A 57528-nucleotide genomic window follows, 5' to 3' on the forward strand; every position below is an offset into this window, starting at 1 on the left:
GTGCAGAATTTCTTCAAAAGTAAGATTTTTCATGCTGTTTTTTATATATATGCCTTTACCACCTGAACCATCAGAAGCATCAAAAAGAATATTAGGTATTAACTTAATTTTAGGTATGATTTGCTTTTCATCAAAAGACACCTTAGCATTGAAATATTTATCCTGCTTATCCCAGTTATTTAAATACCCACCTACGTAAGGAAAAGCAATTGAATATGTTTCCGATTTTTCAGCCCCATTTCTCAATGTATATTTAGCTGTAACATTAGCTTTGTATGGGTCTTCATCGGCAGTTAAATCAAAAGTCAAATCTTCTTTTAAAACTTCCACAGAATTGCTCTTTAAAGGAAGTACATTGAAACCTGGAGGCGGCTCACTTCTCCATGGTCCACTGTTAGCGTATGTATAATTACACACACATAATACCAGCAATATTACTAAAAATAATTTTTTCACACTTATCACCTTATTTAACAGTTTTAAGTTCTTTATTCCCTAATGCTCCAAGATTAATATTAATCTTTTCAACCAATTATTTATTTACTTTCGACTGTGGGGTGGATTGTCCCCACCACTCTCCAATTCACTAGAACTATTGGGCACCACCTTAAATCTCCAGTAATGCTTTCCAATGGGCTGTATACAACCATCATAACTGTAATCCTTTGTATTCCATGTCTCTGTTAGAGTAATTATATAGTTAAGTTTCTGAGGTTCCTCAACCTTAGTCTCAAGCTGAACAGGAATCCTCTTATCCTCCCTATTAACATAAGTTTCTATTTTTTCTACTGAGTGCGGAAAGTTAAGATTATCAAGCTTCTCCTTCACAAAATTGGGGTTAGTAAACAACATCGAAATTGCATCATCAGCATCATAGTCAATTCTTGTTGCCCTATGCCCGTCATAATTTCCATATCCCAGTATAATACCAATAGAACTATCTATTCCTGGAATTTCATACACAGTCCCACCTTCGTTGGTATTACCGATTTCATTTCCTACCATAGGTCCACACCTATCATCCACTCTATATACCTGATTATTCCATACAATCTGGCATGGGATACATTGATGCGAATGGGCAGGAATACTATCAGTTTTTGCGTCATACCAGCCACCAGTAACTGTTTTCTTCCATTCAATAAGCTTATCAGATTCTATTGGTTTCGGAGGATATTTATAATATTTAAGTTCATCATCTGATGCAGTAAGAGGATTCCACGACTCAGTCGGCAAATGTGCCTCTTTTGTGTAGTCATGTTTCTCCTTAGTTTGTGGCGTAGGAGTTTCATAATTATGTTGTGTTGCTATATCTGTTGATTCTATTCCACTATACTTTTGACAACCAGAAAGTAACAGAATAAATACTATAAAAATAAAAACTATTTTTTTCATAATCCTAATACCTCATTCTTTTTCTCAATTCTTCGCTTCCTTTGTATCTCGTAAGTAAATTACACAACTGGCTCCAGTTTGGTTTCCATCCGCATCTGCAATTATATCATATAGGTCATTTGCCAGAGTAACAGTTTTACCATCAATGGTTTTGCATTGCCTTGATATAATCCCTTTCCATTCCCATTGACCATATTGTGGTGTAACTTTGCCAACGTCATAAACCTCCTTGGGCTTCCCATTTCTCATGACACGAATAATAACTTCTTTTGCGGTACAGCCGTCTCCTGTCACAACAGCCTTATCACCACCTCTGAGAACCACATTATCTCCACCTGCACTAAATTCAGATTTTACATCAACCTCTTTAACAATCGGCATATCATCTTTCCAACTTTCCTTAAGATACTTTGCGACATCCCTGGAAAAAATGGTGTAGTATTCATCGAGACCGTCTTTCTGAATATTCAATACAAACCTGTCATCAAGAGTAGAAGCAGACCAACCATCCTTAAATGATTTGGTTGTGTAGTCAGTCCAAGCATATATCTTACTTCCATCTTTAAGCCCAAAATGGATTCCAATAGGTCTTGCTTCGGAATTGATTACACTTATTTCTGTTTTAGTTGATATAATCTTTCCAGTTCCAGCATTGATTAAGGCAACTATTTTACTGATTTTCTGGTCGTCATGTCTTGGAAACAAAGCCTTTGTGTGAATATGTAAACCGCCTTGCATTGTTACGTATTCAATATCACTGAGATTTATAAATGTATCAGCATTCTTATTATCTTGTTTTAGCTGGTTAGTCGGGAAAACTTTCTGGTTTCCATTAACAGACGAGGCATCTTTAGTCGTAGTAACAGTATTAGCCACAGAATGATTCTGTGCTGTTTTTGAATTTTTCTCAGAACATCCTGATAGTAATGTTAAAAATATAAATACAAGCAGAACAATATGTATTTTCATTTATTCCTCCGTCAAGGCTTATAATCCACTTTTCATCCCACTTTATGTGTCTTACATTGATTTCTAATATAAAGACGAATTATTAATACAAATTGTTCCATTAAATAAAAATTTATTGCCAACTTTACAGTTTTGTAATAACCAGTTATGTCATTTGTATTACATTACTGTTTTGCAATAAACCTAAAATTTAAAACCCATATACCCTACGTTACATTGACATTTCTTTTAACGTGCTAATATAAATCGATTAAAATTTACTGATTATTTATCCCAGGTAATGTCCCAGCCGTCAAGCAATCGCCAACAAAACATTTCACAAAAATCTGCAAAGAATTTCTCACAAATACAGCAGGAAACATCCTCTTCATCTGGGACAAACCAATAGATTCTATTGTTGTTTACTTCTTCATAACAAAATATGCAATGTTTAAGATGTGGTAAGTACTTTGTTATTTCCGCACCGTTAGTAGGGTTTATACCTTGCCCTTTCAGATACTCGACATTATTCAGTAGTCTCCAATCATCTTTTTCAAACATAAAACACACTCTTCCTAAAGTAAAGTTTAATGTTCGTTAATAAATCTCTCTGAATTACATATATTCTGCTATTACATCGGCAACAGTATTTTAATATTTTTCACCTGCCAATAATTGAAATTATACTACTCGCAACCTATTGCTCATTACAGATTATACACCCATGCCGATATTATAGTAACTCCTTTTGCTTATAATGAGTATAAAGAGTTAAGTGCCTCCGAAAAATCATCAAATATACCTGTTAGTTTTATTCTTTCTCCACTCATTGCATTAAGAATGTTCAATGCTTTTTTATCCTTCTCATTAGCAACAACAGAAAAATTATATTTTTTATTCTTTTTTATAAACATATTGTAAAACCCAAAGATTGAGTCACTCCACTCATAATCTAAATTACTTAAGTCCAATATAAAACATCGAACACTATTATCTATAAGTTCATTTGCCATAGTTTCAGATAGTACTTTCCCACAATGATTTCCAACAGTACCTATACCCCATAAACCAGATACTTTAAATATTGATATGGTTTTATTATCTATATGTTTTTGGCTAACATTGATTGTAATCAGTTTACTGCTTACCCTTTTATCCTCAAATAACCATCCTAATACTCCAGAACCATTGCATAAATCACATAGACTTGAATTTCCATCAGCGTCTTGAACATAAAGTTCACCATTACATTGTGGGCATTCTTTTTCAATATACTTCATAAACCCTCCATTGCCATTAAAACTCATGTTTTATTGCTTAAGAAACTTTCTTCCTCCCAAACTGCATTCTTGTTTTTTCTTAAGACACATTCTATAGCTTCTTCAAATGTATCGTACAAATTATCTTGTTGAACTTCATAATTTTCATCACAGAGAAAAACATAAAAATTATTATGTTTTTCATACTGGCATATGGCAAGGTATTTTACTGGAATTGGTGGCAAAGAGTCATCTGAATATCTAATAACTCCAAAATCATCTTTTTTTGTAATTGCAATTACTTTTGCACCATCTAAAATCATAAGCCCTCCTTTAAAGTATTTGTTTTAATTCTCCTGTAACTGCATTTCATATTCAGAAAACCACTTACTCTTTAGCTTCCCATCTACTAATACTTTGGAGCATCTTCTTTAAAATGCCATACTATATCGTTAACTACACATATAGCTTCTGGTCTATCCTTTAGCTTTAAATAGTCACCATAATCAAAAGTCGGCATTTTTACTCTATTATATAAGTCAGGCTTAACCCTGAAAAGCTCATCCTTGTATTTTAATACCAAATATTTCTCCACAATATCCTTACAGAAGAACACCTTGCCTCCAGAGTAAAGAAATCGTTCCTTAAATCTACATAAATCCAATGGATGGATTAAATCCTCGCCATCTTCGTAAAACCAAGGGTAAACACCCCAAGTGCCTGTTAAGTCATTCATATAAAGCCTTCAAATCTCCTTAAAGTAATCATCAACTATCTTTGTAATTTCAGGTCTTTTCTTATCATCATTAATTAGGAAATCAATAAAGAACTCCTCAACTTCTTGTGTTCTTATCGTAGCTAAAAACATATACGCAATATCCCATAGCGAACTCCATCTCTCTGATGATGCAATGCTTTTAGCAACCCTAAAAACTCGATTATCATTTAACGTTACCAATGCTAGAAGCACATAAGTCATATCTTCCTCTTCAATTTGGTTTGCCTGTTTTAAAAGATGCTCTATACGTTCATCAGACAATTCTCCTGCTCTTTCAACTGCTTCTAATCCCTTATAAGTAGGAAATTTCTTAGTGTTTTCAAGATATTCTTTATTAATAACGTTGTTTTCCCAGCCCATTGTTATCATATCAATGTACTTATCTGTATCAGAACAGTTAAGCTCATTTTTTATTTTCTCATGGAACTTTATGCTCATACTTTCAATAATATTTGAAGGAACTGTCGATACATCAATAGTCTGCCCTCCCATAAATAGCCCACTTACAACTTCATTTCCTCCGTTTCGATTACAATATATACTATCAACTTTACATATTGTTAAACAATCTAACGGTATTCCTTCTAGAAAAGATGCAGTAGCCCTATGATGCCCATCAAGCAGGGCACTTAAATACCCACCGAAATAGTATGCAATTCCACCTAATTGTGTCCCTTTTCTTATCTGCTCTCTATAATACTCCACTCTGTTCCTATCATATTTATTTAGAGGTTGTGTTGGCAACATGAAAGCAGGTATCCCATTAGAAAGCCAACTATCATGAAGGCTTTTGTAAACCTTCATCTCATTTGACATATGCCAGAAGTAGTTTCCCTCTCCATCTGTAGGATAGTGTGGGATGAAAGAAATCAAGTATAATCCTTCCTCAAGCAGTTCTAGTAATGGTCTTACAGGGGTTATATCTTTATCAGTCAGAATATTTACTTTAGTGCAACATTCTCTTATTTGCTCGACAGTAGTAATATCAATTTTATCCATGCCATACCCAGCAGTCAAAAACTGTTCACAGGTTGGGCAGTTGTTTTCATTATCATGCCATTTTACTAATGGAATATCATTTAGAAGTAAAAACGATTTGAAACGCCCTTTACTAGTTGTTCCATAAATTACTTTTAATGCACTTTTTGAATTTTGAACCCATACTAATATTGCTTCTCTTTTCCATGATAGTTTACTAGCAGGTATTGAAGCAACTATTTCAATATCATCATGCTTACCTTTTTCAAACCTCATACAACCTCCTATAATCCCTAGCTTAAGACTTCAAACAAACTTTCTCTACTCATAACGACTTCCCGTAAAAAGCACTGTTGCTACTAAGTTCCAGTTAATATCCTGCAAGGGGTTTTCTTCACTTTCACTAAATAACCCATCAGAATCTTCAACCCAAGATGCCATACCATTTAGATAATCTTCAAGAGAAGTATTAACCCAATCTTTTGTGTTTGTTTTAAAATCGCTTATCAAATGGTGTACAAAATTAACGAAATCATCCTTATTATTTACTTTTTCCAATATATCTACAATTTCCATAACTAATCTCCCTCGCCTTTTCTTATTTCAATAAGCTCCTCAATTAATATTTTAGAATAATTTTTCCCAAATCTCCCTTAAGAGGTTTTAATTTATAATGTGGTATCCTGCCTTTGATATATTCCTTTGCAAGTGCATTAAGCCACTCATCACTATAATTTAATATTAATGCATCAGAAATAAGACCAAAATCATCTGAAATATATCCTGCTAACTCTGGCGATTTTGTTGCATTATATGTAATTTTATATGATACCTCACGAATTGATTTAATGATTTCATTTTCAACTGAAGAAATAACTCCCTTCTTCTTTCTTATTTCATTATAAATTCGAATCCATTCATCACTGAAAGCATCATTGTCCCGTTTGTCTAATAGGTCATCAACATCAACACGAGAAAAACTATCGCTAGAAAGTAATATACCTGTAGTTAATAATTCTTTTATCTTCTCAAGTTTAATCATTATGGTTCTCCCTTTTGTAAAGAATTTCGAGTTCTTTTTCACAGTTATCCAGAGCACCAATACCGAAGTGTTTATGTTGTCCATCTTCCCTTGATAAAGCTAACTCAAGCAGGGAAGATGCAAGATTTATTAACCCTTCCGAATTGCCAATGACAATGACTGAATCTTCAGTTTCAACCATTTGAAGATAATAATTACTATTAAAATTTGAAGGCATATCCTCAGTAATATTATTCAATTCTTTACTTAATTTTTGCAATTGGTCTATGTGCTCACTTGTCATTGTATTACTCCCTCTGTAAAATTTTATATGATTCATTTTTTCATATTCCATATATATATAAATATTGACCTTTGTTAGCTGCATTTGAGACCAATTTGATAAGCTTTTTTGTAATTTCTATTAGCCGATTGAGTATAGACTTCCAACAAGCTTCAATATCATCAAATTCACGAATGAGCGTATGCAGAAACTTTGAATATTCAACATGTTTAAAGAAGTCTGCATAACTTGTAATATTGCTCAGTAATTTCAAATGCTCTTGAAAGTTTTCTACCAAAATGCTCAATTCACTTGGAGAATATTCATTATATCCATAAAAGGCAATCTCCTTGACTGTTGAAAATACCTGAAGGAACTCAATCATAATGCTATCCTCCAAATAATATGAATCAGGATGCCAATGACTATGTTTAAATAAATCTACTTCAAAATAAAATTCAAAGAATGGTCCTCTGTCGATATTTCTCAATAATTCAAATTTAAGCCTATTATTATAATGATACAGGTTTCTAAACTGCTTATAATCATCTATTGCCTTATCCCATTCTTTCAACTGAATAAATAATTCCGCTCGTCGGTTATAAAAAACCCAATCCTCAGGAGCCAATTCAATACCTTTAGAAAAATCAGCCATAGCATTTTCGCTCTGTTTTAAAAGGTCATAACACTCGCCTCTGGCAAGGTAATATTTTGTTTCATTGGGAGCTAAATCTATAGCTTTATTATAATAGTAAAGAGCCTCATCTCGTCTTGTATAAGGAAAATCGCAATATATTTCTCCTATATTGTAGAAAATATCATGGTTTTTATATCCTAGTTCAAGAGCTTTATTGAAATGATTTAAAGATTTTTCTTTATTCCTGTTATCCTGAAAATTTTCCATATGTATTAGAGCAAGTTTATAGTGTAATTCTGGGTTATCGCTATCATGCTCTATTAAATCAGAGTATACATTTATAGCTATATTCAAATCTTGATATTGATTGTCAAATTCTTCATAGATACCGTATATCAAAGCTCTTTTATAATAGGCGTATGCAAAACCTGGTTGCAACTTAATGGCTTCACTATAGTTTTTAATTGCTTTCTCTAAAAGTTCATCATTTTGAGTCTCTTCATATTCATGATAGTACTTTTCAGCTATCTCAAAGTGCTCTTTACTTGTCATTTTTCACCCTTTAACATAACAATGTTTATTTTTTAAAGTTCTCTTGACCATTAATCAGGTATGTCTATATATTCAGAAACTCTAGATTTTAAAACTTCAATCAATTCTTCGTCCATATACATATAATCATCAGGAATATCGAGGTTAATCACTTTCTTACCGTCTATACTCTCATTAAACTTTTCTCTCAGTCTCCTGAAATGTTTCTTTTCCATCACGAAAATTATATCCGCCCATCCAATATGACCAATCGTAACTTTTACCCGAGCTCCTTCTTCAGTTCCAGCCGACCTCACATCATAGTCATTATATCCATGAAATATTTTCTCGGCTGTAAGGCTTCTCCATTTATTCTTACTACATATAAATAGTATCTTAATATTACTCACCAATGTCCTTCCTTCTATATATTATTATTATTATCTGAGTTTATATACTTCTCCCATATACGTTCACATAATTTCATTTCATTAGACAGCATCAAAGCTTGATTTCAGAGAAGTGTAAGCAAAAATATTTTTTCAAAGATATTCCTCAAAAAGTTTTTTTAAGCAATTTTTTAGGAATTATGTGTATCTCTAATGTATTTTGGCACCAAAAGGTATAAGCCCCAGTTTCGCAAGTTTAAAATGCTGAAGCCCAAAGGGTATGCCTATAATTGTTATACAAAAAATCAATCCTGTTATAAAATGTGCTATGGCAAACTCCCATCCGAAAAGGATAAGCCAGATTATATTAAATAGTAATCCGCCTACTCCAAAATTACCAACATCAATTTCCTTTCCAAAAGGCCAAAGAACAAATGCAGATATTTTCATGCACTGAACACCAAATGGTATACCTATAATTGTTATACATAGGAGCAAGCCTGCTACAAACCATCCAACAGCTGCAATTATACCCCCAAACAACAGCCAAATTATGTTACCTAAAAATCTCATAGTTTTATCCCCACTCTTTCATTTTTTTCTATAAATAATCTACCCTTCAGCAATTTATCTGATAATATTACAATTTAATGATATATTATAATTCTCTACTTTTTCAACAATTTCTTTCATAATAAGAATCATTCCTATTCCACATTCCCTCACTAGAGCTTAAGACAACCTCATAGAAACATTAAAACGCTCATTAAAGTTATACAAAATCCTTTTTAATCCCGAATCAAGAATAAGCCAAACTCTATCTACAATAAATCCAGGTATTTCTTTATAGTAAGCTTGGGCAATACCTCCTGCAATACACGCTATTGTATCACTGTCTCCACCTATTGAAATAGCTTTTCTTATAGCATCTTCAAAACTTTCCGACTCAAGAAAAGCTATAATTGCTTGTGGCACAGACCCCTGGCATGATGAATCAAACTTATAATTTGGTCTTATATCATATCATCCAATCGCTGGCTAAGGTTATATCTAAACTTCTTCTCAATAAAGTCTTTTATTTGCTTTTTATTACTGCCTGTCCTGGCTAAGAAAACTGCACTGGCAACAGCTTCAGCACCCTTTATTCCTTCTCTGTGATTATGCGTTACAACTGCACTTCTCTTAGCCTCTTTTAGCACATCTTCTAATGAATCAAAGGCAAAGCCAATAGGACTAACCCGCATTGCAGAGCCATTCCCAAAACTTTTGTACGGCGTCAATTCCTGGCTCGATAGCCACTCATTAAACATTTGTCCATACCCAGCATCAGGATACTTTTTACCGTACTCTCTGAGCTTATAAGCATATGTTTTCTTTGACTCAATTGAATCAATTATAAAATTCTTATGCCGTTCTTTATTTAAGATGGCATCAGCTATAGCTATAGTCATAACTGTGTCATCAGTAAACCTGGACTGATTGCTGAATAATTGAAAATCAACTGATTTAACATTATGCCATTCAAATGTTGAACCGATAACATCACTTATAATTGCACCTAACATGAATTACTCCTTATTTATATTTTTTAACACTTCTTCATTTTCCCTCATCAACGCTTCCATAATTGTTACTGCTTTTATGGGATAACCAACATGCTCATAAGGAATAGAAAAAACCTTCTTGTCATTGAGAAAAAACGATAGCATATAAACGTCTGTACTTTCTCCAATGCGTTTCCATACTCTTCTGCTTTTACGAATGAACCTATCCACCATCTTATTTCTTTTTATTATCCATTGTGAGTTGTAATCGTCAATAATTAATGTATCAAACTCTTTAGGGAAATCTGGTGCAAAAGTTTCTGTTGCAGGTACTGTAAAAAAATAAAGGTAATGCTTTTCCAGCATTTCGCCAGATATAACTGCTTGGTCAAATTGTTTTTTAATCACAGACCCATCATGAAAATCAATCAAATTTTTATGATTCCACTTAATTTAGTTGGCAAGCTTCCAAGGGTCAATACCACACCATCTACTTCCAAATAGAAACCTAAAATCCCAATCAATAACATTTCCGTCTTTATTTAAAACCCTACAACCACTTCCGTGGAATATATACTTAATGCCATTAATGTTATATTCCATATCATAATGCGATTGACGATAATTAAACCAATCCTTCTTTGTTCTCAAATTAAGACCTTCAAGCATGAGAATGCATAGGCTCTCAACTTTATCAGTATATTCTTTTGCTAATGATTTCAATTTGTCATTCATGATTTTTAACTCTTTTAAACTCATGTTTAATAGATAATATGTTACTTAATGCTATTTTCTTTGTGATACATAATAATACCACCCATCACCTAAGCTTTTAGAATACATATATATATTAGATGGCTTACTTCCTCCTTTAGAAAATGCTATACCGTATTCATAACTCATACTTTTTTGTATAGGCATACCGAAAAATATCCATTCATAACTCTCATTTATATACTTAAAACCCAATCTATTAAATAAATATGACACATTTTCTTCCACCTCTGAATTTTCAATATTATGTATCTTATCCACAATGTTTACCAAATCATAGCCTTCAATTGTTTTACCAGTTATGTGTTCTTCAGATACCTTGCATATAATTCTGCTACTATTAGTTTTACGAATGCAAATTGTTCCATTTAATTTGATTGCATAATTAATAACACTTTGAAACTTATCCATATTATCAATAAGTATCTTTATTAATTCTTCCTTTTGGATAGATTTCTGTATAGTCATTCTTCTATAAGACTTAGCGATTATACCTAAGGTATTTTTTACATAATTCCCTTCATGCATATCAACAATATTTATAAATTCATGTTTGGGTTTGTATTCTTCATAACTTTCAGTTGAGTATATTAAACATACAGCATCTTCAAAATCGCTATCACTTTTTAGTACAACACAATCTATAAGCCAGTTATTAACTTTAATAATCCTTTCCATTTCATGTTTATTGTTAGCTTTGAGCCATATCATGTTGGGTTCTTCTTTGAAGGGGCACTTCCATGGGAAAACCCATTTGTTGTTTTCAATAATTACTCTTTGTTTCAAGAATAATATATCTCCTTTAAACGCCTCTGGTAAATTCTCTTCTAAAATATTATCCTTAAATATTCCAAATAAAATAGTTTGGCCATTTCTAGCAAACATTTCGAGTATATTCAACTTATCGTTTAAATCAATAGATGGGATACTTTCAATTGAATAAAAACCTGAAAACAAACTGACTTTCATTATTTTATATCCTCTCAAGCATATAGATTATACTTATAATCCTAATACATTGTTTCAACTTTAATCTCAATACCTAAATCTTTTGCTCTATGATATATTGATTTTGCCTCGCCATAGCTGATGTTATTTGCGAAAGTCCATTCGCTTTTTTCTTTTGCGATTTTCAAAATTTCTTGATTACTTATCCCCATTAAAGGGAAAAGCTTTTTTAAACACCCTATCTGCTTGACTATTGATAATTTATCGGTCCAGATTATAGTTAAATAAAAGAGCGGCTCGACATGTACATCCATTCTCTCTTGTTGTGTTGGAATCCTCATTTCTGGGGTAAAAGTAGTGTTTGTTTCAGAATCTCTATATAGTGCATTATGATTTGAATACCCTATAAAGCGATATTTTTGTTTTGTATCTGGATTTTCTATTTGCTCCTTTAATTGTCGCTTTTCTTTCAATGCTTTGTTTAATGTACCAATATTGAAACTATCAGTCTTATTACCTGCCAGAAAATAAAGCTTCAACCAATAAGCATCGTCTTCGATATATGATTCCAGAGCCTTTCTGATATTCTCCTCTGTCAAACTTCTCACAATAATGGCAGGTGGAGACGGCGGAATATAGTCCAATCCCCCTTTATCCATGTACCAAAGTATATTTTTAGGGGTTGATATTACAACTATATACCTATATCCATCATCCAGCTCAACAAATACATCAATATTATCATCTTCAATATCCTTTAATTGTGATAGAGGGATTGCATACTCAACTTTGTTAATATTCCGTTTATTCATTTGTTTCTGAAACTTTTCAAAGAGTCTTAATTTGACTTTTCTGAAAGGCTCATTCTTCTCGGGGCACTTAAGCTCAGTTAATGCTTCTTTTGAAACAGAGTTGGAATCCAAAGCCTTATCTATAAAATCAAATGCTTTAAAGTTGATTAATTTTAGAATTACATCTCTATCTAAAACCACCCCATCCTTTATCTTTCGACGAGCTTCAAATATATACGCCTGTTTATCAAACTCTTTAAGATTTATGTACTTCATAATGTATATTAATTGTTGCGGTGTAACCATATCCTTTTTTATAATATCGAGTAATAAACATTCGATATTATCAGAATGGTCATTATTATACGAATCAATAATTTTATGTAGGTCGCTATCGCTAATCATTCCTCCATTATCAGCTATACTTTGCATAAAATTATCCACTTTTGCAGATTCATTAACATGCCATTCCAAATCTTCAATTCTCTTCTGTAACCGTTCCTCAGTAAAACCATTCCATGTCATTTCCCAAATACAGTGAGCAACTATTTCTATGGGAGTGTATTTTGCAATGGAATCATCAGCAATATCATATCCAAGCCATTTATCCCAAGTTGTGTATGATATATTATATCTATCCATGACTTGATTTTGCTTTATTCCATAGACAGTATAAAAGGCCTCTTTCGAATCCAATTCGACTTTCTCAATCATAATCATAGTATTCTCAACATTTTCAGCACCTTCAAGTACTAATAACTTTTTGAATACATTGTGATACTGGTCGTGATTCTCACCAATATCTTTATAATTCTCAATGAGAACATCCCATATGTCTTTAAATGATGTTTTTACAATAACTTCCTTAAGTTTAGCCATTTTATTCCTCTATTTCATCTAACTTTTAAGAATATTATACCATATAGATTCAATCTATATATTCGTACTCTTTTCAAGCCCATACAAATCTTCCAGCTTTTCGCTTATATACTGATGTGAATCCCTAATACCTTGATTGTAAAAGAAAGGAGCTATTTTCTCTGTAATGAAATTAAGAAATAGTTCAGCAGATAAATCACCCATGTTTTCATCTCTTTCAGTGGAAAAGTATTTCTTTATTTCATTTAAGGCTGATATTTTTAGGTCTTTTGTTAATTCAATTTTTTGCATATATATCCTCCTGATTATAATGTTATGCCGATATTCTTTAGTTGTTTCTGAAACCTTGTAATTCGAGCTGTTTTATAATTTATAAAGTAAAGTTCTCACGGTCACTCATATCAATCCCAGGGATTCTTATAACCAGCCAACCCTAGAGAGCTCATTAGTACATTCTTATACTCATTCCAGTCAAAAACAAATGGTCCTAAATCAATAGTTTTAATTTCATCCGTATAACTATACTCAAGTCCAAAATCTTTCCATATTACAGTGTCATTATCTTTTTTTATATCTATCGTGATGGCACCACAACCTAAATCAGCACAGAGTGGACAAACATAAATTTCATACCGCATTCTGAGACTCTTCCGTACCCCATCCGAGAGTTGATATAAAATCATATTGCTTAAATTCCTGGTATAACGAATTTCCATCAATAGTTATATCTGCAAAATGCATGAATTTATTCTCAAACCTTTTTAACTGCTCATTGTCTATGTAATGACGAGTGTCAGGTCTTTTTCTAACTTGATTTCAATTTTATTCATAAACAAACCTCTTTGCCGATTTTGATGACGTTAAGTTGAATTGAACTTGCTTACTTTTATATTTACTTCATATTACACAAAAAGTAAGCCTTTTAAAAGACAAAAAGTTTGCACACTTCGATTATATTTCAAAAATAGTACAGATGAATGCTCCGATAAAATGTTAAAACTATTCATTTTATTGCATCCTCAAGTTAAACGGCCTCTTTTACCTGCACCCTGTCAGTTTCTATATCTTAGCGAAATCAACTGCTATGTTGCTTAGTCCATATGCCTATAATTACCCAACCCTATACTATCAAACTCGTCTTTGCCCTTTACTTTATATACGCCAAGCTCTTTCAGCACTACATTAATGGCTTTCTCTCCTTCTGGCTTATGATAATAATTATAAGTTTTTTCATCCCAAAGAGTTTCGGTTTCAATTGGTTGAATTTTAATTTTTGAGTTTTCAAATAAAATAGCTGACTGACTACCACAGCCCCCAAAATAATCTGTTTCAATATAGGCAAGTTTACCTTTTCTTGATTCTTGTACTAGGATTTCATAAATTGAAGGAGATAGGTACTCAAAAAACTGACTGTACTCAGTATCTATCTTACTATTAGCTAATTCTTCAATATCATCATATAATTTTCTTGTTAAAAAAATAATTGCTAACCCCTGATATAAGGTAACTGGCTTAGCCTCTACCCAATTATCTGTAAAAGCTTTTATTATTTCTTCTTTTCCGATAAAGCCTCTTATACAGTGCATAATGTCCTCCTAATTACTATCAGTAGTTAAAAGACTTGAATAGTCTTCTTCGTCTTGGATGAATCTTCGTGTACTGTAAGAATTATCCAATTCACCTACAGCCAAATGATATTCAAATTATTGAAGATTACTCTGACCGCTCAATAACTGTTAATTTGCCATCAGTTAAATTCCAGTATTGTTTTATGACACCTTCATCATCATCAACACTAAAGTGTCCTTCAATCTCATGGTTTGATTCAGCTATAGCTATCAGTTCTTTTATGAAATCCGAATGATACTGCCGTATATCTGCTCCATAAAACACATAATTTGTCCAATTAATAAATTCATTGGGGAAACACCAGCCTTTTTGGTATAGTTCCTTGGTTTGATATGTTATTTGGTAATTTGAATAATTCCATAAGAATTTTTTGTTTATTTCCTGTATTACAAAAATATCTCCTGCTTCACAACCTATCCAACCTCTAATTGATACATAATGACCCATGATTTTACTCCAATCAACATTATTGTCTCTTCTATTGCCGTAACCATCTTATCACATTTTCAGCAATACTTTCTGATTGTGGCATGGCATCCAAGTTAAAGTACTTTAATTCCTTGCTTTAGGCATCATTTATTTGTAAGTCACTTTTTTTTGCAATAACTTCATAAGAACCAATATCAGTATGTACTTAGTGGCCATTCGTGATATACAAAAAGAATTTTTGCTCCCATAAGAATCGGACTTTACATGCTTCTGTATGAAATCTAATAGTTAATACACCATTCTTGATATTTCCATATGGAATTCCATAGGGAAATATTATTTTTTTACATTATGATATAAACAACAAATACCTTTTGGGGATAATTCCTGTAAACAGCCTTCAACTTCACACTATAAATTATTATTTTATGTATTTTTCTTATATTATTATAGTTTAGCCTTTTACAATCATAGCAAATTTTATTCTATATCTTAAATATACCACTCTTTCATTTCCTTTGAGTTGCACTTCATTATCTACTTCGTCATTGATTGACCTTTGACTGGCACAAGCTACAGCATAAACCCCTCCCCAATCATTGTCTCCGTAGTTACCCGATGCTCTAACACCTTTATCTATTTCTTCTATTTCAATGGGAGAACCAACATCCATATTGAATGCATCCGCTAAGTCTTTAGCTTTGATTAATGCATTCTTACATGCCGCTTTCCTTGCGTTCAAGATTTCAGCATCATTTGCTTTAAAAAATGGTTTTCTTTCATCAATCTGGACAACAATTCTCTTTGATATTTTATTTAGTTCCTCAATCTTTTCAAGGGCATTATAAGCTTTATATCTGTCTTTTGTTCTTATTGTAACTTTATGTGAGGCATTTAAACCAACTCGGTTTTTCTTCCACCAAGGTGCATATAAATCAGTCCCTGCATAAAATAGTTCATCCTCTGTGATACCGTTACTCAAAAGGATGTTTACAAGCTTATTTTTATATTCCCTTGACTCTGCAATTAAAGCATCTTTATTTGCCGTTTGGATATTAAGAGTTACGTCAATAATCCATGTATCAGGCTCTTCCGAGTATTGTGCCTCTCCTATGACCTCAATATAATTATCTTGCATACTTATATTACCTCCTTTTAATAGCCCATTTGGGTGCCTCCTAAGTTTGAAGCTAATAAATTCTAGTATATTGGACTGCCAGGACATAACCACTGTTTTTAGCCATAAACGTCACCCTTGTTTATGTTTTGTGTCTTAAGGGATACCACATTTTATCCCCTATAATGCTTTCTATATCACTTTTATGTTTGTTACAAATTGCAATATTATGTTCAATATCGGGAACTAAAGTTGATAACCCATCTGTTTCATCTTCCGAAATATTTAAGATTACAAAATTTTCATAGTCAACGACTACTAACTCACCAACGCAAATATCATTATATAGAAAATAAACATGTGATACTCCAAGGTGTATATTAAATATGAGTTCCTCTAGGTAATAAAGAGTTTTGTCATTCTTAAATTTAATTCTATACCCCTTATAATCAGTCGTTTCATCAGTATTACTTTCAATTTCTAAAAACTCTAAATTACTTTTACTCACATGAGGTAATGATAAATTCGAATAGAGTAAAACATTATTACAGCTTTTAGCAAGCCAATTTGTTACTACTTTCCAATTATCATGGTTAAACTTACCGTTTTTATAAAAACCTATATAAAGTGCAAATAACATTTTACCATTCCTTTTTTATGATACAGTTTAGGAAACTTTTGCCCTTAGTTCTATGAATATATACATTCAGTGCTACCTTATATATTCAAATTCTACTTTCAAACCATATTTATCGAATTCCCTCATTAAATTTCTATAACGCATATAATCAAATTTTGATTCCAACAAAACTGGCTTTTCCGATTTAAATATTTCGGATATTTTTATTACATTAATATCACTAAATCCCCAAAATTGCTTCAAGAAATTAAATAAATCCTTTGTAATTTTAATATTTGAAGATGGTCCTAACCAAAGCTTCACATCAAAGCTAAGTGCATCAGAGTATTCTTCATCATTCAATAAATCATCAAATTCGCCCATTAATCTTTTTGTAAAATTATCAACAGCTTTCCATTGTTCTGTTCCATCTTCCCACCATTTGATTTTTATATTTGCCCAGTATCTACCAAGCTCTAATTCGTAATCTATTCCATCACAGCCAACCATATCACTTTTAGTATTAAGGGGTATTGATATGTTTGAAAGCTCCTTTACTATTAACTCTGAATAGCTTTTTTCAACCTTGTGAACTTTATATTTAATAGTCGGAGTTATGTAGTTTTGATACTTTTCTCTTTCAATTATACTACTAAACTTTTTGTAATCATCTTGACAAAACCAATCAATCCTTACTACTAAGTCCTCATAAAGCTCCCAGCGTCTAACACAATCCCAATATAAGGACGGGATTTCCATTATCTTCAGCATTCTGGTTTTATCAATTTTTCTTATATTAAGGTTATTTATAAGCTCCAACGACCTCTTCTCAAATAAACACCATTCATAATAAAGTTCTTGCTCCATATTGAGCCCTCCTGCATAAAATCAACTTCATCTTCTATTCCACCAAAATGTATTAACTTCAATCATGCTCGCTTACCCAACCGTTTTTCAAAACAAACGGCTTCAGGTCTATTAACATATTTTCCATAGTTAGGGATATGATAATAGCCTCTATTCACATAAAATGCTACTGCTCTTTGGTTTATTAATCTGGTTTCAAGTCTTAAAGCAGTATACCCAAGTTCCTGAGCCTTTGCCTCCAGGTATGATAATACTTTTGTACCTATTCCAACGCCTTTCTCCTTTGCATACATCCGTTTGACCTCTGCAGTATTATCGTCAATTGGTCGTATCGCACCGCAACCAACAGCTTCTCCATTCTCATTATATGCAATTACAAATATAGCCCGCTCTCCGCATATGTCGCTGGCACTGAATGAATTTCTTCCACTATTACCTGTTATTGATTCTAAATCGTCAGATAGCTCATCCATTAATTGAATAGCATTTGGTGTATTTGGGTCTTCTTCTTTGATTGTGATATATCTGCTCATATTAGCCTCTCATGTATAAATTGATAATCACTATATTTGAATATTTATCCAAATGAAATTTAATTGGTTATTGTTTCTCAAGATATTCAAGAAACTCCACAAATGTATTCCCAATCCTTTCAGCAACTTCAACAGACATTCCTATAAATGGTATATTTACAATAGGTAATTCATTATACCTTGTATCAAATGCATATGCTTCTCCACCGCCATCTGAACCAAATATAAACAACCCTTTTGCAAATTCTTCTACACTATAATCCTCATTTAAAGGAATTAGTTCTTCTACAGACCAAAGTGCGAGATAAGACTTGCCAACAAAGCCTTCTCAGCCATTTGAAGTTAGCATATACTCTTTGTACTGGTCTGGAAGCTTTAATCCGCTCAAATTTTCTACTTCCTTTAATCTTTCCAAGGTTGCAGGAAGTTCTTTTTCTATATTAGCCGTTAAATCGAAAATTCTATTTCCCATAAATCAGTCACCCATTTCCTGTTTTAACTCTTTTAGTTTCCTGTTCCACCAAGTAACTACCTCTGCATGTTGCTTTCTGGTTAATAGAGTTTTGTTTTCTGGGTCAGTAGGGTCACAGCCAAATAGTATTGGGTGTATTTCATGGATTTGCATACCTTTAATCCTATTAGATTGTTGCATTATTTTCTTCTTAAAGAACACTTCGTACTCCTTCTTTTACAACAATTTCTTTCCTCGTAAATCTACTTTATCAAATTTTACTTCATAGAGTCAACCAACTCTGCCAACATATTTAATGGCTTAGCATTGACTGTATCTTTAAGTTTTGATTCTGGTAAAATCTCAATTCCACCTATTTTAGTTACAACATCATACTCTCCAATTGAACTATCTAACATTAAGAAAACAGCATTTACTATTTCTGGAGGTATGTCATTAATACCTCGAACATAAATATCCAACGAAACCCTCGATTCTTTTTGTTTGGGAACAAAGCTAATATCATTGCCTCCAAGTGAAAAATCTCCACACTTTATTTCCATGCCGTCTATATGATTTACTCTTTGCCTAAAGGGAACAACAATCCATTTTGAAAGTAATTTGGGTTCATTTATTAGCTTCAATACATAAGGAAAAACCTCTCTCAGCCCATTAGCAGATATAGCAATTGTCCGTTTATCATCTATAATTCTACTGAATTCAAAAGTTAATCCCTCATTTATTTTTTTTAGCCTTGTTGACAACTCATTTACTATGGGGTCCTCAACACTTGTTGATTTAAAAAGCTCTTCTTCATTTATTGAAAACCATTCCCAGAATTCCTGTTCCTTATTTATGTTGTTACTTTTAAAAAGGCCTCTCAGAATTCCTCCCTTTTCAAATTCAATGAAATTCATATATCGGAATCTTTTTTCAGGAAATGCAGTACTTCCAATATAGATAGTCTTACTTCCCTTGAAAAGCTCATATACAGTGAATACCAACGGAGCAGTATACTCTTCAGGTATAGAAATATCAGAATCTTTGTTTTGAATAGTTTGAGCTTTTAAAAGAATACTTTTTAGTTTATTTAATTCTGCTCTCTTTTTTTGGTATTCTGACTTGCCAGCTTTCTCCCATCTTCCCAAACCTGAATTTGAATCGATGAGTGCAATAGTTTTTTCCCTTATATTTTGGAAGAGATTACTTCTCGATAATTGAATACATGATAAAGCCGAATAAACAATAATACCATCATCCTCATTATTGGCTGGTTCATTATAAAGTTTCATTACCATTGCTGATGCAATTGAATCAGAGTAACCTTTTTTAATTACATCATCATATAAATCCCTTATGTCAAGAGCTAAATCGTCATCAAATATTCCGACTCCCCAACATCCCATAATAGTATCCTCCTAATTTTAATTTATAGTTAATAAATAGCAGACTATTATCTTAAAGTCCTTTAGAATCAAAATAGAAATTACTCTCAGGTAAAGTGTAGATGCCCAATATTCAGGTGATTCATGAAAAATAATATCATCTTTCAGAATAGCATCAATGTGTTTCCATGAGTAATTAATTAACTCAATTCCCTCACTTTGGCTTAATGGGAATCTAGAAATTAGTTCAATTAATATATCTTTCAAAAACATACTTGATTCAATATCAGTATTAAAAATCCACAAATCTCTATTGAAATTCACTATATTCACCCCTCTATGCGGTACTTCTATATCAATATTCATTTTACAGATATTTAAGCAATTAGAACTTACTCTAAAATATTTGTCTTAATGCCAATTATATTTACACTTTAAACATTGCTTCGCTCTTGGTGTTCTTGTTAAGCTCCTACATTTCGGGCAATAGTTAAAAATAATTACATCTGAATGTTCCTTTAATATTCGATCTTTAACATAAGAATAAAATCCATCTTCTCCAAGTATTATTAATGCAGAAATATGTATATTACTTTCTAAACTTTTAGCTGAATCCATTTGTCCATTTGCTTTGAATAGAAAATATCTCCAGGCCATGTTTTCTTGGATTGTCATTAAATTACTATAGCTATTAAATATATATCTAGTTAGTTCATCCATAACAAAATCCTCTAAATGCTTTATTGAACTTCATTTCATCACTTCTGTTTTCAATATTACTTTGAAATAAGTAGTTCTTCCTATTCATGCCTCACAACCCAGCTTTCAGCACATTCTTTGACATATATCGGAGTTCTAGAATCAGATTTAATCTTGAATAATATACCCATTAAGCTTTGCCCTTCTATGTTACTTATATTGGCATTAAGTATCCTATTTATCATTAGAGTGTAAAAAATGATGGCTGTCGTTCAATTGATTTAAGAAGCTCATTTTCATAGTTTGGAATAGACTCAATCCCATGTAACATGCCCCATAGAATATCATTATCCTCACAAGGGTATCTTTCATAGATTCTGAACATTGAATTCAAACATTTTTCTTCTAAATTAGCCTCATAAATACTGTTTAGAATTTCCTCCAAACCTATCCAATCATCTTCTCCAAAGGAGTTTTTAATAGGTTTATAATCATCCAATTGATTAATATAGTTCTTTAAATCAATTTCCATATTTCTTTACTCTCCCATAATTTCTCGTCAAAAATATAAACCTCTAATATGTAAATTCATATTTATTTAGTTGTTTGTTATATGATACTCCTACATTAGGAGCTTCAAAATTAAAGGCTTTAGAAGCCCACTCTATTATTGCAGGAGTTAATCCCTCTTGTTGAAAGTCACATAGTGATATTTCTATTGCATGAATAACCACTAAAGTATCAGCATTGTACGGTGAACTCGTAATAATTTGTTCACTAACTTTTTTTAATCCATACCATAGGAAATATTTATCCTCTTCAACAGGTTTGCTTTCCATTGATAATGGTGCTTTTGTGTAAGCCCCCCATAAACCTTTACATATTTCTGAACATGAAAACTTATCTTCATATGTTGACATAGATGTATATTCGCCTAGTATTTTAATATAAATCCCCCATGAAGATTTAAAAATGCGATATACATGCTCATAACTGTTCATAACAAATATTTGACCTTTCTATTCTCATTAAAGAATTTGTTAAGTCATCTCATTTAAAGAATACATTTGATTATTACTATTATAGCAGTTTTTAACTGTCACGGTTTATATATCTTTATATTTTCGTTCATCCACTGTTCAATTTTATCTCTTATCTCAAATCTATTTTTTGAAGAAAATTCTTTTAATATGTCCCAACTATTATCTTCTCTAACAATCGCTAAAGACAGACCATAATTTCCGTCAGGGTCACCATCTGGATACCATCCTAAATCAATTATCATATAATCTTTAGACGGTACAGTATATACCATTTACCATTTTTTAAACCTATTTTAACTATCTGCAGAATATCTTGGGTAAAATATCCCCAGTTTTGAAGTATACCCTTATCAACTTCTGATTGCACAGGGTCAACGTCAAAAAATTTATTATAAGTAATTGCAAAACCTCCTGGGATTTTAATAGGCATTAATTTCATAGATACTTCATCTCCACACTTTCCAAACACTTTTGACTTGAATAAACACTTTCATGCTCTTTTGTGATAGTCTGCACATAAAAAAAGTAATGACTTAAACATACTTTGGATTATGTTCATAATATATATTTAAGAATGTCTGTTAAGTGATCAGTATCGATTGAATATATAGCACTCTTTCGGATTTTCGGGGAACTGTTTATAGCAATAGACTTTCCACAGTATTTAAAAACGGGAATATCTGTTGAACCGTCACCCACAGCGATACATTCTTCGGGGTTTATATTATTGATTTTACAAAATTCTTGTAAGCACGCAACTTTTTGTTCAGCTCTAATGTACTTAAGAATTTTTCCTGTAAATACTCCTTCAACCACTTCATAATCACTACCATAAAAACCATCAAATCCCCAAATATCACAAACTACTTTGGCTACTTGCTTCGGCCCTACTGTAATGACAATGCACTTAATACTTTGCTTATGTAATGCTTCAACTACACTTTTGATATTTTTTAAAGGTTTTGCAATCTCCAAAAAATATTGAGCAATTTTACTTTCTTCAAAACCTAAAAGTAACTCTGCTCTGAGATAATCTGCTGATATGTAGTCAATCACGCCTTTTTCTTCTTGCTCTTGTATTAAAGAATGTTCTTTTTCTTTTCCATTTAAAATGCATGGCAACATAACGGAATGGACTTCTCTAATCAAAGTATCATCCAAGTCAAAACAAACAAGTTTTATTTTCGCCATTTTATTACATCCCCATTAAAATATAATCAGTCCCAATATTTCAATCAAAAGGAACTAGTATATGAATAAAAATCTATATTATAAATACCTTAGTTTATTGATTCAAATAAATTATCTCGGATGTTTCTTTTTCCTCCGCACCTGATAAATAATCAATGTAAAGTTTATTACCCTCTTGAAACCTAGCTCCCAAAACAGCCGATGCTGGGTTTGCTGTGGGAGAGAAGTCTCTTATTATTTTCTTAAATATCTTGGTTTTATCAAATATATCCGATACGATTAACTCTCCTTCGTTCATGTAGACTATTTTTCCATTCTGAGCAAGAATGGGATTAAAATATACATCTGAAACCTTATTGCTTATTATATCAAAATAATGCACATAGCTTGCAGGACTCCCAGTACTTATTGTTACTTGCAGTATTCCGTCTTTTAAAAGATTTACTGAAGGTTCTTTGGGGTATTCCTCTTCTTTGATTACATTTTTCCCTTTTCCGTAAAGGATGAGCGAATATTCCCTGTCGCTATGTTTAGTTATTTTATAATATTCACCAATAGCAAAGGTCTTTTGCGGTGTTACCTGTAAATTTCCATCACTAATAACGGGCTTTTTATCACAAGAAACAAATCCCATATTCAGCATCAAAAGAATAATAATAAATATTCTTAATTTTATCACACACTTTCTCCTTAGAACGATTAGCACCATTATTTATGTTTTCTACCATAAGCTCCGCTTATATTATATACTAACATAAAAAGTTTAATCTAAAATATTATGGTCATACCATACATCTTCATCATCTCCTGCGACTAGAAATCTCCATCCAGGGGCTAACCCTAAATATTTGCTTATATTTGGCACCCAATCTTCAATATGCTTAACATGCAACGGTACAAAGAAATTTGGGTCTTCCCAAAATTTCTCACCGGACCATATAGCATCCTGTTGTATCACCCTCAGGATAAACTCGCAACCCATTAACTGGTAAGACATTCTTCTTAAAATTTTCAGAAATACCGACTTTAAAATCACTTCTTGCTTCAACAAAATTCGAATTGTATCTTACACAAATCAATTTCTGTAATTCTATTAAATTACTATCCACTCGTTTTTCCTTTCCTGAGCCTGTCGGCACACTCTTACCAAAAGATGCTATTTATTCTTCAGAGTATTTATTAGGTACTATAGGATAATGGTAAATTTCTATATCTTTATCTATAAAATCTCTTCTTTGTGCTCCCAGCAAGGTATTATACATATTTTCTCTTCCTACTGAATTATCAGTGTGAATATATATCTTCTCTGCTTTTAAACCCTTTTCACAGATATATTTGACTAAATCGTAGCCAGTTGGAAGCAAGTTTCCTTGTTTATCAATGCCTAAATCATGGTCAAGGGAAAGTATACCAATCTGAAAATTTTCGAGATAATATATTGCCTCTTCTACCGTTCTAGCTATAACAAATCCATCTGGACAACCACGCAAATCATCAAGATATAAATCTATTTTTTGGTTCATGACTTAATTCTCCTATAACCTTAATCTACAACATATAAAGATTGTAAAGTAAATATTTAGTCTAATCTCTTGCCTATTATGTGTTTTTTCCATCATCGCTTATTATTATATTTGCGATATGCCTTTACAGGTTACTTTGCCAGAACCAGCCCAGTGTCTATCTTCTCCATTTTTCTTAACTCCAGAAATCCAATACTCTTCACCAGTTTCTACATCGATATAATTACCAGATATTCCAGCATACTTTTGGAATCCTTTATTATTAAAATGTACTGTTTGCCCAGGGTTGGGATACTTTACCTCTCAATCCATGCAGGTCCGTCATCGGAATATCCTGATTTCAATTCAATATATAAAATGTTTTCAAAAGACATTTTCACGCTAATCATCATATCATAAATACCCTCACTGCTCTCCACAACCTGGAAGTTTGAGGCTTCCTTGCAACTATTTCTGTGAAGTTATTATTTAAAATTATTTAAGTTTAAGCAGTTTCATTAAAAAACACCGCCAAATCCTTTGAACTTTTCATTGCATTTACATCTTCGTAAGATGGAATATCATTTGTTTTATGACTGTAAACGATTGGTGCAACATCTATAGCATTCATATGGCGTAACAGCATACATGCTGTGTTAAATGCCTTTTCAACATTTCCATCTCCCCCACCTACTATAATAATCCCACCTTTTTTTACGTTCTTGATTGGTATCTCTTTTCGAAAAAACCTTGAGCAAAAATAGGTTTGCAATCTACTCATCACTGCTAATAATTGTCCTGTTAGTTCTGAAAAGTAAAGTGGTGATGCAATTAATATATTGTCACATTCTTGAATATAACTATATACTTCCTGCATTTCATCGTTTATACTACAGCCAGCATCCTTCCAACAGTACCTGCAATCAATACAAGGTCTAATATTGCAGGTATATGCATCTATAATTTTATACTCACCATTTAGGTGACCTATAAATTCATTTACCAAAGCCATAGTATCACCATTTTTCCTCGGTGTACCGCTAAAAATAAGTGTTTTCATTAACATTTTCCCCTTGAAATGATTAGATTTATCTAACTTATCTGTACATAGCAAAAATATAGAGTTAATTTTATTCTTCATACTACCTGTTTGAAAAAGTTAACCCATTCTCATTCAAGGTTTGCCTTATAATAGTCATGGCACTTTTCCCGATTCCATGAAGTTCTGAAACTTCTTTCTCGCTATACTTTGAAAGTTGCTCAATTGTTGATATGCCTGCATTTTGGATAGCTCTCTGTGCTGGTTTTGCAAGTTTATTAAGTAAGACTTCTATATGCATTTATTTACACTCCTAAGCCTTTTATAGTTGTGATTAAAACAAATACTACTATGATAACTCGGTTCTCTATGTACTGCAAAAAAACAACTATTTGCTTTCTCTCCATGATTCACAACAAATACTCATATCATACTCACCCCAAAAGCCATCATTAGCCTTATAAACATCACTCATATGCTTTACTATTATAAAACCAACTTTCTGGTAACATTTTATCGCATTTTCATTTCTATCAAAAACCTTGAGATGTAATTTTTTTAAACCAAAGTCTTCAAAGCCTATTCTTACTAATCCATTTAAAGCACTTTTTCCAAATCCTTTTCCCCTCATACCTTCAACGCCTATTATAAATCTTCCTACAACAGCACATAAATTCACTTTGTCAATTTTACACAATTGAATACTACCAATGAATTCATTTGAATCTGTTTCAATAATTTTGTACAAATATGTATCTGAGTCAGCTCCATTGAATCCATTCTTATAGTGTTCTTCCATTTGCTGTACTGTCAAAGGATATTGGTATGTTGGACCTGCCCATTGCACCAAGAAGTCTTCATTATTTGTTTCAAACCATTTAACAATATGACCAAAATCTGTCTTATCTAATAACTCAAGTCTCACCATATTAAATACTCCTATGTTTACTTACTCATTTTACATTACAAAACCGACTTCTACCATTATCTTTACTCATAAGATAATAATGACTTTAGTTTGCTTAATATTTTGACTTTTTCCAGAAAACATTAGCAAGAACAATACAAATAAAGATTCCAAAAACATATGGAATAGCAAGAAAAAATGCTATACTTGCTGGAGCACTGAAACTGTCGTATTTAATTCTCCATAGCATATTACAATATTCAAAAGCTATATTAGCACACATCATATATGAGAGCATAAATGCTATTACAATAAAACCACTGCTAAAATTTTAAACTTATTCATAATTATCACCCCACTGCACCTAATCTTTCTTTAACTTGAGTGTAAACTCTACCGAATTCTGTCAAGCTTTTTATTATCACTTAATAAGTCCAAAGCTTTATATATAAAATTAGCGAATTACTTTTTGAATATTTCCCACAATTATCAATTTTTGAGTAAGTCATTATTAATTATTTCTTTGTTGTAAATTCAAGAACTAACTCATTATTAATATTTCCTACATCATCGCTATATTGACCTTCTCCGATAGTTAGCTCATACCTTTGTCCTGCTTCAATTACTTCGTTAAATGATTTCATTTTATCATAATCAGGTAAGAATATTAACTTATTACCTTTTATTTTCACTTTCATTTCTACATGCCCATTATCTGAACCATTTTCAACATTGGCTTTTCTTATTGTTGCAGTTGCATATGTAGTTGAATATATTCTTCTGCCAAAATCTATTTCAATACCCTGCCCTAAATCGACTTCCGTGGCTCCATAATTAGGAGTTATATGAACTGCTTTAAACTCACTCACTTTATAATTAAAAACCGTTTTTCCTGGTTTTAAGATTGGTAAATCCGTTTTCTCAATAGTAACTATGATACTATTATTTACAAATTCTATTGTCCCACTTGTTTTATAATCACCGTTATCAACAAACTTTGCAATATTATTCTCTAATTTAATATTTGTACCATCATAATAATAAGTGCGACAAAAATATAAATGAAAACTTACAGACATATTGGACATATCTTTGATTTCTATAGTAGTACTATTCCCCCCTGTATCTGGCAAGGAAGTGTACCAATGCCCTATATATCCTCCACTTCTTTCCTGTATTTTAAAATATGTTCCATCTGCTTTATTATTTTCATTTGAAGGAACTATTTTACCCCAATGTGTGCTGATACCCGTATCTGTTTTCGTAAAACTCAGTAAATTATCACCTAAGCTATAAGGCTTATTTGTATTATCCTCGCCTGGTAAATAACTCAAAAATATGAAATCAATACAATTCTTGTCTTCATTGATTTTTGCCTGTATATAACTATAAACTCCAGCTCCCTCATCGTGTATCTTTATTTTTGCATTATAATCATTATTTTCTTTAGATATAAAGACCTCATAAAACTTAGTGTAATCTTTTGAATTAATATATTCTGTGAAAATATAATCACCAACCCATGAATCTAAGCGTAGATTATTATTTTTCGATGTATCCTGTGAGGACTCAAGCAATTCATTGCTAGACTTTTCGCTATTCACGGCTATATTTTTATCCACTGGCGTTATTTTTTTATTATTAGTACAGGCAGTGAATGCAGATATAAATGCAATTATAATTAATCCACATATACATTTTTTACATATTTGATTTAACATTACTATACCTCCATAAAAGGTTGATAGGAAATAGTTCCCATAGCTCTTCTAATGGCATTTGACATAATTCTTTTCCCATAATAAACTCCTAAATTAGCGAATTCATTAATTCACTCTATTAAACAAGCATCTACTTAATCCATCAACACCATTACCATTCACCTTTTGGAACACTACCAATCATTTTCTTATTTCCGCCGTCTAAGCACATTCTATAATATGGATAAATATCACCACAAAAAACTTTCACAATTATTTCATCTCCTGTTATTTCATACTCTAAAGTTAAGTACTCTAGATAATCATCAAGTATTTCATTCTTTATATAGTTCTTACGGTCAGCTTTAAAAACAACTTTTTTATCACTTCCGTCAAGATTCATGCTAACTAATTGCACGCCAACAATTTCAGACTTTTTTTTAACTTCTCCGTCTTTTCTAACATCGACCAACTTAGTAATTTCCTCTTGAAAATAAAGACGATTCTTATAAATCTTAAAGTCATTTCCTGAGATATTTATTCCATTATCATAAGCTGAATGTCGTGCTATCATCTGTAAATGCTTCTTTGCATAATTATAAATTCCCAAATAAGCTACTTCATTAGATTGATTAATCCAATAAACTATATAATCCTTATTATGAAATGAAATATTAGAAGTATGGAGTGTAGGAATATCCCCTTTAAAATGAGGAATCTCTTCATTATAACTAAGACTTTTAATTTCAGGAGCTTTTATTCTTTCTGTAAAGCAATTGTTATAAGCAAAATCCATAAGTAATGGTTGTGAATTTAACTTCACTGTAAATTCAAGTTTACCTCGATTTTCTTTATCTGGAGAGTTTTCTGTATACCTTCTTTTACCAAGTCCAACTTTATAATCATCATATGAATAAGATGTTTCATAAGGTCCATAACCATATGTATTTTCTTTATATAATAAAAACCATTCGCCATCCTTATAATTAAACGTATAATTTTCATTCCACTTCCATGCACTTCCCCCAAAAGCATGAGTTGTAAATGTGTTTTTATGGGCGGTTAATTCTTGATAAGGGTCGCCCATTACACCCCCCTCATCTCTATTCCTGATAATATATTGGTTTATAACATTTCGGTTAAATCCATTTCCATTATTCATATAAACGAATAAAATTCTTGGATACATTTCATCTTCTTTAAAAGTATGTTCTACAACTCCGACAATATCAAGCAAACCATCATTGTTAAAGTCATTTTCGAGTATGTCTAGCATGCTCCATCCAGTAGGAAGAATTTCATCTCTATTTTTAATTCTTTCGGGAAATTTGGGTAAATCAACAATTTTTCTTTCATCCACCACTTTTGGTTCTATTATAACAGTTTCTGTCACATTGCTTTTTGATGAAGATGCTGTTTGATTGCCTTTAGGGCTACTCTTCGTGTATGTAGTGTTGATTCTATTATTAAGCGTCGGTGTTGTATTGGCTCTATTTGAAGTGATATTAGAACAGGAAGTGAGCATTGTCAGTAACAATACTATTATCCAAATAATAAAAATCATATATATACTTAATAGAATATTTTTTTGTTTAATGATAAAACTGTACATTTTATGCCCTCTTTAATATGCTTATTTAATACAAGTTTATCATTAAAGCCAATATAAAAAGTTACAGATTGGTAAAGATGTATCTTTTTCAAACATAATTAAGAAAGTGTTGTCATAACTATTTCCAAAGAAATCATATCCCATATATAGATAAGTGCTAACCTTCTCTTATCGCACTTGAAATCAGTTCAATTAGCTTTTTTGCTACTTCTATTATCTGGTACAGTATAGACTTCCAACAAGCTTCAATATCATCAAATTCAATACCTTTCGAAAAATCCACCATTGCATTTTCATCCTGTTTCAATAGGTCATAACAATCCCCTCTGGCTACATAGTATTCTGCTTTATTGGAAGCTAAATCTATAGCTTTGTTATAATACGTAAGAGCATCATTTAAATTTATATATGGAGGCTGGCTGAAAGTTTCTCCAATGTTAAAGAAAATATCAGGGGTTTTATACCCCAGCTCTAGAGCTATATTAAAATGATTTAAAGCTTTTTCAGTATTCTTATTGTCCTGGTAATTAACCAAATGTCCCATAGCAATTTTGTAGTGTAACTCTGGATTATTACCACCTTGACTCAATAATTCTGTATATATGTTAATAGCTGTGTTTAGATCTTCATATTTACTGTCTTGTTCATCAAGAAGACCATTTACCAAAGCTCTTTTATAATAGGCGTCTGCAAAACCTGGTTGCAACTTAATTGCTTCACTATAGCTTTTAAGTGCTTTCTCTAAAAGTTCTTCATTTTGAGTCTCTTCATATTCATAATAGTGCTTTTCGGCTATCGCAAAGTGCTCTTTACTTGTCATTTTTCGCCCATTAACATAACAATGTTTATTTCCTTGGGATTATCAATATTAAAACTCCATTTTTCTTTTAAGTTGTTTATTGCGTATATAGTGTTGTCAGTAATCTCAATACTTATAAATGGATTAGCAGTTTCAAAAAAAGCTATCCACAAAATGCCAATTCCAACATTCGATTGGACTACCACAAATCCATCTCCACCATAGCTCCCTTCCCCACAATAAACAGTTATTTGTTTTTCTAAATGTATCACCTTATTGTTTACTGATATGTATGAAAAAACATACCAATAAATGTGGATACACTTCCATTAATTCTTTTATACATGTTCCAAATTATAACATTATTACATTTATGACAAACATACTTTTTGTCAATTCTACTAAAATACAGCCATTTATTTGATATCTTCTGCCCACATACTGGACAGCTATTCCATTTCATAATTATGCAACCCTTTCAACCTAACATTTTTTCTATAAGCAATCAATGTATTTAATATGAATAAATAGGCATTTCCACTTACAATAGCACAATATAATTCACTTCAAAGTCTAACCCTAAAACACCCGCATAGGAATAGGTAAGGTTTTGAAGTGATCGCCACCTTTTCCCCTCCTCCAAACCGTACAGGAAAGTTTCGCTTCATCCGGCTTTCAAACAAACCAACCTACTTGCCTCCCTCGGCTTTCGACCTCCTGCTATCTCATAATAACAGAGTGCTTCAGTTTAAAACTTTAAGCTTTTTACGGTATATAAGAATCTTTGATTTCATTTTCGAATTTACTCCTTGTGGCACATCTTGACTCTGTACCAACTTAAGACAATTATAACAAAACCATGCTAAATTAGGAACCTTGTTTATCTTATCGAGGGGTAATGTCCCGTCAATTCTTTGACAGTGTCTGTAGTTACTTTTCAAATTTTCTCTGCAGATTTTGAATCTCCCCTTATCTCTGTTGTAGGCGTATTCTCTGTTCATATAATATTCGAAATTGTTTAAACTCTTTTCATTACAATTGAACAGTTCTACATCCTCATAAATTGGAGAGCGGGCGAGGGGGGATATCATCGATCCCTTTTTCTCTATTATATAAAGTCTTCTTCCTTCTTGAGTATACGGTGTCGCTTTCTGATTGTAATTATATTTATCCCATTGACTGTGTGTTATATAGGATTTGGTTAATCCAATCCATTTATCTTCATATTGTACTGCAAATGTTTTATCTTTTCTTTTTTCATGCCTATGAGGTCTGTTATTAAGTTGTGATAGCTGTACCAAGTGTTGTCTGTATTTCTTGCCGTATATTTTCCTGAAGGTTCGATATGCTGTTTGCATAATTCTATGATCCATAAATTTGTATGTATTACTACATATCGCAACTTTATAATATTCCGCTGCTCCTGTAATAATTGAGTTTATTCTCTCAATTTGTGCTGCCATCGTCTTGCTATCCTGCATTGATTTGAGTTTCATGATTTCCTTACAAATGTTATCAACCTTAGCTATAACTTTTGCTTTAGCAGGATAAAATTTCCCAACCAATCCTTTACAGCCTTTATTATCTGGTCGAGCCCTTGGCTGGGCTGCCAGCAGTTCATATCCGAGAAATTTTACTCTGTTTTCTTCAAGGTTTGTTATTAATGTCTTTTCTTTGGAAAGGTTTAGTTTTAATCTATGCTTGTAATATTTTTGTAAAAATGATAAAATTCTTTTGGCTTCACTCAACATTGTTGTCATTATCAGCCAATCGTCACAATAACGGATTAAATACTTTGGAATAATGCCATTTCTTTTAAGGTTTGATCTGGCATAACATTCATTTTTGTATTTGGATTTTGGGTGATGATACATTCTTCCGATCATCCAGTCAAAATCATTCAAATACACATTTGCAAGCAATGGAGATATACAGCCGCCTTGAACTGTTCCTTTATCTGTTTGGAACTTTTCATTGCCATACACATATCCGGCAATCAGCATTTTCTTTATAATTTCGAGGATTCTTTTATCCTTGACACCAATCCTGTATAACTTTCTTAGAAGTATTCTGTGATTAATGTTGTCAAAATATCCTTCGATGTCTCCTTCTATTGCTATTATGGGTTTTTGTGGTATGTTAAGATTTACCAGTGTTTTTGCAAAAGTCATGGCGTGATTTGTTGCTCTATATGGTCTGAATCCGAAATTCTGTGGATAGAACTTTGCTTCACATATTGGTTCAATTATTATTCTTATGCACTCTTGAATTATTTTGTCTATGACCGTTGTTATTCCCAAAGGTCTCAACTTGCCGTTTGCCTTCTTTATGTATGTCCGTCTGACAGGTTTGGGTATATAGTCCTCTATTGATTTTTGTATCAATCCTATCAGCTTGTTTTTGTCCATTTGCAGGTACTTGTTCATCCTGCTGCCATCTATTCCTGGTGTGTTTGCACCTTTGTTGCTTTTTATATTGTGAATCGCTGTGACTATTGTGACTTCATTAAATGCAGCTTCAAGTATTCCGTTAAAACCTTTTCCAGATTTGCTCTTTTCATAAATGAAATCAAGTGTATCCTTTAATTCCTGTTCGCTCGTGAAGCTGTGCTTAATGTTCATAGTCTATGCTATGGCTCACAACCCATATTTCAGGGAGTTAGACTTCACTTTCGTTTTAAATCTGTAATCAGCCTGTCTGGTACCCTTCGCCATGTAAACGGCTTTCCCGTTCTCGGACTACTACGATACCTCTGTACAACAATTACCTTCTTTGCGACTGCCATGCTCCAGTTATTGTTGCATCCCTTGTTCCATTTCGTCTATCCTTATTAATTAAGAGGTTTAGGTCCTGCTGTGCTCCGGAAGGTGCTTTATATTGTTTGAGTTACAGTTTCACAATTAAGTTTGCAGTCATTTCAGGCTGCAACGAGCAATGCTACCGTGGCATGAGAATTGCTCGACCTTCAAACTTCCGACTTTCACCGGCCGCCGCCTGACGAAGCTTTACGACACATGTTCAGTTTTAATTAACCATGCCTCTCGGATACCCGCACCATTATTATGCCATGCCTTGCGGTTTAGGCTTTTCAGGTTACGACTTCACTACACTTTATACATCTTAAACTGGCAGGTTTAAGACGCATAGTAGAGGATTAGTACTTGCCTCATCTCCCACTTAACAGGTGGTATTATCGATGTTAACTCCAGGCAGCAAAGGAAATTTCACCCCTTGAATTCGACGAAACAGTTTGGTGCAATTTCTATATTAAATTGCCCGAAGGCTTTATTCCTGTTTGTTACACAGGGGTTATAGCCCAACAAGGCGTACCCCCGGATGGGGCGGAACGCAGGGAATTCCATATATCGTTTGTATCTGAGACGTCGATGAATCGGACCCGTAAGGAATACCCGTGAGCGGCGTAAGCCCGATGAATCGATGTGGGCAGGATGACCCGTAAGCATGCCCTTTACTCAGATACGTTGATATGTGAAGGCCAGGTGCCCCGCGAAGCCAGAGCCACACGGACGTGGCCCTGGAGGAAAACTACATCAGCCACACTGTTTTGCTTTATATAAATCTTATGATTTAATTGAAGTCAGATAACTTCTATACAATTCGTTAAAATCCTTATACTCTAATGCCTGATACCGATGAGATCGATGAGCAGGTAAATATAACAAACATTTCAAATTCAACAATTTATCCCAACTACTTTTTATATCTTCAGATACTTTTTTAGTGTCCTTTTAAATGGCTTATTGTCGAGTCCACTTAACGCATCACCTACAATTGCAATTTCATTATCGATAATAATGCTTACTGAGCCAGTAGAGTGACCTGGAGTATGTAAAATATAAGCATCTAAGTCGTAATTACACAAATCATATTTATCATCTGTTTGTATATCCCACATCACTGGCTCATAGTTCTTTATATATTTTTCATTATTACTTGTTATGTATATTGAACCGCCATCTTTTAAATACTCCGCTTCGCTTTTATGGACAATAATGTCTAATTTAAATGTATCCTTAAAACTCCTAGCATTTTGAACATGGTCATGATGAGTGTGGGTTAATATTACTGCAGATAACTTTAGTTTATTTGAAAGAATACAGTTAATTTTGTCTGAAAGTTTCATCCACTTCTTTCTGCTTCCAGTATCAATAAGAATACTTGTTGTTTTATTTGAAACAAGTAAAGGGTTATTTGAATCTAAAACCTGTTGAATAATATATCCATTTTTAGTTATCCATTTCTTTCCCAATATACATTCCTCTTTTAATTAATTTAAACTATTTACTATTTAATTGTTGCACATTTTAAAACTAACGTGAACTAAAACTTCAAAGCATTACCCGAAAACCGTGACAAGGATGTCACGGCAATTGCACCTGGCTTTCATATATCGTCGGCATTGCTGACGCCGTTCGAGCCGGACCCAATAGAAAGACCTGTGAGCGGCACTCCGTGCCCGGCGAGACGGTGTGGTGCGGTACGCTTCTTGCTCCTTCTCCAGAGGAATTACTTCATGCCCTTCTAAACCGTACCTTTACAGCCATGCATTGTTGAACGATGTGCCCCCTAAAAACTGAAATCTTTGAATATATAGACTAGCTTTCTTATTTAAAAATATATTTATTTTATCTGCACCACCTCTAACTCATTATTTCTAAAAACAACTTCTAATTTATACTGAATCTTTGGATTATACAAATGTTGAGGTTTTATATTCAATGATGGTCTCGTTTCACATATCATATTACCATCTTTATCATTAATTTTTATTTGAAGTTTATCAGATGAATTCGAACCATATACCACTTTGATTTGTGATTCCTTGTTTTTCTCCAAATACCCTTTAATAGGATTTTTATCCCCAATAAGGAAAGAATAATTGATGTATTGATTGCTGTCATTTTTAAGTTCAATTGTCATGTTGGGTATTTTGGTATTACCAATATAATTTAATGAGTTTATAACGTATGCAAAATATGTTACAAATAAAACAATAACGACCCCAATACAACCAAGTATAATTCGTGTTTTCCTTATATTTAATCTCATACAATTCTCCTAATTGTTTTACCTTTTGAATTTTGCAATCATTATTGTAGGGTATAGCACTCCAAAGACACTCCTTGTTCAGAGGCATTTCGTTCAACGTCTCGCATGGAAGACGTTCCAGAGTCGGACCCGCAGAGCTTTTCTTCGGAGGCGGTGCTTGTCACCCGACGATGGAATGTGGTGCGGCACGCTTCATGCTCCTTCTCCAGAGAAATTACTCCATGCCATTCTAATCCGTACCTTTACTGCCATGCATTGTTACATGATGGACTGGGTCCCTCAACACCAGACTCAGACACGGATGTCTGAGCCTTAAAACTCACTAAGCTCTAGCTATTACCTTTCTATTCTATAAGGCACTTTTCCAACTCAACACTTGCATATGTATTTTCAGTATATTCCTTATCTCCATATATGCCAATAATTTTGTCAAATCCAAGTTTAGTCCAAAATCTTAGAGAAGGCCAATTTTTCAAGTCTATGTTAATATAAACTCTGCTGTAACCTGCATCATATGCTTCATTAATAAAATTCTTTACAACTTCTTGTCCAAATCCTTTGTGTTGAAATTCCGGATTTATATACAAAAAGCCTACATACAAAACATCTTTTTTTGGATAACCATGATATATTTCAATATAACCAATAATATCTATACTCTCTTTTAAATATATTGATTGAATTTTATAAAATTCTTTATTGCCTCCATTTGGTAAATTACCTTCTTCAATACACTTTATGGGCTTTTTCCCCCTGTTCCATTGACAACTCTCATATATTTATTTGCTTTTGAATATAAAATCATTAATTTGTCTGATTCATCAATAATCGAATCTTTAATAACAAGTTTTGAAGTTTCCCAATAATTTTTAATCAACATCATTTGTATTCCACCATCTATTTTTTATTTATATTCTAAGCTTTGAATTCATGCCATCCAAAATCCCCGACATGATGTCGGGGCAATGCCCAGTCTTTCATGTAACGTGTACATGCCCGACGCCGTTTGAGCCGGACCCCAGAGAACTACCCGTGAGAGCCGCTGTGCGGCCGGCGAAACGGTGTAGTGCGGATCTTCCACGTGGGATGACCCTTGGAACAGTTCTTCATGATCTTTCTTACCGCACTTTTACGGGCATGTGTTGATATCTGAAGGGTCTATGCACTGGCTTCTGGTTTGTACTACCCCAATAAACACCCTGGAAATTCTCTATGTGACATATCAACTGCATACCAAGTAGATACATCATCTGGTTTCTTAGGTGTCCATGCAACAACAAAATGAACTTGACAAACCTGATTAAGAAAAACTCTTTCAATCGGTACTAATAGCCCTGTAGAACTACACTCCACTAAAGCCAATGGGTCAACACTCGAATTTAATATTGCTGGCATCATTTCGTTATTCATTGCACGTGAATGAAGCATTTCACCATCTTGTGTACCGATAGAAACTACATAATAATCATTCTCACAGGTCTGTGCTTCAAGATGTTCGCCACTATCCGGTCCACCATCTGTCCATAAATAATCAGAACACCAATTAGCCGAAAATTCACATGCAAGTTCCTTGTCATGTAGTAAGATTCTATAGATAGCTGCTCGACAACCTTCTACATGCATGTTATCCGCCAAATGCAACTTTGGACTGCATATAAGTAGCTCAACATCAAAACTATCTGAATACCACCCAAAAACGTAATCTCCTTTTTTATTAGTAAATGCAGATGTAAAATCAGCTAAATCTGTTTTACCAAGCTTTAAACTAAAACATACCTTGCCTAATGGTGTAACTACTTGGTTTTGAGGCCCTGCACAAGGTTTAAAATCTTTCAAATCAAAAACTTTCATTTGCACCTCTCTTACCTAGACCTTTCAGATATCGTGTGTATCTGAGATGTCGATGAATCGGACCCTCGAAGCCTTTCTTCCTTGGCGGCACTTGTGCCCGATGAATCGATATGAGCAGGATGACCCGTAAGCACGCTCTTTACTCAGATACGTTGATATGTGATGTTCCCTGTCCCGCAAAGCCAGACGAAGACAGGACGTCTGAGCCTCAAAAAACTATAGTTATTACTTTACCTTTATGGTATAAAAGTCTATCTAAAATCCATTTTTTCTGTTATTTTTCTCAAATCCTTCAAAGATTTAATTTCAACTCCATTAATCTCACATTTTTCTCCACACTCTAGCTTTTGAATAACCCTATTTTCAAATCTATTTCTTTTGCTTTCAATTCCGATGTATTCAACCCTTATATTCAAATCTTTTAAATCATTATCATAAATTATGTTTTCAATATCATCCTTATCTTTATCCTTATCATCAATAACCAATATTATCAATTCTTCTATTCTTGCTACCCAAAGAATAATATTTTTTGTTATTTTAATTCTATCTTCTTTTTGTATATTCAACCCAGAATCATACCATTCTAATAGGCTATATGTATATATCCTAAATCCATTAATATTGGTGGCTTGACAGTGTAATTCCTTTCCGTCATCACTATAAATCAGTGTTTCTGTTCTGAAATTAAATTGTATTGAAATACTTCTATTTTTTTTACTAAACAGTCTCATAATAACCTCTTTATCAATTCTCCGAAGCCCTTCTCACCAACCGACGCAGGACGCGTCGGCATACAGGGAATATCATATATCGTCGCCCATGACCGATGTTCCAGAGTCGGACCCGCAGAGCATTTCTTCGTAGGCGGTGCTTGTCACCCGACGATGGAATATGGTGCGGCATACTTCATGCTCCTTCTCCAGCGGCTTTCTTCATGAATTTTCTTACCCGCACCTTTACGGTCATGGATTGTTATGTAAAGTCGCGTGCCTTCGAAGCTCAGCGGCTGACACGATGTCAGCCCCTTAAATTTTCTTCGTTTGTTCAACTGCTTATTACAATTTAAACTGCTAACTTTATTATTCGTCAGATGAAGGCACCAGCTTAATAACCTCTCCAAGCTCTCCTAATTTTTCAATACGGTTCAATGCTTTCGCATAAGTTATATTCCTTATAATAGTAAAAGGAAGTTGTTTTGATCCTCTTAACAAATCCCCAATAGATATTTCCAAATCAAAAACTTTCTTTAATACAAGAAGATCTCTTGAACCATTTTTAGGAGTACTAACTAAAATTACATTATATGGTTCTATGTATGATACTGAAGAATCCCTATTCCCAATCATATCCATATACTCTTTAGATTCTGTTTCATCAAGGCACCCTTCTTCAACCCAATTTTTAAAGTTTAATATTTTCCCATTTGGGTCTTGAGCATTCATATAACCACAATCTGTAATAAGGACTTCATAAGCATTTCTATCTTGCTTCATTAGAAATACATCTGGTCTGCTATTGTCCCCAATACAAATATATCCCGATGAATACTTCTCAACTTGTAGTGTTTGATATCTTTCAAGTATCTCATTTGTACCATATATCACAATTGTCTCATTTGTATAAATACCATTAGCTTGAAGAAGTAGTTCCTTATAAATCTCAGGAAGAATTATTTTGGCTTCTGCTTCAACTTTCTCAATCTCAGATAATTTAGCAGGTTCATTTTTACAACAAGAATCAATTTTTGATAAGTCCATATGTATGCCTCCTAAGATAAAATCTACAAAGCCTTTCCCTAACAATCCCCGACACGATGTCGGGGTCTTGCGCGCGATTTTATATAACGTGAGCATGGCTGACGCCGTTCGAGCCGGACCCATTAGAAAGACCCGTAAGCGGCACTGCGTGCCCGGCGAGACGGTGTGGTGCGGCATTCTTCGTGCTCCCGCTCCAGAGAATTACTTCATGACCTTCTTAACCGCACCTTTACTGCCATGCATTGTTAGCTGGAGTCGGACGCCCCGTGACTAGGAGGCACACACGGACGTGTGCCCCTTTAATAACAATCCCAAGCCAAGAACCATTCTCCTTTATCTTTAGATTTACATATATAAAACTTTCCGTTATCAGCAATCATGAACCTTGGTTTTTCTTCTGATGAAATTTGAAAAATATATTCCAAACCACCTAAACAAGGAGATTGTATAAATGCAGCATACCCTCCAACCTTTGTAAAGGTATGACTATCAAACTCGTCAAAAAACTTATCTGATAACTCATCAGATTCATTTATTTCTGTCATATCAAGATAATTCCATGATTCTTCCCAACAAGGATAATCTGGTTTTAATGCCTTTGACCACTTAATCTGAAATTGTTTGTATATTTTACACTCATTAGGTGTCTCAACTTGTTGCATATCTTCAATAGTATCGTACTCTCTAAGTAGCCACCCTTCACCATTTTTGGCATGATTACATGGTATCTTTTTTGAATTTATATATATTTGAATTAACTGTTTATTGCCAAAATACTCTTCTCCGTTTGGAACTTCAGGCACATAGATTTGAATAATTGGTATCATATATCCATCTTTATCCTTTGGCCATTCTTCTGTTTTCTTTGAATAAAAACTTCCTCCAAAGCTACTCTTTATCCTTTTGTCAGGACGGAATCCACCAATTTGTGCAATAATAGGTACCCTACCAATCTCTTTTAACTTGTGAAATATATCCATATAACCTCCGATGTTTTTTAACTTACATGACGGACCACAACAACCCGCGACACGATGTCGCGGCCCGCGTCCGATTGCAGCTAACGTCGCCCGTCTCCGACGTCCTCGAACGGTCCCGTGAGGATGACCCGCGTTATCGTGCAACCGCACCCGTGAGAGGATGTGGCGGAGCCATGCTACCTGAATTTACTCCAGAGAAATACTTCTTGATCTTCCTTTCGTAGCCTTTACGGAGAAGGATTGTTATGTAAAGTCGCGTGCCCGCGAAGCCAGCGGCGGTCACGGATGACCGCCCCTTAAATTTCATCAACTCATTATAGTACCTACCAAAGAGCAATGCCTACCTTGTCTATTTCATTAATAGCAATCTTTATCATTTCCAATGCATTTTTCACTCTAAACTCTATAAACTCCTTATCGTAACCAGTAGCACTTTGTATAGTGTCTATATTATCAAGAATGTTTAATAATTCGCATTTCAATATATTGATATCTTCATCAAACACTATAATATCAAATTCCTTTAAGGAATATATCATTTCACAACCAATTAGTTGCATAACATCATGACCCCATAGAGTTTTCCTGCATGACTCAAACCCAAACAATTCATTATGGGGTGATGGTACTTGGTTTTCTAAGTCATTAGTATCTATGTTTGTATCTTTTTTCTTAATAATACTTACTATTAAGCTCATAAATCAGTTTATCCTTTTATTTTTTCTACAAAGCCCTTCTCTTTCAAACCCGCCACACGATGTGGCGGCCTGCACGCGATTTTATATAACGTGTGCATGCCCGACGTTCCTGAACCGGACCCGCTGAGCCTTTCTTCTTCGGCGGCCTTTGGCCGGTGAAGGAATGTGGCGAGGCCTTCTACATGTTCATGCTTCAGAGAGCTTCTTCATGCTCTTTCTTACGAGCCCTTGTGTGAATCTGTTGTTATGTAAAGTCGCGTGCCCGCGAAGCCAGAGCGGCCACGGATGGCCGCACCTTCGAGAAAAATATCCAATAATATTTTCTTTTTAAAATTGATTACAAAATGTATTATTCTGAAAAATAGTAGTGTATCAATTCATAGTTAATACCATATTGATTTAAAATTTTCTTAAATTTATCTTCTTCACTTCCATAAACATCCTTCAAATCTAAAACTGGACGTCTATAATAATCAGGACAATCACAATATTTATTATATAATTCATTAAGTGTTTTTAATATGAAATCTTTTGTTTTTGAAGCCTCTGAACTTAAGCATTGAACCACTATAGTTGATGCATCATAACCTACTTCTAACAATATGAGTATATTGTTATCTCTTTTATCTCTTAAAAGTACTAATTTCCTATGACTATAAGCATCGTTGCCACACCATGCTGCATTAGTAGCTGCTTTATATTTTGATTCATCCATAGAGATTGACATATAATCACATAGTTTTGCTAGTAGTTCATGTTGTTCTTCAGCAAAAACTATAGCATAAAACTGGGAATATGTATTTGTCTTCATGTTCTCACATCCTCACAGTTAAATTTTACACCTTTGATTATAATTAAATCTACAGAGTCTCACCCTAACAAACCCGCCACACGATGTGGCGGCTTGCACGCGATTTTATATAACGTGTACATGCCCGACGCCGTTTGAGCCGGACCCCAAAGAACTACCCGTGAGAGCCGCTCCGCGGCCGGCGAAACGGTGTAGTGCGGATATTCTACATGGGATGACCCCCGAAGCAATTCTTCATGACCTTCTAACCGCACTTTTACGGGCATGTGTTGATATGTGGAGTTCCCTGCCCCGCGAAGCCAGAAGCGACCATGGATGGGAGCCCTTAACAAACAAACATTCCTTTGGTATATAGTATTATAAAACATGTAAATCATATAAATAGACCTTAGTGTTTGTATCACTATAAAACTCAACATCACACTCAAGAGTCAAATCACTTTTTAGTCCATCTATCCATAAATCAAATATTACACTAAATTCTCTTACTGCTCTTGTCGGATTACTAATTTCAATAATATCCATTTTATTAAACTCTTCATCTGCTGGCATAGAAACTATTCCTTCGTGATCCCCAAACTCTAAAAACTCATTTAAGGATCTTACGAAATCATTAATATCTCTTTCTTTTGGTAAATACTTTCGGGACAAGGTATCGTAGTCTTTACTTACAAAAAGTCTTATAATATCTTTTATGCTGTTTTTAATAACCTGATCAATACTAATGAAATTACCCCCTTATAAACTGCCAACTTATTTATATATAATCTCCAAAGCCTATCCCTAACAAACCCGACGCAGGACGCGTCGGAACGCAGGGAATTCCATATATCGTCGCCCATTTGCGTCGTCGATGAATCGGACTTACAGAGCCCTTCTCCGTAGGCGGTGCTACGCACCCGATGAATCGATGAGGGCAGGATGACCTCATGCTCCTACTCCAGCGAACATTCTCCATGCTTTGCCCCTTTATGCAAATGGATTGTTCTGTGAAGTAGGCTGACCCACGGAGCAAGAGCGCCAAGGACGGCGCGGCCTTGAATCCCTTTTGCAAATTTAGGTATCTTATACCTAATAAGTTTCAAGTTCTAATCTATCAAAAAATTCTTTCATTTCGTTAAAATGTTCTTGATTGGAAGATGCGTAGAGCATGTCGTAATCACTATTTTCAATCATACAAATTACCTGATCATCATAATTGCTATAATATGAAACATTCATCCAATGATGTAATTCATAATCTATCTTTTTGTATCGATTTCTAATGATTTGAGCCTGTTCCTCGCTAATAATATATATACCTTCACTACAATATTCAAGACCCCAACTAGCAGCCTGAAAAAATGCCATTGCATATAAAAAGTCAAGTAAACTTTCACTTTCAAGTTTAAACTCATTTTCATCCGATGAACAATACACAGGTGGATTATCTTTGTTTAAATCACTCTTTTTTATAGCCCATTGAACAACATACTGATTTTCCTTATAAAATATAAGATATTCTTTTGTATCAATCAATTCACTTGGCCGGCATAAAATATTCTGCGTTTGATTTATCTGCCTGTAATTACCGAGTTGTCTGTAATACTCTTTCAATATAAAAGGCAAACTTCCATATTTTTCACAGGCTTTACTTATATCATTTTCTGAAAAGCCATCATTCTGTTCTATATTAAATAGTTTCCTTATAACTTCAAATTCCATGTGTTTCTTCCTTCCATATTACAATTATATAATCTTTACTTTACAGTTACCTACTAGATAAGAATCAAACAAAACTTCAGAGCCCTTCTTTCAAATATCGTGCCAAGGATGGCACGCCTTTCAGCCTATTTCACAGAACGTCGGGCATGGAAGAAGTTCCAGAGCCGGACCCCTTAGAAAGACCCGTGAGCGTGCTTGCACCGGCGATGGAATTTGGTGCGGCATTTCTTCATGCTCCTTCTCCAGAGAATTTACTTCATGAGCTTCTATCCCGCACCTTTACTTCCATGCATTGTTATGTAAAGTCGCACGCCTTCGAAGCTCAGAGCCCCACAGGACGTGGGGTCCTAATAAAAAACCCTATTTGTCTACTATTTTAATTTCTCCAGCAATTTAAAAAATCTAGATATAATAGCTAAAATAACTCATTTTTTCAATCCTCTAAATTTAGTAAATAATCCATAACCAACTCCCAAAATTGTAATTAATAAAAATATAATTGTAATTGGGAAAGAATTAGCTGATGTATGTGTTACATAAATTGCTGTTGGTCCATCTGCCCCTCCGATAATTGCTACTGAACTATTTTTATTTATACTTATATTATGTTTATAGGTAAGATACAATGGCAGTATGTATTCAAATATTCCACAAATAAGAGATAGTAAAGCACTTACAACAGTGATTATCAATATTATTTTCGATTTAACTCCCCCACACTTTTCTCTTTTTACAAACAACAATTCATCAACCTTTCCATAATTTAAGATCACTATCTACTAATACTCCAAAGCCTAGCCCTAAAAATACCGCCACACGATGTGGCGGCCTTGCGTGCGATTTTATATAACAACTGCATTTACGTAATAAATCTCGTCTACGCATAATCATCTTTTCATAGACGAATCTTCGTTCGTAAATGCAATCTATAATATCTCATCTAAAGGACTTTTAATCCTTCCAATGCATTTTTCACTCACATGTGTGTATATTTCAGTAGTTGCTGAATTTTCGTGGCCAAGTAGTTCTTGGATATACCGCAGGTCAGTTCCACTCTCAAGCAAGTGTGTAGCAAAAGAATGCCTTAATGTATGTACGGTTGCCTTCTTCTTTATACCTGATTTAGAAACAGCTTCCTCAAAAATCTTCTGAATTGTTCTCTCTGTAATGTGACATTCCCTATTTTGCCCTTGAAACAGCCAATTCTCAGGTTTATGCACCTCTAAGTATAGTTTAAGCACTTCTAATAATCTTTTAGATAAAACTGTATACCTGTCTTTTTTGCCTTTTGCATTTCTTATATGAATCATATTTCTGATATAGTCAATATCCTCAATTTTAAGCCTTGCAGCTTCACTCACTCTCAAACCTGACGAATAAATAAGCATTATAATAGTCCTATGTTTTAGATTATCAATTGATTCAATTATTCTGAATACTTCGTCCTTATTTAGAACTCTTGAAAGTTTTTGTTCCCTTTTAGGACGGCTTATATCAAATTCAAAATCAGGTGATTTATATACATCAACAAATAAAAATCTTAATGCACTTATGGTTTGATCAACATATACAGAAGATTTTTCTTCATCAATTTGTTTTAGTAGATATCTTTGAATATCATCTTTAGCTATGTTTTCAAAACTTTTACTACAATACAATAAAAACCTTTTTATATGAGCTAAATAAGCCTTTTGAGTTTTTGGGCTATAATTTCTTAATCTCAGTTCATTTTTTACTGCACAAATCATGCTTTCTACGTAATCTTCCATAAAACCATCACAGAAAACGATTTTATCCTTATCAAAAAGACTTACTAATTTTTTAATAGAATTATTATTGTTGGGTATACACCAAATTTTATCAGATTGTACCCATTTTCGTCCATTAACTTTTTTAATTTTTTCAATATTTTCTATAGAATAGGAAAATTTTACTGATAATAGAAGTTCAGAATAATTTTTTACAAAAACCATAAAACTAACACCTGCATCTCGTTCTAATTAAACCAACACCCCCAAACATCTGTTCGTTGGTGTTGGTTTAATTATATATCTTTTTAATAAGGATTACAATAAAAATATAATTGTACTTTAAATAAAATATAGTTGCATTTCTAAAATTTTATGATTTAAATCGTTTGAGTTTATTCGTTAAAAGCATTATTATCCACTGAATAGCAAGAAAAAAGACCACTCCAGCCATAAATGTTATGCAGTTAAAACTAAACTGTCTAGTTCTTCCAGTGTACTCTTCTCCGACTTTCATTAGAGGGTACCACTTTTCAACAGTAAATCCGATTCCATAATATTCTTCATATTCACCGCCTGAAAAGCCTAATGCAGGAAACGGCTTCCCCATGGCAGAGTATGTAATATAACCTAATCCTATAAACAGTATTACGGCAATAACCGATACAAAAAAGATATCTTACAATCTTTCCCATACTTATTCCTATCCATTTCTTATATATTTATAATGTAAATACAGACTCTTCAACTTAGGTTACATTCCTTAATTCAATGTAAAAGTCAAATTGTATATATTTGGTGAACTTGGTTTGGGACAGAACAATGTCAGTGTATTCTCTTCTGCTTTAAGCCTTCCATAATCTACGAGTGGGTCTGAAAAGAACTTATCCTGGTATTCGGTATTAACCATCTTCCAGTCACTCCAGTTAGAAGAAGCCGATGCTGCTGCAATACGAAGGTTAGGCAATATTGCATAAATGTTATTTGACTTTGAAAAAGCCAGCTTGCCTCTGAAATTCAAAACGGAAGGAAACCCTGTGTTGGTTCTGTGCCATGTTCCGCTTGAATCTCTCCAATAATGGAAGTATACTGTGCTTTTTCTTGCATTGGTAAAGTTGGAATTATCCGACACAGAATCAGGTAGATGAGATAAAAGAACATGTATATTTCCATTGTTATCAACCATTTGTGCTTCCTGGTTAATAAGTCCCCTGTTTTGATTGATTGTCCAAACCTTCACACCAGATGTATTTTTGTTTACAGAACTCGAGCCTGTCACTGCCACAGTAGTTCCAGCGTTATTCTTCCAGGTACGGCCATTGTCATCACTGTAAATATACATTAGATCATGGTTTGTGGTTGCATCAGGAGTTTCACGCCAGCACCAGGTTTCATGCAGCCTGCCGTTTTTATCGTAGGTTATGCCATGAGCATACGCATTATTGTTTTGTGATATTCCGTCAATATATTTTCCAAGTGAAATCCACTTCTTGGTTGAACCGTCATATTCTAATAGATACTGATCCCCACTGCCGCTTTCTCCGTATCTGTATTCGAAAAGCAGCTTGTTGGATGGCTCTGTTATAAACCTTGGATATGTAACCAGTGAAATTTTATTATTTCCTACAAGATTGCTGGTAACTGTCCCAAAATTTGAAGCATTCCATGTAAACTTTTCCGGGCTTGTAACAAGCCCAGCTGTCGATACACGGTAATGAAGGTCATTGCCGTGATGGTCAAAGGCAAGATGCATGGTTCCATCCTGAGGGCATATTCCGATGGATATGGTGTTATGTGCATCCTGTGCTGACAGTGGATAATCTGTAAATTCAAACTTTGCCCATTCTCCGGTTGGCAGCTTTCTTCTGCACATTACAACATGCTTGTTTGTATTCCAGAAAGCCGAATACTGGTATCCGTTGTAGGAAACTATTCCATCTTGCTGGAATGACTCCCCATTAAGATATCCTCCATATGAAACTGTTGTCAATCCTGAATAGGTCATAAGTGAATCCTCGGTTTTGGTAACAGAGGGTATTATATTTAATATTGTAGGTGTTGGAGACTTAATTGAAGTTGGAGTTGATGTTGAAGTTGATGTATTTGTCGAAGTATATGATGGCTTTGAAGTCACACAACTTAATTTGACAGTAGGATACTCGGATGAAACTTTGTTAAAATTAGCAGCTATAAGCACCAGGTCTGTCATATTGACTACATCATCCTTGTTTAAATCAAAATCAGCATTATACTTTACATCGCCTTTAACAGCATTGAAAACCTTTGCCATCAGTATTATATCTGACATATTTATAGAATTGTCACTATTAAAATCTCCCGGCCAAAGGTATAAGGCAGTATTTGGGGTTTCTATCTGCAAATCACTGTTAATCAATATATTTTGAGTAGATCGTGACAAGTATCCTGCCTTAGAAAAGTTAATCACATAGCCGTTTGAATTTGCAGGAATACCGGAAATAGAAAAGAAGCCATTCTCATCACTTAAAGAAAATAAGCCTGTTCCTGTTATCTCTACTTTTGTTCCGGTCATAATACTGCTATTTGATGTGCTATTACAGCAGTTTACATAGCCGTAAACTGTATATCCCTGTGCTTCTGCATTGACATAAGAAATAAAACTGAAAATCAATAATATTGCGGTAATACACAATAAGCTAAATACCCCTTTTTTATTGTTCATTATTACTCCTCCTAAGAATTAACTGAATAAAAATTGATTATTCATAACTAAACAAATTAAAATATAGTTATATTTTAACATATATCTTTATCCTAAAAGTAGTAATTATTTTATGTTTAAGGTAAAATAACGACTTTATGTATTTATTACTTTTCATATAATTGAAAAAAAGGATGCTGAATATTCTCAACATCCTCTTTTATTATTTCTAGTGAATTATGATGATTCTGCACCACAATTTACTACTACAACGATCAAGGTCGCAAAATCACTTCGAAATGTTTTATTATGCTTTTTTAGCAGCTGCAGCTGTGGTTTTGATGCTTTTAACTAAAGCCTCATAAGCTGTTTTCTTGTCTTTTAGCTCTTTATAAAGAGTTAAAAGCTGTTTACTTGTAGTTTTAATTGTTTCCTTATTTTTTGTTTTTTCTTTGAGTGCTGCTTTTAAATCAGCATTTGCTTTTTTAATTTTTTCATTTACAGCAGCAACATCCTTATTGTATGTTTCTTTAGCTGCCTCTAACTTAGCTACAGCATCAGCACCGTATTTAGCTGTTAATTTAATATTCTCTATAGAAGAAGCAAGTGCTTTTTTCTTGATAGATATATCATTGTTTACAGTTTTAATTTGGTCTTTTATGCTTTTAACCTTTTCCTTGTCAACAGTTGTTGCTTTAAGAGCTGCCTTCAAATCATTGTTTAAAGCAGTAAGTTTTTCCTTTAAAGGAGCAACATCCTTTTCAAATGCAGCTTTTGCAGAATCCATTTTAGCAACTGCATCAGCACCATATTCAGCTGTCAATTTAACCTTTTCAATAGCTTCATTCAAAGCTTTCTTCTTAGTTCCGATTTCCTTTTGTATTGATGTTACCAGATCTTTAATTGAATTCACCTTTGCAGTATCGACAGGTTTTGCTGCTTTAGCTGCCTTTAGGTCAGCAGTAACAGTTTTTAACTGTTCGTTTAAAGGTGCTACTTCCTTATTATAAGCATCCTTCAATGCCTTAATCTTGGCTTCTGTTGCTGCATCAAGAGCTTTAACAGTTTTAGAAGCAAGCTTCACGCCTTGAGTTTTTGTCTTTTGGGGAGCAGCATTTTTAACCTCAAAGTTTCCTTTGCAAGCTATGGCACCGGATGATATGGTAAGCATCATGGCTGCTGCTGTAATACCAGAAATAAACTTTTTCATTATTATTTCATCTCCTTAATTAAAATTTCGAATTACATTAAAAGCCTTTAACGTACAATAGAGTATACAATACGTATAAGTAATTTATGACGTATTAAAATTTTATCCTTTGTAGTCATGCTTTTATTTTGTCTTCGAAAATTCACTATCACTAAGGAGATTTCAAAAATTTCCTTGGTCTATTTTTGTGTTGGAGATCAGAAAGAACAATATTTTTTGAAATCTCCAGTTGACCAGTTATTTTTAGAAATCACTAAGGTATTCCTGGCTATTCATAAGCTTTCTTCCCTTACCATGATTTCGAGTGTAGCTGCCACTGCTTGTCAAAAGCCTTGCTTTGACATTGTCCTTCAAATATACATCAATAATTTCTTTTATCCTTCTAAAAGTATCCTTTTCCTCAACAGGGAACAACAGCTCAACCCTCCTGTCAAGATTTCTCGTCATCCAATCTGCACTTGCCAGATATATTTTCTCATCACCATCATTATAGAAATAAAATATCCTGCTGTGCTCTAAGTACCTGCCTACTATACTGCGAACACTGATGTTCTCGCTGATTCCCTCAACACCAGGTTTCAAGCAGCAAATCCCTCTCACTATAAGATCTATTTTTACACCTGCACATGAGGCTTCATATAGCTTTCTGATTATGCCTTCATCCACAAGAGAGTTTACCTTTGCTATTATATGTGCCTTTTTCCCTTCCTTGGCATTAAATATTTCATTATCAATGAGGTTTACAAATTTTGCTCTTATGCCTGTAGGAGATATGTATAACTTATGCATGTTAGGAAGCTTCGAATAACCTGATAACATATTAAACAGTGCGGAAGCATCGGCACCGAAGTATGGGTTTGAGGAAAATAGTCCCATATCGGTATAAAACCTTGCAGTTACATCATTATAGTTACCGGTGCCAAAATGCACATAACGCTTAACCCCATCCTGCTCCATTCTTATAATAAGGAGAACCTTGCAGTGGGTTTTTAATCCTACAAGCCCGTATATAACCTGACATCCAGCCATTTCCAAGCGTTTTGCCCATTGAATATTGTTTTGCTCATCAAATCTTGCTTTAAGCTCAACCAACACAGTAACCTGCTTTCCGTTTTCAGCAGCATTTATAAGAGCTTCAACTATTGGAGAGTTGCCGCTTACCCTGTAAAGTGTCTGCTTTATTGCAAGGACCTTTGGGTCTTCAGATGCTTCCCTAATAAGTCTTACAACCGGATCAAACGAATCATACGGGTGATGCAGCAGTATATCCTTTTTGCTTATAACATCAAAAATATCTTCTATATCTGTTAACTCTTCAGAAATAGCAGGTGTCAAGGAAGGATACCTTAAATTGTCGTAGCCGGAAATTGAGCTTAACTTCATCAGATAAGTAAGATCAAGAGGTCCGTTTATATAATATACGGCTTGATCATTAATCTCAAATTCCTCCATAAGGATTTCCAGAAGCCTTGGATCAGGTTTTTTCTTGATCTCAAGCCTTATTACTATCCCCCATTTTCTCTTTTTAATATATTCTTCAATTGCCTGCAGGAGGTCTTCCGCCTCTTCCTCATCCAAAGCCTGGTCTGTGTTTCTGGTAATTCTAAATTGTGTTAGTGTAAACTTGTTATACCCTGTAAAAAGCTTATCTATATATTTTTCAATTACATCTTCAAGAAAAACAAAGCACTGATTGGAGAGTTCATCTGAAGGAACTTTTATAAGCCTGTCAAGCACCGACGGTACCTGTACCATTCCGAATATAGGCTCATCCTCATCGTCATTTTCAAGTATCAGTGCAATATTAAGACTCTTATTTAATACAAGAGGAAACGGCCTGCTTTTATCAACAACCATCGGTGTTAGTACAGGATAAACAGTGTTGAAGTAGTAATCTTCAATGAATTTTTCCTGTCTCTTATCAAGCTCACTTAATTTTTTGATAAGTATTTTTTCTTTTTTAAGTGCAGGTATAAGGGACTTATTATAGCAGTCATACTGCTCTTTAACCATTACCTGAATCTTCTCTTCGATCCTCATAAGCTGTTCTTCAGGAGTTAAGCCTGAAAAATCCTTGCCATTAATGCCTGCAAGATATTGGTCCATAAGGGCTGCTACCCTGACCATAAAAAATTCGTCAAGATTGGAGCTAACTATTGATAAAAACTTCATCCGTTCCAAAACGGGGTTATTCCTCGTATCACAAGCCTCTTCCAAAACTCTCCCATTAAATTCAAGCCAGCTCAATTCCCTGTTTATAAAAACATTTTTATCTTGAGCTTTGTTTTTATTTTTAATCTGCACTTTACTTTTGGTTTCAGCCTTTTTGCTTACAGCTCCGCTTTGTGCTTTACCCGCTTCTTTACCCGCTGCTTTAACCCGAGTTCTACCTTGATTCTTAATGGGCTTATTTGTATTGCTCTTACTCTGAGACTTCATCACTTAACACTCCTAAATCCTTTTTAGAATTAATTTTGGTCTTACTCCCATTACATCTTCGAAAAATCCCGCAACTTGTGAAAAACTCCACTGTTCAAGCATTATATCCTCTTTCGAGGATACTTTGAATAACAGCTCGTTCTTGTTTACGGCTATTTCAAAAGCAGTTATTTTCTGTTTATGCGAAACGTCTAAAGCCTCTGCAAGCCTTAATATTGCAGCGAGCTTTGAAACAGTGAGCCTGTCTCTTTCATCAAGTTCGGAATATTGTTTATGATCAGGATCAGGCAAATCTTCCTCATGGTATCTCACAACATTAGCTATAAGTTTTAATTCTCTATCAGAAAACCCCATAATATCCTGATATTGAATTATGTTATATGAATGTATTTCATGACTGTTATAGTTAATGTATTTTCCTATGTCGTGCAAAATTGCTGAAACCCTGAAGCAAAACCTTTCACGATTACCAAGGTTATGCAACTTAAGTGTTTGGTCAAATATCGAAAGTGCTGTTTTTTCAATATAAGCACTGTGATGTTCATCAACAAAATATTTTTTCCCTATATTCCACACAAGATTTATTATATCGTCAATTATCTTTTTCTTCCTGGGAGTTTCATGCCATTGATCGGCAATTTCCGCAAGTATGCCGTTTCTAAGGGATAAAAACGGAGCATATATACCATCCGATTCAGTCATATGTAAAAAGCTTCTGAAAAGCACCATGGATGGCAGTAAAATTTCAGCTTTATTCTTTTGAAGATTAAACTTTTCCTGTATTTGTTCAGTTGTAAGGTGATTTATTTTATCAAACAGCCTTTCAAAGGTGTCTCTTCCTATTGTTCTTATACTGTCGGGAAGATTTTCTTCCATTACATTTTCCATCTCACAAAGCTTTAATATTGTTTTCAGCTCTCCGCCTATACCTATAAAGTTATCAATTCGAGTTCCTTTTATTATGGACTTTAGAAAGTCAACCTCACTTTTAATATACTCTTGAAGTACACTGGAAAAATGCAGGGACCTCTTTTGCAAATCAGCCAATACTTCCCTAAGTCTCAAAGAACCTATTTTCAAGTATTCTGTGAATTTAAGCCTGTTATCGGAATATACCGATACCTCAACACCACCGGACCTTATATCAACTATGAGGGAATCCTTTTTATTGATAAACTTGGTATTCAATAGATAATCCCTTAAGGCCTTATACATGTAATATCTCTCTTTTGCATTATTGATAACATCGATGCTGACACCTGTTTGAAGTTTTACCTGATCCAAAAGATAATCACGGTTTTTTGCCTCTCTTATAGCACTTGTAGCAACAACCCTATAGTTTTTAATTCTGTAGTCTTTCATTAGCTTGGTGTAGCCTTTTAGTGTTTCGCAAAGCTCCATTATGGTTTCATTTTGGATTTTCCCGTATGAAAATGAATCCCTGCCAAGATAAGTGCTTTTTTCAACATCTTCAAGTATTTCAATTTGTCCATTTGCATCAATTTGGGCAATAGACATACGTATTAGGTTGGAACCAATATCCAGTGCTGCAACAACTTCAATTTTGCGAACCATAAAATACACCCTTTTCTATAATTCATTAAAGCTTTCAGTCATTTCTATAAAGTCTTTCTCAGATTTAGCATATAAATTTACCGTAGTCCAGCCGATAAGCTGATAAAAGCTCTTGTTTGTCTCAACAAGAGTTATCATATATTTATACTTTTCACCATTTTGATTTATATTAACTAGTAATTGTTTCGCCTCATAGCCATTTACCAATGCTACGTCCTTAATGCTTTCCTCTTCAATTCCTTTATTGAGTTCAGCGTTCTCGCTCTTTACCGCATCAAAATAATCATCTAGTGTAACACTTTCGCCCAATTCACTTTTACCCTCACAAATAACAAGAAACCCCTTATTTCTATTCTTGCTTGATAATATCATACTTGCATCCTTATTGGTGGATGAATCAGCTTTTTCCCATTCCTTAGTAGTTACCAACCGAAATTTGGTATTTACATCTTCCTTTTTCTGCCCTTCAATGGTTATTTTTTTGTTATTTGCATATTTATTATTTATCATGTTTGATACAAAAACAAATGAATAAACAGACGTTAAAACAATACCTAATATTGCCAGAATCAAAAAGATTGTCGAAACTTTCTTTCTTTTCTTTTTGGTCGGTGCCGGTGCCACATATCTATATTTATTTAGAATATCCTCATCAGATTCTTTATATATTTCACTGCAAAATTTATTATATTCGGTTTCAAAATCATCAAATGAGCTTTCTACTAAGCTGTTATATCTGCTGCCATCAAAAAAATTTTTTTCAGAAGTCTCATGCTTCACTTCATCGCACATTTCGTTTTCATTTGTATAAGTGTCGGAATCCATAATCGTTCCAAGGTACTTTCACCTTGCTCCTCCTTAAATTTATCATAAAAATGTTATCGTCAAATTAGCAAAGATTAATAATAACTTTTAATAATCGGTTTGAAAATTGCAATAGATATTATAACAAAATTAGGCACAATTTTCAAGGAATCAGAACATTGGAAACTTCAATTGATATTATGCGTAAATGATTATATAATGGTTCTGTAACCCATTTATTACATATTAAAAATTTATTTTACTAAGTTTTTATGGCTGGAATTTGCTATATTCCAAAATATTCATGTATGGGAGGGGATTTTTAATGGATAAAGATTTAAAACCAAAAGTTGAATTGACAGACGAAGAACTTATGGATATGGTAGGCGGTTTTGATGTTGCTGCCGACGAAACTATAAGTGCCGATACTGTGACAGTTTCAGTTGATAAGTATTATAAACCTTTTATGAAATATGGTATAAAGCCTGTGGCTAAATATGGTGTAAAGCCTGTTACCAAATATGGCATTGTGGTAGCAAAATACGGTGTTCAACTTATGTATGGCATTATACCTGATGATCAGTATGGTACTATACTTAAATAGTTTTTATGAGTTTATTTAATTAACTGTATAGCAATTTCCAGCCATATACATAAGGTATTATCATTTACGTATTGACTTTCGGGGGGGATAATATGGATAATTTGTACAACCCTATAACAGCAGTATGGGAAATAACAATGGGCTGCAATATGAGATGCAAACATTGCGGCTCCTCATGTGAAAAACCACTTGAAGGCGAGCTCACTACAGAAGAAGCACTTAAGCTGTGTGATGATATGAAGGCTTTAGGCTTGCAATGGCTAACACTTTCAGGCGGGGAACCCACAACAAGAAAAGATTGGAACATTATTGCCAAAAGACTTAACAGCAATGGTATAATTCCCAATATGATAACAAACGGCTGGCTGATGGATGATGAAATTGCAGCAAAAGCCAAAGATGCCGGAATCAACACAATAGCCATGAGCCTTGACGGCTTGAAAAAAACTCATGACCATATTAGAAAAGAAGGATCATTTGATAGAATAATGAATTCCTTCGATATAATCACTGGTGCAGGAGTTAATTGCTCGGTAATAACAACAATAAACAGTGTTAACATCAATGAACTTGATGAACTGCACAGCATATTGGTAAAAAAGAACGTTGGCGGCTGGCAGATTCAGCTGGGACTTCCCATGGGCAATATGGCAAATAACAACCAATTGGTATCAACCCCTGAACACATCGACAAAGTCATCGAATTTGCATACAGAGCCACAAAAATAGGCGGTGTTGAGATCCAGCTTGCAGACTGCATAGGCTACTTCAACAACAAGGAAATCGAAGTTAGAAAGGCACAATACGGGTATGATGAGTATTCCTGGTATGGATGCGGTGCCGGAAAATATAACTTCGGCATACTGCATAACGGAGATATAGTGGGGTGCACTTCCATAAGGAGTAAAGACTTTATCGAAGGAAATATTAGAGAAACTTCCATAGTGGATATCTGGAATAATGAAAAGCTTTTTGCATGGAACAGAGAGCTTACAAAAGATAAACTAAAGGGGCTTTGCAGCAAGTGCATAAATGGCAGCAGATGCCTTGGCGGCTGTGCAAATACAAGACTCACAATGGATGGATCTGTCTATGGTGAAAACAGATACTGCTCATACAATTATGCAGTAAAAAATGCACAACAGCATTTAGACCAGGTGACAGATATAGATATGCTGCTTAAAAAGGCAAGAAAATTTATCGAGAATAAAAGCTACCAGCTGGCTGGCATTGTCCTTGAAAAGGTTATTGATGCACAAAATAACAATTGTGAAGCATTATCACACTATGGATTTGTATCATTTATGCTTGGAAATTATAATGATGCCTTAAAATCCAATGAAAAGCTTTTAACAATTAATCCATTGGACGCGTATGCGTTAAAGGGATATGGCCTTACGACAGCAAAGCTTGGGAATATTGAAGATGGTATCAATTATCTTCTTAAGGCTATTGAAAATTCAGATGAAAGATTTTTAGATCCATATCATGATCTGGCGGTGTTGTATTATGAGACTGGAAGAATAAATGATGCAATAAATATTCTTGAAAAGGGCAGATGCATATCTCAAAGCTTTAAAGATGAAACAGAAGATTTTTACATTATTTTAAATGACGCTAACCCAAAAGATAATAATTTAGAAACCTAAATAATAGGAGGTATTAAGTGTATATGAGAACTATAAAGAGAAAGTCCATGACATCAGTTTTATTGGTGTTAATACTCGTTTTATCAACGGTTTTTACATCTTCGGTTATAGAAGCAGCACAGGGTTTTAAAATTACCGGATATGTAAAAACAGATGTAACTTCAACACAAGCAGTATTGGAAGGAATTAAAGTGGAATTGGGATCGGGATATTTAGCTACTACAAATCAAAGCGGATATTTTGAACTTAACGGAGTTGCTTCCGGATCATACACAATGAAAATTTCCAAACCCGGTTTTCTTAAGAGATCAACAACATTTAATGTATCATCAGATGTAAAGGTATCTATTGAGACCAGTCCGGTTTTATTATGGGCTGGAGACTTTAATCTTGATGACAGCGTAAATATGTCGGATGTCATTGAAGTATCAAAAGCCTTTAATTCAAGAACTGGTGATTCTAAGTACAATTCAATCTGCGACATTGATAAGGATGGATCAATAAACATGAGTGAAGCAATATACATCGCAACAAGATTTAATAAAACAAGTGCGGACTACCCGGCAATTACTCCGGAATTTTTACCTACTCAGCCAGCAAGCACACCAACTCCTACAAGCACCCCCAAACCTACTTTGCCTCAGGTATCGATACCTGCCAATCTGCAGGTTAACAACAATATCCGTCTAAACTCAATCGGATATCTGCCTGATCAAGATAAGATTGCAACCATAGCAGTATCAGCCTCAAACTTTTACATAGTTAAGACTGGAGGAGCTGTGGTATTTGCAGGTACCGCAAAGCCTATGACAGATAGTGACTCAAGACAGCAGGTATGGCTTGCAGATTTTTCAGGCCTGACAGATCCCGGAACATATTACCTGGCTATTCCAAGCATCGGCAAAAGCGTTGATTTTAAGATAGCTGAAGACCTTTACAATGATCCATTTAAAACTGTTATGATGGGACTTTACCTTATGAGATGCGGCACCAGCGTATCTGCTACTTATAATGGTCAAACATTCTCACATGGTGCCTGCCATACAAATGACGGTACCCTAGACTCCAAAATCGGATCAGGTCGAAAGGATGGTACCGGCGGTTGGCATGATGCAGGTGATTACAACAAGTACATCGTCAATGCAGGTATATCGGTGGGTTCAATGGTTCTTGCATGGGAGCAGTTTGGTGACAAATTTAAGAATATGAAGCTTGTAATGCCTGAAAATTCAAATTCAATACCTGATTTTCTCGATGAGATTAAATAT

The 57528-nt window shown here is 33.9% G+C and carries 72 protein-coding genes and 1 pseudogene (2 of these 73 only partly in view); 3 read left to right on the plus strand and 70 right to left on the minus strand.

Features of this window, described 5'->3' with window-relative positions; translation table 11 throughout:
* The 70 genes and pseudogenes from Bccel_RS05265 to Bccel_RS05590 form a co-directional block, all read right to left on the minus strand.
* A protein-coding gene (locus Bccel_RS05265; protein ID WP_036940581.1) for a hypothetical protein crosses the window boundary here: on the minus strand, nt 1-456 show its beginning. It extends 567 nt beyond the left edge of the window; only the first 456 of its 1023 coding nucleotides appear in the window; it begins with the start codon at nt 454-456; its stop codon lies off the left edge, out of view.
* An 84-nt stretch (nt 457-540) separates the two neighbouring features.
* The gene (locus Bccel_RS05270) at nt 541-1395 is read right to left on the minus strand and encodes a lipoprotein (protein WP_036940584.1); all 855 of its coding nucleotides are present in this window, start codon (nt 1393-1395) and stop codon (nt 541-543) included.
* A gap of 24 nt (nt 1396-1419) precedes the next feature.
* Nucleotides 1420-2364 (minus strand): hypothetical protein, encoded by a 945-nt coding sequence (locus Bccel_RS05275; protein ID WP_036940586.1) that lies wholly within the window; start codon nt 2362-2364, stop codon nt 1420-1422.
* A 264-nt stretch (nt 2365-2628) separates the two neighbouring features.
* Nucleotides 2629-2904 (minus strand): hypothetical protein, encoded by a 276-nt coding sequence (locus Bccel_RS05280; protein WP_036940589.1) that lies wholly within the window; start codon nt 2902-2904, stop codon nt 2629-2631.
* 191 nt (nt 2905-3095) lie between these two features.
* Nucleotides 3096-3623 (minus strand): hypothetical protein, encoded by a 528-nt coding sequence (locus tag Bccel_RS05285; protein ID WP_152965931.1) that lies wholly within the window; start codon nt 3621-3623, stop codon nt 3096-3098.
* Between the two features lie 23 nt (nt 3624-3646).
* On the minus strand, nt 3647-3925 hold the full coding sequence (locus Bccel_RS05290) for a hypothetical protein (RefSeq protein WP_036940595.1): 279 nt from the start codon (nt 3923-3925) through the stop codon (nt 3647-3649).
* An 86-nt stretch (nt 3926-4011) separates the two neighbouring features.
* Nucleotides 4012-4338 (minus strand): DUF6960 family protein, encoded by a 327-nt coding sequence (locus Bccel_RS05295; RefSeq protein WP_036940598.1) that lies wholly within the window; start codon nt 4336-4338, stop codon nt 4012-4014.
* Between the two features lie 9 nt (nt 4339-4347).
* Nucleotides 4348-5634 (minus strand): hypothetical protein, encoded by a 1287-nt coding sequence (locus Bccel_RS05300; protein ID WP_036940601.1) that lies wholly within the window; start codon nt 5632-5634, stop codon nt 4348-4350.
* 45 nt (nt 5635-5679) lie between these two features.
* Nucleotides 5680-5934, minus strand: coding sequence for a DUF7660 family protein (locus Bccel_RS05305; RefSeq protein WP_036940604.1), 255 nt, complete (start codon nt 5932-5934; stop codon nt 5680-5682).
* A 43-nt stretch (nt 5935-5977) separates the two neighbouring features.
* The gene (locus Bccel_RS05310) at nt 5978-6400 is read right to left on the minus strand and encodes a hypothetical protein (RefSeq protein ID WP_050753150.1); all 423 of its coding nucleotides are present in this window, start codon (nt 6398-6400) and stop codon (nt 5978-5980) included.
* The gene (locus Bccel_RS05315) at nt 6393-6683 is read right to left on the minus strand and encodes an Imm32 family immunity protein (protein WP_036940606.1); all 291 of its coding nucleotides are present in this window, start codon (nt 6681-6683) and stop codon (nt 6393-6395) included. The genes Bccel_RS05310 and Bccel_RS05315 overlap by 8 nt, the downstream gene beginning before the upstream one ends.
* A gap of 40 nt (nt 6684-6723) precedes the next feature.
* Nucleotides 6724-7851, minus strand: a complete 1128-nt coding sequence (locus Bccel_RS05320) for a tetratricopeptide repeat protein (RefSeq protein ID WP_050753151.1) — start codon at nt 7849-7851, stop codon at nt 6724-6726.
* Between the two features lie 50 nt (nt 7852-7901).
* Nucleotides 7902-8240 carry a low molecular weight protein tyrosine phosphatase family protein gene (locus Bccel_RS05325; protein WP_036940778.1) on the minus strand — a complete coding sequence of 113 codons (339 nt, stop codon included), beginning with the start codon at nt 8238-8240 and terminating at the stop codon, nt 7902-7904.
* Nucleotides 8241-8429: 189 nt separating this feature from the next.
* The gene (locus Bccel_RS05330) at nt 8430-8792 is read right to left on the minus strand and encodes a YccF domain-containing protein (RefSeq protein WP_036940608.1); all 363 of its coding nucleotides are present in this window, start codon (nt 8790-8792) and stop codon (nt 8430-8432) included.
* A 159-nt stretch (nt 8793-8951) separates the two neighbouring features.
* Nucleotides 8952-9194, minus strand: a complete 243-nt coding sequence (locus Bccel_RS32805; RefSeq protein ID WP_457920560.1) for an ADP-ribosylglycohydrolase family protein — start codon at nt 9192-9194, stop codon at nt 8952-8954.
* Between the two features lie 38 nt (nt 9195-9232).
* Nucleotides 9233-9784, minus strand: a complete 552-nt coding sequence (locus Bccel_RS05335; protein ID WP_457920561.1) for an ADP-ribosylglycohydrolase family protein — start codon at nt 9782-9784, stop codon at nt 9233-9235.
* Nucleotides 9785-9787: 3 nt separating this feature from the next.
* Nucleotides 9788-10171, minus strand: a complete 384-nt coding sequence (locus Bccel_RS05340) for a hypothetical protein (protein WP_152965933.1) — start codon at nt 10169-10171, stop codon at nt 9788-9790.
* Nucleotides 10172-10216: 45 nt separating this feature from the next.
* Entirely contained in the window at nt 10217-10498 is a 282-nt protein-coding gene (locus Bccel_RS05345) for a DUF6896 domain-containing protein (protein WP_036940613.1), read from the minus strand.
* A 51-nt stretch (nt 10499-10549) separates the two neighbouring features.
* Complete coding sequence (locus Bccel_RS05350) at nt 10550-11506, minus strand: hypothetical protein (protein ID WP_036940616.1); 957 nt, start codon at nt 11504-11506, stop codon at nt 10550-10552.
* 41 nt (nt 11507-11547) lie between these two features.
* Entirely contained in the window at nt 11548-13155 is a 1608-nt protein-coding gene (locus Bccel_RS30880) for a DUF6557 family protein (protein ID WP_201781946.1), read from the minus strand.
* A 54-nt stretch (nt 13156-13209) separates the two neighbouring features.
* Nucleotides 13210-13446, minus strand: a complete 237-nt coding sequence (locus Bccel_RS05360) for a DUF2164 domain-containing protein (RefSeq protein WP_036940619.1) — start codon at nt 13444-13446, stop codon at nt 13210-13212.
* Between the two features lie 110 nt (nt 13447-13556).
* Nucleotides 13557-13793 (minus strand): hypothetical protein, encoded by a 237-nt coding sequence (locus tag Bccel_RS05365; protein ID WP_050753152.1) that lies wholly within the window; start codon nt 13791-13793, stop codon nt 13557-13559.
* A 453-nt stretch (nt 13794-14246) separates the two neighbouring features.
* Entirely contained in the window at nt 14247-14741 is a 495-nt protein-coding gene (locus Bccel_RS05370; RefSeq protein WP_036940625.1) for a hypothetical protein, read from the minus strand.
* A 127-nt stretch (nt 14742-14868) separates the two neighbouring features.
* Nucleotides 14869-15231 (minus strand): hypothetical protein, encoded by a 363-nt coding sequence (locus Bccel_RS05375; protein WP_036940628.1) that lies wholly within the window; start codon nt 15229-15231, stop codon nt 14869-14871.
* Between the two features lie 436 nt (nt 15232-15667).
* Nucleotides 15668-16351 (minus strand): SIMPL domain-containing protein, encoded by a 684-nt coding sequence (locus Bccel_RS05380; protein ID WP_036940631.1) that lies wholly within the window; start codon nt 16349-16351, stop codon nt 15668-15670.
* 121 nt (nt 16352-16472) lie between these two features.
* On the minus strand, nt 16473-16970 hold the full coding sequence (locus Bccel_RS05385; protein ID WP_036940633.1) for a hypothetical protein: 498 nt from the start codon (nt 16968-16970) through the stop codon (nt 16473-16475).
* 72 nt (nt 16971-17042) lie between these two features.
* Nucleotides 17043-17816: a hypothetical protein gene (locus tag Bccel_RS05390; protein ID WP_036940635.1), complete on the minus strand. Its 774-nt coding sequence runs from the start codon at nt 17814-17816 to the stop codon at nt 17043-17045.
* Nucleotides 17817-17878: 62 nt separating this feature from the next.
* A complete protein-coding gene (locus tag Bccel_RS05395; RefSeq protein WP_081926877.1) occupies nt 17879-18349 on the minus strand; it encodes a GNAT family N-acetyltransferase in 471 nt (156 codons plus the stop codon).
* A 67-nt stretch (nt 18350-18416) separates the two neighbouring features.
* The gene (locus Bccel_RS30115) at nt 18417-18581 is read right to left on the minus strand and encodes a hypothetical protein (protein ID WP_154673457.1); all 165 of its coding nucleotides are present in this window, start codon (nt 18579-18581) and stop codon (nt 18417-18419) included.
* Nucleotides 18582-18677: 96 nt separating this feature from the next.
* Nucleotides 18678-18821 (minus strand): SMI1/KNR4 family protein, encoded by a 144-nt coding sequence (locus tag Bccel_RS30120; RefSeq protein WP_154673458.1) that lies wholly within the window; start codon nt 18819-18821, stop codon nt 18678-18680.
* Between the two features lie 3 nt (nt 18822-18824).
* Nucleotides 18825-19001 (minus strand): hypothetical protein, encoded by a 177-nt coding sequence (locus Bccel_RS30715; protein ID WP_162838929.1) that lies wholly within the window; start codon nt 18999-19001, stop codon nt 18825-18827.
* 77 nt (nt 19002-19078) lie between these two features.
* A complete protein-coding gene (locus tag Bccel_RS05405) occupies nt 19079-20206 on the minus strand; it encodes a hypothetical protein (RefSeq protein WP_036940639.1) in 1128 nt (375 codons plus the stop codon).
* A gap of 18 nt (nt 20207-20224) precedes the next feature.
* Entirely contained in the window at nt 20225-20509 is a 285-nt protein-coding gene (locus Bccel_RS05410; protein ID WP_036940641.1) for a hypothetical protein, read from the minus strand.
* Nucleotides 20510-20596: 87 nt separating this feature from the next.
* Complete coding sequence (locus Bccel_RS05415; protein WP_036940644.1) at nt 20597-20905, minus strand: hypothetical protein; 309 nt, start codon at nt 20903-20905, stop codon at nt 20597-20599.
* A 223-nt stretch (nt 20906-21128) separates the two neighbouring features.
* Nucleotides 21129-21416 (minus strand): hypothetical protein, encoded by a 288-nt coding sequence (locus Bccel_RS05420; RefSeq protein ID WP_036940647.1) that lies wholly within the window; start codon nt 21414-21416, stop codon nt 21129-21131.
* A gap of 43 nt (nt 21417-21459) precedes the next feature.
* Nucleotides 21460-21804: a hypothetical protein gene (locus Bccel_RS05425; protein ID WP_242853106.1), complete on the minus strand. Its 345-nt coding sequence runs from the start codon at nt 21802-21804 to the stop codon at nt 21460-21462.
* 179 nt (nt 21805-21983) lie between these two features.
* Nucleotides 21984-22169, minus strand: coding sequence for a hypothetical protein (locus Bccel_RS05430; RefSeq protein ID WP_036940652.1), 186 nt, complete (start codon nt 22167-22169; stop codon nt 21984-21986).
* Nucleotides 22166-22366 (minus strand): hypothetical protein, encoded by a 201-nt coding sequence (locus tag Bccel_RS05435; protein ID WP_036940654.1) that lies wholly within the window; start codon nt 22364-22366, stop codon nt 22166-22168. Before Bccel_RS05435 ends, Bccel_RS05430 begins: the two co-directional genes overlap by 4 nt.
* Before the next feature lie 116 nt (nt 22367-22482).
* A complete protein-coding gene (locus tag Bccel_RS05440; protein ID WP_036940656.1) occupies nt 22483-23118 on the minus strand; it encodes an HAD family hydrolase in 636 nt (211 codons plus the stop codon).
* Between the two features lie 94 nt (nt 23119-23212).
* On the minus strand, nt 23213-23797 hold the full coding sequence (locus Bccel_RS05445) for a hypothetical protein (protein ID WP_036940660.1): 585 nt from the start codon (nt 23795-23797) through the stop codon (nt 23213-23215).
* Between the two features lie 84 nt (nt 23798-23881).
* Nucleotides 23882-24257, minus strand: a pseudogene (locus Bccel_RS28720) (immunity protein Imm33 domain-containing protein).
* 21 nt (nt 24258-24278) lie between these two features.
* Nucleotides 24279-24641 (minus strand): cyclic-phosphate processing receiver domain-containing protein, encoded by a 363-nt coding sequence (locus Bccel_RS05455; RefSeq protein WP_036940663.1) that lies wholly within the window; start codon nt 24639-24641, stop codon nt 24279-24281.
* Between the two features lie 484 nt (nt 24642-25125).
* On the minus strand, nt 25126-25680 hold the full coding sequence (locus Bccel_RS05460; protein ID WP_036940666.1) for a flavodoxin family protein: 555 nt from the start codon (nt 25678-25680) through the stop codon (nt 25126-25128).
* A gap of 82 nt (nt 25681-25762) precedes the next feature.
* A complete protein-coding gene (locus tag Bccel_RS05465; protein ID WP_050753154.1) occupies nt 25763-25960 on the minus strand; it encodes a helix-hairpin-helix domain-containing protein in 198 nt (65 codons plus the stop codon).
* A gap of 87 nt (nt 25961-26047) precedes the next feature.
* Nucleotides 26048-26587 (minus strand): GNAT family N-acetyltransferase, encoded by a 540-nt coding sequence (locus tag Bccel_RS05470; protein ID WP_036940669.1) that lies wholly within the window; start codon nt 26585-26587, stop codon nt 26048-26050.
* Nucleotides 26588-27081: 494 nt separating this feature from the next.
* A complete protein-coding gene (locus Bccel_RS05475; RefSeq protein ID WP_036940672.1) occupies nt 27082-28287 on the minus strand; it encodes a DUF5991 domain-containing protein in 1206 nt (401 codons plus the stop codon).
* Nucleotides 28288-28438: 151 nt separating this feature from the next.
* Nucleotides 28439-29878 carry a hypothetical protein gene (locus Bccel_RS05480; RefSeq protein ID WP_036940675.1) on the minus strand — a complete coding sequence of 480 codons (1440 nt, stop codon included), beginning with the start codon at nt 29876-29878 and terminating at the stop codon, nt 28439-28441.
* A gap of 157 nt (nt 29879-30035) precedes the next feature.
* Nucleotides 30036-30698: a tetratricopeptide repeat protein gene (locus tag Bccel_RS05485; RefSeq protein WP_036940678.1), complete on the minus strand. Its 663-nt coding sequence runs from the start codon at nt 30696-30698 to the stop codon at nt 30036-30038.
* Nucleotides 30695-30883, minus strand: a complete 189-nt coding sequence (locus Bccel_RS05490) for a hypothetical protein (RefSeq protein ID WP_036940681.1) — start codon at nt 30881-30883, stop codon at nt 30695-30697. The genes Bccel_RS05485 and Bccel_RS05490 overlap by 4 nt, the downstream gene beginning before the upstream one ends.
* Before the next feature lie 537 nt (nt 30884-31420).
* A complete protein-coding gene (locus tag Bccel_RS05495) occupies nt 31421-33298 on the minus strand; it encodes a reverse transcriptase domain-containing protein (RefSeq protein ID WP_050753155.1) in 1878 nt (625 codons plus the stop codon).
* Nucleotides 33299-34395: 1097 nt separating this feature from the next.
* Complete coding sequence (locus Bccel_RS05500) at nt 34396-34947, minus strand: MBL fold metallo-hydrolase (protein WP_050753156.1); 552 nt, start codon at nt 34945-34947, stop codon at nt 34396-34398.
* A gap of 371 nt (nt 34948-35318) precedes the next feature.
* Nucleotides 35319-35747, minus strand: coding sequence for a hypothetical protein (locus tag Bccel_RS05505; RefSeq protein ID WP_036945921.1), 429 nt, complete (start codon nt 35745-35747; stop codon nt 35319-35321).
* A gap of 344 nt (nt 35748-36091) precedes the next feature.
* Nucleotides 36092-36526 carry a GNAT family N-acetyltransferase gene (locus Bccel_RS28725; protein ID WP_082225125.1) on the minus strand — a complete coding sequence of 145 codons (435 nt, stop codon included), beginning with the start codon at nt 36524-36526 and terminating at the stop codon, nt 36092-36094.
* Entirely contained in the window at nt 36484-36630 is a 147-nt protein-coding gene (locus Bccel_RS30125; protein ID WP_160317696.1) for a hypothetical protein, read from the minus strand. The genes Bccel_RS28725 and Bccel_RS30125 overlap by 43 nt, the downstream gene beginning before the upstream one ends.
* Nucleotides 36631-36929: 299 nt before the next feature.
* Complete coding sequence (locus Bccel_RS05515) at nt 36930-37598, minus strand: hypothetical protein (RefSeq protein WP_036945917.1); 669 nt, start codon at nt 37596-37598, stop codon at nt 36930-36932.
* A 251-nt stretch (nt 37599-37849) separates the two neighbouring features.
* Entirely contained in the window at nt 37850-38332 is a 483-nt protein-coding gene (locus tag Bccel_RS05520) for a hypothetical protein (protein ID WP_036944159.1), read from the minus strand.
* 348 nt (nt 38333-38680) lie between these two features.
* On the minus strand, nt 38681-39358 hold the full coding sequence (locus tag Bccel_RS05525) for an SMI1/KNR4 family protein (protein WP_036944162.1): 678 nt from the start codon (nt 39356-39358) through the stop codon (nt 38681-38683).
* Nucleotides 39359-39657: 299 nt separating this feature from the next.
* A complete protein-coding gene (locus Bccel_RS05530; RefSeq protein WP_036944164.1) occupies nt 39658-40338 on the minus strand; it encodes a DUF1963 domain-containing protein in 681 nt (226 codons plus the stop codon).
* 323 nt (nt 40339-40661) lie between these two features.
* Entirely contained in the window at nt 40662-41036 is a 375-nt protein-coding gene (locus Bccel_RS05535) for a hypothetical protein (RefSeq protein ID WP_036944166.1), read from the minus strand.
* Between the two features lie 349 nt (nt 41037-41385).
* A complete protein-coding gene (locus Bccel_RS05540) occupies nt 41386-41847 on the minus strand; it encodes a hypothetical protein (RefSeq protein ID WP_036944169.1) in 462 nt (153 codons plus the stop codon).
* Between the two features lie 357 nt (nt 41848-42204).
* Nucleotides 42205-42573 (minus strand): DUF7668 domain-containing protein, encoded by a 369-nt coding sequence (locus Bccel_RS32495; RefSeq protein WP_420848042.1) that lies wholly within the window; start codon nt 42571-42573, stop codon nt 42205-42207.
* A gap of 345 nt (nt 42574-42918) precedes the next feature.
* Nucleotides 42919-43551, minus strand: coding sequence for a hypothetical protein (locus tag Bccel_RS05550; protein WP_050753158.1), 633 nt, complete (start codon nt 43549-43551; stop codon nt 42919-42921).
* A gap of 425 nt (nt 43552-43976) precedes the next feature.
* Nucleotides 43977-44324 (minus strand): hypothetical protein, encoded by a 348-nt coding sequence (locus tag Bccel_RS05555; protein WP_036944175.1) that lies wholly within the window; start codon nt 44322-44324, stop codon nt 43977-43979.
* Nucleotides 44325-44477: 153 nt separating this feature from the next.
* Entirely contained in the window at nt 44478-45524 is a 1047-nt protein-coding gene (gene xerA / locus Bccel_RS05560; RefSeq protein ID WP_036944177.1) for a site-specific tyrosine recombinase/integron integrase, read from the minus strand.
* A 148-nt stretch (nt 45525-45672) separates the two neighbouring features.
* Entirely contained in the window at nt 45673-45909 is a 237-nt protein-coding gene (locus tag Bccel_RS05565) for a hypothetical protein (RefSeq protein ID WP_036944180.1), read from the minus strand.
* 153 nt (nt 45910-46062) lie between these two features.
* Nucleotides 46063-48000, minus strand: coding sequence for a BNR-4 repeat-containing protein (locus tag Bccel_RS05570; protein WP_050753159.1), 1938 nt, complete (start codon nt 47998-48000; stop codon nt 46063-46065).
* A gap of 286 nt (nt 48001-48286) precedes the next feature.
* The gene (locus Bccel_RS05575; protein WP_036944183.1) at nt 48287-49189 is read right to left on the minus strand and encodes a hypothetical protein; all 903 of its coding nucleotides are present in this window, start codon (nt 49187-49189) and stop codon (nt 48287-48289) included.
* A gap of 243 nt (nt 49190-49432) precedes the next feature.
* Nucleotides 49433-51628, minus strand: a complete 2196-nt coding sequence (locus tag Bccel_RS05580; RefSeq protein ID WP_081927078.1) for an RNA degradosome polyphosphate kinase — start codon at nt 51626-51628, stop codon at nt 49433-49435.
* Between the two features lie 12 nt (nt 51629-51640).
* Entirely contained in the window at nt 51641-53203 is a 1563-nt protein-coding gene (locus Bccel_RS05585; RefSeq protein ID WP_036944185.1) for a Ppx/GppA phosphatase family protein, read from the minus strand.
* A 15-nt stretch (nt 53204-53218) separates the two neighbouring features.
* A complete protein-coding gene (locus Bccel_RS05590) occupies nt 53219-54028 on the minus strand; it encodes a hypothetical protein (protein WP_036944187.1) in 810 nt (269 codons plus the stop codon).
* Between the two features lie 304 nt (nt 54029-54332).
* On the opposite strand from Bccel_RS05590, the gene Bccel_RS05595 reads away from it, so the two are divergent.
* The 3 genes from Bccel_RS05595 to Bccel_RS05605 form a co-directional block, all read left to right on the plus strand.
* Nucleotides 54333-54611 carry a hypothetical protein gene (locus tag Bccel_RS05595; RefSeq protein ID WP_036944190.1) on the plus strand — a complete coding sequence of 93 codons (279 nt, stop codon included), beginning with the start codon at nt 54333-54335 and terminating at the stop codon, nt 54609-54611.
* A gap of 92 nt (nt 54612-54703) precedes the next feature.
* Nucleotides 54704-56260 carry a radical SAM/SPASM domain-containing protein gene (locus Bccel_RS05600; protein WP_242853156.1) on the plus strand — a complete coding sequence of 519 codons (1557 nt, stop codon included), beginning with the start codon at nt 54704-54706 and terminating at the stop codon, nt 56258-56260.
* A gap of 23 nt (nt 56261-56283) precedes the next feature.
* On the plus strand, nt 56284-57528 hold the 5' portion of the coding sequence (locus tag Bccel_RS05605; protein WP_152965937.1) for a glycoside hydrolase family 9 protein. The gene runs 966 nt beyond the window's last position; 1245 of the gene's 2211 nt are visible here — the first part of the coding sequence; it begins with the start codon at nt 56284-56286; its stop codon lies beyond the right edge, outside the window.

Source organism: Pseudobacteroides cellulosolvens ATCC 35603 = DSM 2933 (genome assembly GCF_001262605.1).
GTDB lineage: Bacteria > Bacillota > Clostridia > Acetivibrionales > DSM-2933 > Pseudobacteroides > Pseudobacteroides cellulosolvens.

What these genes read in the sequence shown, in the direction of transcription:
- Bccel_RS05295 (WP_036940598.1), bottom strand. Translation starts at nt 4,338, where the DNA reads ATGAATGACTTAACAGGCACTTGGGGTGTTTACCCTTGGTTTTACGAA.
- xerA (WP_036944177.1), bottom strand. Translation starts at nt 45,524, where the DNA reads ATGGTTTTTGTAAAAAATTATTCTGAACTTCTATTATCAGTAAAATTT.
- Bccel_RS05520 (WP_036944159.1), bottom strand. Translation starts at nt 38,332, where the DNA reads ATGAGACTGTTTAGTAAAAAAAATAGAAGTATTTCAATACAATTTAAT.
- Bccel_RS05595 (WP_036944190.1), top strand. Translation starts at nt 54,333, where the DNA reads ATGGATAAAGATTTAAAACCAAAAGTTGAATTGACAGACGAAGAACTT.
- Bccel_RS05585 (WP_036944185.1), bottom strand. Translation starts at nt 53,203, where the DNA reads ATGGTTCGCAAAATTGAAGTTGTTGCAGCACTGGATATTGGTTCCAAC.
- Bccel_RS05565 (WP_036944180.1), bottom strand. Translation starts at nt 45,909, where the DNA reads ATGGGGAAGCCGTTTCCTGCATTAGGCTTTTCAGGCGGTGAATATGAA.
- Bccel_RS05550 (WP_050753158.1), bottom strand. Translation starts at nt 43,551, where the DNA reads ATGGAATTTGAAGTTATAAGGAAACTATTTAATATAGAACAGAATGAT.
- Bccel_RS05455 (WP_036940663.1), bottom strand. Translation starts at nt 24,641, where the DNA reads ATGAACCAAAAAATAGATTTATATCTTGATGATTTGCGTGGTTGTCCA.
- Bccel_RS30880 (WP_201781946.1), bottom strand. Translation starts at nt 13,155, where the DNA reads ATGGCTAAACTTAAGGAAGTTATTGTAAAAACATCATTTAAAGACATA.
- Bccel_RS05390 (WP_036940635.1), bottom strand. Translation starts at nt 17,816, where the DNA reads ATGGAGCAAGAACTTTATTATGAATGGTGTTTATTTGAGAAGAGGTCG.
- Bccel_RS05535 (WP_036944166.1), bottom strand. Translation starts at nt 41,036, where the DNA reads ATGAGCTTAATAGTAAGTATTATTAAGAAAAAAGATACAAACATAGAT.
- Bccel_RS05530 (WP_036944164.1), bottom strand. Translation starts at nt 40,338, where the DNA reads ATGGATATATTTCACAAGTTAAAAGAGATTGGTAGGGTACCTATTATT.
- Bccel_RS05600 (WP_242853156.1), top strand. Translation starts at nt 54,704, where the DNA reads ATGGATAATTTGTACAACCCTATAACAGCAGTATGGGAAATAACAATG.
- Bccel_RS05285 (WP_152965931.1), bottom strand. Translation starts at nt 3,623, where the DNA reads ATGAAGTATATTGAAAAAGAATGCCCACAATGTAATGGTGAACTTTAT.
- Bccel_RS05480 (WP_036940675.1), bottom strand. Translation starts at nt 29,878, where the DNA reads ATGTACAGTTTTATCATTAAACAAAAAAATATTCTATTAAGTATATAT.
- Bccel_RS05310 (WP_050753150.1), bottom strand. Translation starts at nt 6,400, where the DNA reads ATGATTAAACTTGAGAAGATAAAAGAATTATTAACTACAGGTATATTA.
- Bccel_RS05305 (WP_036940604.1), bottom strand. Translation starts at nt 5,934, where the DNA reads ATGGAAATTGTAGATATATTGGAAAAAGTAAATAATAAGGATGATTTC.
- Bccel_RS05495 (WP_050753155.1), bottom strand. Translation starts at nt 33,298, where the DNA reads ATGAACATTAAGCACAGCTTCACGAGCGAACAGGAATTAAAGGATACA.
- Bccel_RS05590 (WP_036944187.1), bottom strand. Translation starts at nt 54,028, where the DNA reads ATGGATTCCGACACTTATACAAATGAAAACGAAATGTGCGATGAAGTG.
- Bccel_RS05505 (WP_036945921.1), bottom strand. Translation starts at nt 35,747, where the DNA reads ATGAGATTAAATATAAGGAAAACACGAATTATACTTGGTTGTATTGGG.
- Bccel_RS05575 (WP_036944183.1), bottom strand. Translation starts at nt 49,189, where the DNA reads ATGAAAAAGTTTATTTCTGGTATTACAGCAGCAGCCATGATGCTTACC.
- Bccel_RS05270 (WP_036940584.1), bottom strand. Translation starts at nt 1,395, where the DNA reads ATGAAAAAAATAGTTTTTATTTTTATAGTATTTATTCTGTTACTTTCT.
- Bccel_RS05415 (WP_036940644.1), bottom strand. Translation starts at nt 20,905, where the DNA reads ATGGATGAACTAACTAGATATATATTTAATAGCTATAGTAATTTAATG.
- Bccel_RS05395 (WP_081926877.1), bottom strand. Translation starts at nt 18,349, where the DNA reads ATGAGCAGATATATCACAATCAAAGAAGAAGACCCAAATACACCAAAT.
- Bccel_RS05475 (WP_036940672.1), bottom strand. Translation starts at nt 28,287, where the DNA reads ATGTTAAATCAAATATGTAAAAAATGTATATGTGGATTAATTATAATT.
- Bccel_RS05515 (WP_036945917.1), bottom strand. Translation starts at nt 37,598, where the DNA reads ATGAAAGTTTTTGATTTGAAAGATTTTAAACCTTGTGCAGGGCCTCAA.
- Bccel_RS30125 (WP_160317696.1), bottom strand. Translation starts at nt 36,630, where the DNA reads ATGATGTTGATTAAAAATTATTGGGAAACTTCAAAACTTGTTATTAAA.
- Bccel_RS05380 (WP_036940631.1), bottom strand. Translation starts at nt 16,351, where the DNA reads ATGCAAGATAATTATATTGAGGTCATAGGAGAGGCACAATACTCGGAA.
- Bccel_RS05370 (WP_036940625.1), bottom strand. Translation starts at nt 14,741, where the DNA reads ATGCACTGTATAAGAGGCTTTATCGGAAAAGAAGAAATAATAAAAGCT.
- Bccel_RS05330 (WP_036940608.1), bottom strand. Translation starts at nt 8,792, where the DNA reads ATGAGATTTTTAGGTAACATAATTTGGCTGTTGTTTGGGGGTATAATT.
- Bccel_RS05275 (WP_036940586.1), bottom strand. Translation starts at nt 2,364, where the DNA reads ATGAAAATACATATTGTTCTGCTTGTATTTATATTTTTAACATTACTA.
- Bccel_RS05320 (WP_050753151.1), bottom strand. Translation starts at nt 7,851, where the DNA reads ATGACAAGTAAAGAGCACTTTGAGATAGCTGAAAAGTACTATCATGAA.
- Bccel_RS05460 (WP_036940666.1), bottom strand. Translation starts at nt 25,680, where the DNA reads ATGAAAACACTTATTTTTAGCGGTACACCGAGGAAAAATGGTGATACT.
- Bccel_RS05385 (WP_036940633.1), bottom strand. Translation starts at nt 16,970, where the DNA reads ATGTTATTTGCACTTTATATAGGTTTTTATAAAAACGGTAAGTTTAAC.
- Bccel_RS05405 (WP_036940639.1), bottom strand. Translation starts at nt 20,206, where the DNA reads ATGGGATGTTGGGGAGTCGGAATATTTGATGACGATTTAGCTCTTGAC.
- Bccel_RS30120 (WP_154673458.1), bottom strand. Translation starts at nt 18,821, where the DNA reads ATGGGAAATAGAATTTTCGATTTAACGGCTAATATAGAAAAAGAACTT.
- Bccel_RS05420 (WP_036940647.1), bottom strand. Translation starts at nt 21,416, where the DNA reads ATGGAAATTGATTTAAAGAACTATATTAATCAATTGGATGATTATAAA.
- Bccel_RS05350 (WP_036940616.1), bottom strand. Translation starts at nt 11,506, where the DNA reads ATGAAAGTCAGTTTGTTTTCAGGTTTTTATTCAATTGAAAGTATCCCA.
- Bccel_RS05440 (WP_036940656.1), bottom strand. Translation starts at nt 23,118, where the DNA reads ATGGCGAAAATAAAACTTGTTTGTTTTGACTTGGATGATACTTTGATT.
- Bccel_RS05360 (WP_036940619.1), bottom strand. Translation starts at nt 13,446, where the DNA reads ATGCAAAAAATTGAATTAACAAAAGACCTAAAAATATCAGCCTTAAAT.
- Bccel_RS05300 (WP_036940601.1), bottom strand. Translation starts at nt 5,634, where the DNA reads ATGAGGTTTGAAAAAGGTAAGCATGATGATATTGAAATAGTTGCTTCA.
- Bccel_RS05425 (WP_242853106.1), bottom strand. Translation starts at nt 21,804, where the DNA reads ATGTCAACATATGAAGATAAGTTTTCATGTTCAGAAATATGTAAAGGT.
- Bccel_RS05345 (WP_036940613.1), bottom strand. Translation starts at nt 10,498, where the DNA reads ATGAATGACAAATTGAAATCATTAGCAAAAGAATATACTGATAAAGTT.
- Bccel_RS05335 (WP_457920561.1), bottom strand. Translation starts at nt 9,784, where the DNA reads ATGTTAGGTGCAATTATAAGTGATGTTATCGGTTCAACATTTGAATGG.
- Bccel_RS05525 (WP_036944162.1), bottom strand. Translation starts at nt 39,358, where the DNA reads ATGGACTTATCAAAAATTGATTCTTGTTGTAAAAATGAACCTGCTAAA.
- Bccel_RS05365 (WP_050753152.1), bottom strand. Translation starts at nt 13,793, where the DNA reads ATGCGGTATGAAATTTATGTTTGTCCACTCTGTGCTGATTTAGGTTGT.
- Bccel_RS05375 (WP_036940628.1), bottom strand. Translation starts at nt 15,231, where the DNA reads ATGGGTCATTATGTATCAATTAGAGGTTGGATAGGTTGTGAAGCAGGA.
- Bccel_RS05280 (WP_036940589.1), bottom strand. Translation starts at nt 2,904, where the DNA reads ATGTTTGAAAAAGATGATTGGAGACTACTGAATAATGTCGAGTATCTG.
- Bccel_RS05470 (WP_036940669.1), bottom strand. Translation starts at nt 26,587, where the DNA reads ATGGTGAGACTTGAGTTATTAGATAAGACAGATTTTGGTCATATTGTT.
- Bccel_RS05430 (WP_036940652.1), bottom strand. Translation starts at nt 22,169, where the DNA reads ATGATAATTGATTTAGGATGGTATCCAGATGGTGACCCTGACGGAAAT.
- Bccel_RS05435 (WP_036940654.1), bottom strand. Translation starts at nt 22,366, where the DNA reads ATGAAATTAATGCCTATTAAAATCCCAGGAGGTTTTGCAATTACTTAT.
- Bccel_RS05465 (WP_050753154.1), bottom strand. Translation starts at nt 25,960, where the DNA reads ATGCATATAGAAGTCTTACTTAATAAACTTGCAAAACCAGCACAGAGA.
- Bccel_RS05290 (WP_036940595.1), bottom strand. Translation starts at nt 3,925, where the DNA reads ATGATTTTAGATGGTGCAAAAGTAATTGCAATTACAAAAAAAGATGAT.
- Bccel_RS05540 (WP_036944169.1), bottom strand. Translation starts at nt 41,847, where the DNA reads ATGAAGACAAATACATATTCCCAGTTTTATGCTATAGTTTTTGCTGAA.
- Bccel_RS05315 (WP_036940606.1), bottom strand. Translation starts at nt 6,683, where the DNA reads ATGACAAGTGAGCACATAGACCAATTGCAAAAATTAAGTAAAGAATTG.
- Bccel_RS30715 (WP_162838929.1), bottom strand. Translation starts at nt 19,001, where the DNA reads ATGCAACAATCTAATAGGATTAAAGGTATGCAAATCCATGAAATACAC.
- Bccel_RS05580 (WP_081927078.1), bottom strand. Translation starts at nt 51,628, where the DNA reads ATGAAGTCTCAGAGTAAGAGCAATACAAATAAGCCCATTAAGAATCAA.
- Bccel_RS05570 (WP_050753159.1), bottom strand. Translation starts at nt 48,000, where the DNA reads ATGAACAATAAAAAAGGGGTATTTAGCTTATTGTGTATTACCGCAATA.
- Bccel_RS05485 (WP_036940678.1), bottom strand. Translation starts at nt 30,698, where the DNA reads ATGACAAGTAAAGAGCACTTTGCGATAGCCGAAAAGCACTATTATGAA.